44 protein-coding genes, 1 tRNA gene and 1 pseudogene (2 of these 46 running past the window's edge) are annotated in these 57,671 nt (G+C 73.4%); 20 read left to right on the top strand and 26 right to left on the bottom strand.

Annotation, left to right across the window (positions count from 1 at the left end):
- From ACGFRB_RS04760 to ACGFRB_RS04745, 4 genes are all read left to right on the top strand, one after another.
- Positions 1–224 carry the end of an NUDIX domain-containing protein gene (locus ACGFRB_RS04760; RefSeq protein WP_363004056.1) on the top strand. Its footprint begins 259 nt before the window's first position, so 224 of the gene's 483 nt are visible here — the last part of the coding sequence; the start codon falls outside the window, past its left edge; it ends in the stop codon at positions 222–224.
- A gap of 55 nt (positions 225–279) precedes the next feature.
- Positions 280–1,113, top strand: coding sequence for a 3-hydroxybutyrate dehydrogenase (locus ACGFRB_RS04755; RefSeq protein WP_393239000.1), 834 nt, complete (start codon positions 280–282; stop codon positions 1,111–1,113).
- 135 nt (positions 1,114–1,248) lie between these two features.
- A complete protein-coding gene (locus ACGFRB_RS04750) occupies positions 1,249–3,147 on the top strand; it encodes a helix-turn-helix domain-containing protein (RefSeq protein WP_393238997.1) in 1,899 nt (632 codons plus the stop codon).
- An 82-nt stretch (positions 3,148–3,229) separates the two neighbouring features.
- Complete coding sequence (locus tag ACGFRB_RS04745) at positions 3,230–4,438, top strand: CaiB/BaiF CoA transferase family protein (RefSeq protein WP_393238994.1); 1,209 nt, start codon at positions 3,230–3,232, stop codon at positions 4,436–4,438.
- 55 nt (positions 4,439–4,493) lie between these two features.
- Here ACGFRB_RS04745 and ACGFRB_RS04740 read toward each other — a convergent pair whose 3' ends face one another.
- From ACGFRB_RS04740 to ACGFRB_RS04715, 6 genes are all read right to left on the bottom strand, one after another.
- Positions 4,494–5,435 carry a hypothetical protein gene (locus tag ACGFRB_RS04740; RefSeq protein WP_393238991.1) on the bottom strand — a complete coding sequence of 314 codons (942 nt, stop codon included), beginning with the start codon at positions 5,433–5,435 and terminating at the stop codon, positions 4,494–4,496.
- 201 nt (positions 5,436–5,636) lie between these two features.
- A complete protein-coding gene (locus tag ACGFRB_RS04735) occupies positions 5,637–6,845 on the bottom strand; it encodes an AI-2E family transporter (protein ID WP_393238988.1) in 1,209 nt (402 codons plus the stop codon).
- Positions 6,846–7,002: 157 nt separating this feature from the next.
- Positions 7,003–7,974: a serine/threonine dehydratase gene (locus ACGFRB_RS04730; RefSeq protein WP_393238985.1), complete on the bottom strand. Its 972-nt coding sequence runs from the start codon at positions 7,972–7,974 to the stop codon at positions 7,003–7,005.
- 83 nt (positions 7,975–8,057) lie between these two features.
- Entirely contained in the window at positions 8,058–8,426 is a 369-nt protein-coding gene (locus ACGFRB_RS04725) for a BlaI/MecI/CopY family transcriptional regulator (protein WP_361236250.1), read from the bottom strand.
- Between the two features lie 454 nt (positions 8,427–8,880).
- A complete protein-coding gene (locus ACGFRB_RS04720) occupies positions 8,881–9,309 on the bottom strand; it encodes an NUDIX domain-containing protein (RefSeq protein WP_361236253.1) in 429 nt (142 codons plus the stop codon).
- Between the two features lie 108 nt (positions 9,310–9,417).
- Positions 9,418–10,215 (bottom strand): hypothetical protein, encoded by a 798-nt coding sequence (locus ACGFRB_RS04715; protein ID WP_393238981.1) that lies wholly within the window; start codon positions 10,213–10,215, stop codon positions 9,418–9,420.
- 250 nt (positions 10,216–10,465) lie between these two features.
- Here ACGFRB_RS04715 and ACGFRB_RS04710 point away from each other — a divergent pair, with 250 nt between their 5' ends.
- Complete coding sequence (locus ACGFRB_RS04710) at positions 10,466–10,906, top strand: nuclear transport factor 2 family protein (protein WP_393238978.1); 441 nt, start codon at positions 10,466–10,468, stop codon at positions 10,904–10,906.
- 97 nt (positions 10,907–11,003) lie between these two features.
- On the opposite strand, the gene ACGFRB_RS04705 is transcribed toward ACGFRB_RS04710, so the two are convergent.
- Positions 11,004–11,408: a hypothetical protein gene (locus ACGFRB_RS04705; protein ID WP_393238975.1), complete on the bottom strand. Its 405-nt coding sequence runs from the start codon at positions 11,406–11,408 to the stop codon at positions 11,004–11,006.
- A gap of 179 nt (positions 11,409–11,587) precedes the next feature.
- Here ACGFRB_RS04705 and ACGFRB_RS04700 point away from each other — a divergent pair.
- The 5 genes from ACGFRB_RS04700 (at position 11,588) to ACGFRB_RS04680 (ending at position 20,095) form a co-directional block, all read left to right on the top strand.
- Positions 11,588–11,672, top strand: a tRNA-Leu gene (locus ACGFRB_RS04700).
- A 291-nt stretch (positions 11,673–11,963) separates the two neighbouring features.
- Positions 11,964–12,929 (top strand): hypothetical protein, encoded by a 966-nt coding sequence (locus ACGFRB_RS04695; protein WP_393238972.1) that lies wholly within the window; start codon positions 11,964–11,966, stop codon positions 12,927–12,929.
- Between the two features lie 401 nt (positions 12,930–13,330).
- Complete coding sequence (locus ACGFRB_RS04690) at positions 13,331–15,223, top strand: HSP90 family protein (protein WP_393238969.1); 1,893 nt, start codon at positions 13,331–13,333, stop codon at positions 15,221–15,223.
- A complete protein-coding gene (locus tag ACGFRB_RS04685) occupies positions 15,224–18,367 on the top strand; it encodes a hypothetical protein (protein ID WP_393238966.1) in 3,144 nt (1,047 codons plus the stop codon).
- A 309-nt stretch (positions 18,368–18,676) separates the two neighbouring features.
- A complete protein-coding gene (locus tag ACGFRB_RS04680; RefSeq protein WP_393238963.1) occupies positions 18,677–20,095 on the top strand; it encodes an amidase in 1,419 nt (472 codons plus the stop codon).
- 589 nt (positions 20,096–20,684) lie between these two features.
- On the opposite strand, the gene ACGFRB_RS04675 is transcribed toward ACGFRB_RS04680, so the two are convergent.
- The gene (locus tag ACGFRB_RS04675) at positions 20,685–21,644 is read right to left on the bottom strand and encodes an NmrA/HSCARG family protein (protein WP_393238960.1); all 960 of its coding nucleotides are present in this window, start codon (positions 21,642–21,644) and stop codon (positions 20,685–20,687) included.
- A gap of 277 nt (positions 21,645–21,921) precedes the next feature.
- Positions 21,922–22,236, bottom strand: coding sequence for a plasmid stabilization protein (locus tag ACGFRB_RS04670; protein WP_393238957.1), 315 nt, complete (start codon positions 22,234–22,236; stop codon positions 21,922–21,924).
- Between the two features lie 783 nt (positions 22,237–23,019).
- Between ACGFRB_RS04670 and ACGFRB_RS04665 the strand changes: the two genes are divergently transcribed.
- The 3 genes from ACGFRB_RS04665 (at position 23,020) to ACGFRB_RS04655 (ending at position 24,096) form a co-directional block, all read left to right on the top strand.
- Entirely contained in the window at positions 23,020–23,274 is a 255-nt protein-coding gene (locus ACGFRB_RS04665) for an IPT/TIG domain-containing protein (RefSeq protein WP_363004005.1), read from the top strand.
- Between the two features lie 99 nt (positions 23,275–23,373).
- Positions 23,374–23,679 carry an IPT/TIG domain-containing protein gene (locus tag ACGFRB_RS04660; protein WP_393238953.1) on the top strand — a complete coding sequence of 102 codons (306 nt, stop codon included), beginning with the start codon at positions 23,374–23,376 and terminating at the stop codon, positions 23,677–23,679.
- Between the two features lie 90 nt (positions 23,680–23,769).
- Positions 23,770–24,096: an IPT/TIG domain-containing protein gene (locus ACGFRB_RS04655; RefSeq protein WP_393238950.1), complete on the top strand. Its 327-nt coding sequence runs from the start codon at positions 23,770–23,772 to the stop codon at positions 24,094–24,096.
- A 344-nt stretch (positions 24,097–24,440) separates the two neighbouring features.
- Here ACGFRB_RS04655 and ACGFRB_RS04650 read toward each other — a convergent pair.
- Positions 24,441–24,969 (bottom strand): annotated as a pseudogene (locus tag ACGFRB_RS04650) (IS701 family transposase); the annotation flags it as partial.
- Between the two features lie 560 nt (positions 24,970–25,529).
- On the opposite strand from ACGFRB_RS04650, the gene ACGFRB_RS04645 reads away from it, so the two are divergent.
- On the top strand, positions 25,530–27,014 hold the full coding sequence (locus tag ACGFRB_RS04645; RefSeq protein WP_393238947.1) for an MFS transporter: 1,485 nt from the start codon (positions 25,530–25,532) through the stop codon (positions 27,012–27,014).
- A 114-nt stretch (positions 27,015–27,128) separates the two neighbouring features.
- Here the strand turns inward: ACGFRB_RS04645 and ACGFRB_RS04640 are convergent, their stop codons facing one another.
- Positions 27,129–28,541 carry an alanine racemase gene (locus tag ACGFRB_RS04640; RefSeq protein WP_393238944.1) on the bottom strand — a complete coding sequence of 471 codons (1,413 nt, stop codon included), beginning with the start codon at positions 28,539–28,541 and terminating at the stop codon, positions 27,129–27,131.
- A gap of 339 nt (positions 28,542–28,880) precedes the next feature.
- Between ACGFRB_RS04640 and ACGFRB_RS04635 the strand changes: the two genes are divergently transcribed.
- Positions 28,881–30,212 (top strand): D-arabinono-1,4-lactone oxidase, encoded by a 1,332-nt coding sequence (locus tag ACGFRB_RS04635; RefSeq protein ID WP_393238941.1) that lies wholly within the window; start codon positions 28,881–28,883, stop codon positions 30,210–30,212.
- A 217-nt stretch (positions 30,213–30,429) separates the two neighbouring features.
- Positions 30,430–32,040: an AMP-binding protein gene (locus ACGFRB_RS04630; RefSeq protein WP_393238939.1), complete on the top strand. Its 1,611-nt coding sequence runs from the start codon at positions 30,430–30,432 to the stop codon at positions 32,038–32,040.
- Positions 32,041–32,082: 42 nt separating this feature from the next.
- Here the strand turns inward: ACGFRB_RS04630 and ACGFRB_RS04625 are convergent, their stop codons facing one another.
- From ACGFRB_RS04625 to ACGFRB_RS04565, 13 genes are all read right to left on the bottom strand, one after another.
- The gene (locus ACGFRB_RS04625; RefSeq protein ID WP_393238936.1) at positions 32,083–33,324 is read right to left on the bottom strand and encodes an amidohydrolase; all 1,242 of its coding nucleotides are present in this window, start codon (positions 33,322–33,324) and stop codon (positions 32,083–32,085) included.
- Between the two features lie 246 nt (positions 33,325–33,570).
- Positions 33,571–35,589: a TOMM precursor leader peptide-binding protein gene (locus ACGFRB_RS04620; protein ID WP_393238933.1), complete on the bottom strand. Its 2,019-nt coding sequence runs from the start codon at positions 35,587–35,589 to the stop codon at positions 33,571–33,573.
- Positions 35,586–36,341, bottom strand: a complete 756-nt coding sequence (locus tag ACGFRB_RS04615; protein WP_363003989.1) for an ABC transporter permease — start codon at positions 36,339–36,341, stop codon at positions 35,586–35,588. Before ACGFRB_RS04615 ends, ACGFRB_RS04620 begins: the two co-directional genes overlap by 4 nt.
- Positions 36,338–37,312 (bottom strand): ABC transporter ATP-binding protein, encoded by a 975-nt coding sequence (locus ACGFRB_RS04610; protein WP_363003987.1) that lies wholly within the window; start codon positions 37,310–37,312, stop codon positions 36,338–36,340. The genes ACGFRB_RS04615 and ACGFRB_RS04610 overlap by 4 nt, the downstream gene beginning before the upstream one ends.
- Positions 37,313–37,385: 73 nt before the next feature.
- Positions 37,386–38,642 carry a metalloprotease gene (locus ACGFRB_RS04605; protein ID WP_393238930.1) on the bottom strand — a complete coding sequence of 419 codons (1,257 nt, stop codon included), beginning with the start codon at positions 38,640–38,642 and terminating at the stop codon, positions 37,386–37,388.
- Entirely contained in the window at positions 38,639–39,769 is a 1,131-nt protein-coding gene (locus tag ACGFRB_RS04600; RefSeq protein WP_393238928.1) for a lantibiotic dehydratase C-terminal domain-containing protein, read from the bottom strand. Before ACGFRB_RS04600 ends, ACGFRB_RS04605 begins: the two co-directional genes overlap by 4 nt.
- Positions 39,757–42,651 carry a lantibiotic dehydratase gene (locus ACGFRB_RS04595; protein ID WP_393238925.1) on the bottom strand — a complete coding sequence of 965 codons (2,895 nt, stop codon included), beginning with the start codon at positions 42,649–42,651 and terminating at the stop codon, positions 39,757–39,759. Before ACGFRB_RS04595 ends, ACGFRB_RS04600 begins: the two co-directional genes overlap by 13 nt.
- A gap of 28 nt (positions 42,652–42,679) precedes the next feature.
- Entirely contained in the window at positions 42,680–44,347 is a 1,668-nt protein-coding gene (locus tag ACGFRB_RS04590) for a nitroreductase family protein (RefSeq protein WP_393238922.1), read from the bottom strand.
- A 161-nt stretch (positions 44,348–44,508) separates the two neighbouring features.
- Entirely contained in the window at positions 44,509–46,461 is a 1,953-nt protein-coding gene (locus tag ACGFRB_RS04585) for a TOMM precursor leader peptide-binding protein (RefSeq protein WP_393238919.1), read from the bottom strand.
- Complete coding sequence (locus ACGFRB_RS04580; RefSeq protein WP_393238916.1) at positions 46,451–48,739, bottom strand: TOMM precursor leader peptide-binding protein; 2,289 nt, start codon at positions 48,737–48,739, stop codon at positions 46,451–46,453. Before ACGFRB_RS04580 ends, ACGFRB_RS04585 begins: the two co-directional genes overlap by 11 nt.
- Before the next feature lie 462 nt (positions 48,740–49,201).
- Positions 49,202–51,289, bottom strand: coding sequence for a BTAD domain-containing putative transcriptional regulator (locus ACGFRB_RS04575; protein ID WP_393238913.1), 2,088 nt, complete (start codon positions 51,287–51,289; stop codon positions 49,202–49,204).
- 437 nt (positions 51,290–51,726) lie between these two features.
- Positions 51,727–51,897, bottom strand: coding sequence for a thiazolylpeptide-type bacteriocin (locus tag ACGFRB_RS04570; protein ID WP_361234940.1), 171 nt, complete (start codon positions 51,895–51,897; stop codon positions 51,727–51,729).
- A 285-nt stretch (positions 51,898–52,182) separates the two neighbouring features.
- Positions 52,183–52,434, bottom strand: coding sequence for a hypothetical protein (locus ACGFRB_RS04565; RefSeq protein ID WP_393238910.1), 252 nt, complete (start codon positions 52,432–52,434; stop codon positions 52,183–52,185).
- Between the two features lie 166 nt (positions 52,435–52,600).
- On the opposite strand from ACGFRB_RS04565, the gene ACGFRB_RS04560 reads away from it, so the two are divergent.
- Positions 52,601–53,050 carry a hypothetical protein gene (locus tag ACGFRB_RS04560; protein ID WP_393238907.1) on the top strand — a complete coding sequence of 150 codons (450 nt, stop codon included), beginning with the start codon at positions 52,601–52,603 and terminating at the stop codon, positions 53,048–53,050.
- Positions 53,051–53,158: 108 nt separating this feature from the next.
- On the opposite strand, the gene ACGFRB_RS04555 is transcribed toward ACGFRB_RS04560, so the two are convergent.
- On the bottom strand, positions 53,159–54,499 hold the full coding sequence (locus ACGFRB_RS04555) for an MFS transporter (protein ID WP_393238904.1): 1,341 nt from the start codon (positions 54,497–54,499) through the stop codon (positions 53,159–53,161).
- Between the two features lie 95 nt (positions 54,500–54,594).
- On the opposite strand from ACGFRB_RS04555, the gene ACGFRB_RS04550 reads away from it, so the two are divergent.
- Positions 54,595–55,272, top strand: a complete 678-nt coding sequence (locus ACGFRB_RS04550) for an ArsR/SmtB family transcription factor (protein WP_393238901.1) — start codon at positions 54,595–54,597, stop codon at positions 55,270–55,272.
- A gap of 80 nt (positions 55,273–55,352) precedes the next feature.
- Here ACGFRB_RS04550 and ACGFRB_RS04545 read toward each other — a convergent pair whose 3' ends face one another.
- On the bottom strand, positions 55,353–55,856 hold the full coding sequence (locus ACGFRB_RS04545) for a GNAT family N-acetyltransferase (protein WP_393238898.1): 504 nt from the start codon (positions 55,854–55,856) through the stop codon (positions 55,353–55,355).
- Between the two features lie 142 nt (positions 55,857–55,998).
- Here ACGFRB_RS04545 and ACGFRB_RS04540 point away from each other — a divergent pair, with 142 nt between their 5' ends.
- Both ACGFRB_RS04540 and ACGFRB_RS04535 read left to right on the top strand, forming a co-directional pair.
- Positions 55,999–56,664, top strand: a complete 666-nt coding sequence (locus tag ACGFRB_RS04540) for a class I SAM-dependent methyltransferase (protein ID WP_393238895.1) — start codon at positions 55,999–56,001, stop codon at positions 56,662–56,664.
- 236 nt (positions 56,665–56,900) lie between these two features.
- Positions 56,901–57,671 carry the 5' portion of a zinc-dependent alcohol dehydrogenase family protein gene (locus tag ACGFRB_RS04535; protein WP_393238892.1) on the top strand. It continues 336 nt past the right edge of the window, so 771 of the gene's 1,107 nt are visible here — the first part of the coding sequence; its start codon is at positions 56,901–56,903; its stop codon lies beyond the right edge, outside the window.

The following is a 57,671-nucleotide window of genomic DNA, read 5'->3' as shown; positions in this document are numbered from 1 at the left end:
GCAAGCCCGTCGTCTACCCCAACGGCGACCAGTGCCAGTTCATGGACGTCTCCTTCCGCTGCCGGGCCACCGGCGGCGAGGCCCGGGTCAACGACGACGAGTCGATCGAGGTCGGCTGGTTCGCCCTGGACGGGCTTCCCGAGATGAAGCGCTTCTCGCACTTCCGTATCGAACGGGCCCTGGCCGACGAACCCACATGGTTCGACACCACGCCCCTGGGTTGAACTGTGTGTTCGGCACACATCGGTCGGGGTGGGGCCGCTTCATAGGGTGCGGAACATGAGCGCCCCCATCAGCACAGGATCCGCACCGGACCCGGCCTCCGCGCCCCGGCCCGCCCCCGGGTCCGTCCCTCTCGACTTCTCTGGGCGCACCGCGCTCGTCACGGGCGCGGCCGGCGGTATCGGCCGTGCCTGCGCGTTGCGGCTCGCCGCCGCGGGGGCCCTGGTCAGAGCCGTGGACCGGGCCGCCGACGGACTGGCGGAGCTGGCCGAGGCCGCCCACGGGCTGCCCGGCCGGGTCGAGCCGTGCCTGCTCGACCTCACCGATCTCGACGCCGCCGAGGCAGCCGGCGCCGGTGCCGACATCCTGGTGAACAACGCCGGACTCCAGCTCGTCCGCCCCCTGGAGGAGTTTCCGCCGGACGTCTTCCACACCGTTCTCACCGTGATGCTGGAGGCCCCGTTCCGGCTCATCCGCGGCGCGCTGCCCGGGATGTACGAACGGGGCTGGGGCCGTATCGTCAACATCTCCTCCGTCCATGGGCTGCGGGCCTCCCCCTACAAGTCCGCCTATGTGGCCGCCAAACACGGTCTGGAGGGCCTGTCGAAGACGGCGGCGCTCGAAGGCGCTCCGCATGGGGTCACCTCCAACTGCGTCAACCCCGGCTATGTGCGCACCCCACTCGTCGAGCGGCAGATCGCCGACCAGGCCGCCGCGCACGGCATCCCCGCCGAACGGGTCCTGACCGAGGTCCTGCTGAAGGACTCGGCCCTCAAGCGGCTGATCGAACCCGACGAGGTCGCCGACGCGGTGCTCTATCTGTGCGGTCCGCAGGCCTCGTTCGTCACCGGTACGTCCCTCGTCCTCGACGGCGGCTGGACCGCGCACTGACGGCCGGCCGGCGCGAGCCGGGTCGGTACGGGACCGGGGCCGGGTCGGTACGGGGCCGGCCGTGGCCCGCTTTGTCCACAGGGAGTTGTCCACAGGGGTGGTGCGATCCCCCGTACGCCAGGTATCCCTGTGACCATGACCCACGAACAGGCCTCCTACCTGGAGCTCCTCGCCCGCGGTGCCGCCACCGAGGCGTACGACCGCCCCGCGCTGCTCGCCCGTGCGAGCGGCGCGGGGGCCGGGGAGCTGGCCGAGCTGGAGCAGGCCAAGCAGCTCGCGCTGCGGGTCCGCGCCGAGCTGGAGGGCCGGCGCCGCCGCGAGGCCGAACTGTCGGCGCTCTTCGAGACCGCCAACGATCTCGCGGGCCTGCGCGACCTCGACGACGTGCTGCGCGCCATCGTGCAGCGCGCCCGCTCCCTGCTCGGCACCGAGGTCGCCTACCTCAGCCTCAACGACCCGGCCCACGGCGACACCTACATGCGCGTCACCGAGGGTTCCGTCTCCGCCCGATTCCAGCAACTGCGCCTCGGCATGGGAGAAGGACTCGGCGGACTCGTCGCCCAGACCGCCCGTCCCTACGTCACCGACGACTACTTCCAGGACGCCCGCTTCCAGCACACCCGCACCATCGACACCGCCGTCGGCGACGAGGGCCTGGTCGCCATCCTCGGGGTGCCGCTGACCCTCGGCAGCCAGGTGATCGGGGTGCTCTTCGCCGCCGACCGGCGCGCCCGGGTCTTCGAACGGGGCCAGGTCGCGCTGCTCGGCTCCTTCGCCGCCCACGCCGCCATCGCCATCGACACCGCCAACCTGCTCGCCGAGACCCGCTCCGCGCTCGCCGAACTGGAACGCGCCAATGACATCATCCGCGAGCACAACGGCGTCATCGAACGCGCCTCCGAGGTCCACGACCGGCTCACCGAACTCGTCCTGCGCGGCGGGGGAGTCGCCGACGTCACCGCCGCCGTCTCCGAAGTCCTCGGCGGCACCGTCGAGTTCGCCGAAGAGCGTGCCAGACCCGCCGGGATCTCCGCCGGCCACGCCACCCCGGACGGCGACGACTGGGTCGCCGCCGTCTCCGCCGGCGGCGAGACCTTCGGCGCCCTCGTCCTGCGCGAACGGCCCGACCTCGACCCCGTCGACCTGCGCACGCTGGAGCGGGCCGCCCTCGTCACCTCTCTGCTGCTGCTCGCCCGCCGCACCGCCGGAGAGGCCGAACAGCGGGTGCGCGGCGAACTTCTCGACGACCTCCTCGACGCCCCGGACCGCGACCCCCGGCTACTGCGCGAGCGCGCCGCCCGGCTGCGGACCGACACCGACGCCCCGCACGTCGTGCTCGCCGCCCGGGTCGACCGTGCCGACCGGGACGACGCCGCGAGCGATCCGGACTCCGCCGGCCGGGAGAGCGCCGACCGCCGGCGGCTGCGCTCCGCCGCCTCCCATCTGGCCGCCACCCGCCAGGGCCTCGCCTCCGCCCGCGACGGCGGCACGGTCCTGCTGCTGCCGCTTCGCCCCGGCGAGAACGCCGCCGACCTCGCCCGGCAGACCGCGAAGCACCTCGGCGGAGCCCTGCGGGACCCCGTCACCGTCGGCGCGTCCGCCCCCGTCACCGCACCCCTCGCCCACCCCGAACGGGTCGCCCCCGCCTACGCCGAGGCCCGCCGCTGCCTCGACGCGCTGCGCCTGCTGCGCCGGTCCGGAGAAGGAGCCGCCGCCGAGGACCTGGGCTTCCTCGGCCTGCTCCTCGCCGACACCCGCGACATCGAGGGCTTCGTCGACCGCACCATCGGGCAGGTCGTCGCCTACGACCGGCGGCGCGGCACGGACCTCGTCCGCACCATGGACGCCTACTTCGCGAGCGGGATGAGCCCGGCCCGTACCAAGGACGACCTGCACGTCCATGTGAACACGGTGGCCCAGCGCGTCGAGCGGATCGGCCGGCTGCTCGGATCCGACTGGCAGTCGCCGGCCCGCGCGCTGGAGATCCAGCTGGCGCTCCGGCTGCACGCCCTGTCCTCCGCCGTCATACGCTGACCCGCTCTTTGGCCCCGGGCCGCCCCGGTATGTCCGACGTCCGATGTCCGTATGTCCGTACGCCACTCCTGGAGACCGCCCGATGACCCCGCCTCCTCCCGCACCGGACGCGCTGCCGCTCGCCGGGATCACCGTCGTCAGCCTCGAACAGGCCGTGGCAGCCCCCTTCGCCACCCGCCAGCTCGCCGACCTCGGCGCCCGTGTGATCAAGGTGGAACGACCGGGCGGCGGCGACTTCGCCCGCCGCTACGACACCACCGTGCACGGCGAGTCCAGCTATTTCGTGTGGCTGAACCGCTCCAAGGAGTCGGTCACCCTCGATGTGAAGACCGAGGCCGGCCGCGCCGTCCTGGAACAACTCCTCGGCCGCGCCGACGTGTTCGTGCAGAACCTGGCCCCCAAAGCCGCCGAGCGTCTCGGCTGCGGACCGAAGGCGCTGGCCGAGCGGTTCCCCCGGCTGATCACGGCCGGGCTCTCCGGCTACGGCACCAGCGGCCCATGGGCCGACCGCAAGGCGTACGACCTGCTCGTCCAGTGCCAGACCGGCCTGGTCTCGCTCACCGGGAACGAACACGGCACCGCGCGCGCCGGGGTGTCGGTCGCCGACATCGCCGCCGGCATGTATCTCCACAGCGGCATCCTCACCGCGCTGTTCACCCGCGCCACCACCGGGGTCGCCCGCGCCGTCGAGGTCTCCCTCTTCGAGGCGCTGGCCGAGTGGATGCACCAGCCCGCCTACTACACCCGTTACGGAGGCACGCAGCCCCCACGCGTCGGCACCCGGCACGCGACCATCGCCCCCTACGGGGCGTTCACCGCCGCCGACGGAAAGGAGGTGCTGTTCTCCGTCCAGAACGAGCGGGAGTGGACCGCCCTGTGCGAGCGCTTCCTGGAACGCCCGGAGCTGGCCGGCGACCCCCGGTTCGCCACCGGCGCGGACCGGGTCGCCCACCGGGACGCGCTCGACGCCCTGATCGCCGAACGCTTCGCCGGCCTCGACGGCGCCGAGGCCGGCCGGCTGCTCGACGAGGCCGGTGTCGCCCACGCCGGAGTGGGCGACATGGAGAGTTTCCTGGCGCACCCCGTCCTCGACGCCCGCGCGCGCTGGCGCGACGTCCCGATACCCGGCGGCGCCCTGGTGCCCGCGCTGCTGCCGCCCGCCGACCTGTCCGGCGTCACCCCGCGGATGGCCGCCGTCCCGGCGGCCGGCGAGCACACCGACGCCATCCTGGCCGAACTGGGCCACGGTCCCGACGCCATCGCCGCGCTGCGCGCCGACGGCGTCGTATGACCGGGTGGGGGAGCCGGGGAAGCCGGGAGAGCCTTGGCCGGCAGAGGCCCCGGCGTCAGTCGCGGAGGTGACGGGACGCCATCGCGTGGAAGACCTTCTTCGGCTCCCAGTGGGTCTCGTCGTGCACCCGGACCACCCCGTAGGAGCCGAGATCGGCCTCCCCGGGCCGGCTGTAGCCGGCGAAGGTGAACCAGAGCGCGGTGTCGACCCCCTCCTCCTCGAAGACGTCGAGCAGTTCGTTCAGATGGCGGACCTGCTCGTCCTCGTCGCGCACGGCGCCGTCCGGCACCTGGTAGGCCGCACCGCCGCGTTCGGCCGCGCCCCGGTAGGCGCAGGTGCCGTACTCGGTCACCGCGACGGGTTTGCCGTACGCAAGGTGCGCCCGTATCTCCGAGCGGAAGGTGTCGGCGTTGTGGGCCGAACGGTAGGCGTCGACGCCGACGAGGTCGAACGGAGTCCAGTCGACGGACTCCCAGGGCGCCGCCGCGTAGGTGACGCGTCCGCCGAAGTGGGCCCGCACCGTCGCGACGACCCGCGCGAGGAGGGAATCGAGGCGCTCTCGCACCGGTCCGAGACCGTTCCACCACTCCAGGTCGGCCGAGGCCATGGTTCGCAGCCGGTCGCCGTAGGTGTCGCCCGGCAGGAAACCGCGGCAGAAGGCGCTCATCTCGCAGCCCGCGACGAAGACGACCTCGGCCCCGCTCCGGCGCACGGTCTCGGCCCGGCGGGCGCACTCGGCGAAGAACGGCAGCAGATCGTCCTCGGGAAGGTCGACCGGGAAGGGGGCGAACCACACTTCGAGTCCGGCCTCCGCCGCGCAGCGGGCGGCGATGCTCAGCCGCTCCGGCTCGCGACCGGAGACGCGTACCGCGTCGCAGTGCAGTTCACGGGCGATCACCGCCATGTCGTGCCGCACCGTCGAGGGGGTGAAGGCCGTACGGGAGAGTTCCCGGCCGGGCAGGAACCCGGTGTCGTAGTTGATGCCCCGTGCGCGCATGCCACTGCTCCTTCGGATGAGGGACGCCGTGCTCCGGCCCGAAGTCTCGCCGACGCGCCGGGCTCCGTCCACGAGCCCAGGTCGGCGGGGGGTGCACCACCGGCCACTTCGGTATGTGTGGCCTGGCCGTGGCCGTGGCCGTGGCCGTAGCGGTTGCGGTATCCGATCCCCCTCAGTGTCCGGTCGCGCCCTGGCGTACCGTCACACAGGCGGCGGGCCCCCGGGAGGTCCGTCCCCGAGCGGTCCGTCCTTGGGCGGTTCGTTCCCGGGCGGTCCGTCCTTGGGCGGTTCGTTCTCGGGCCCGGGAACGCCGTTACCCGCTTCCCCGGTCGCTTCCGGACCTTCCCCGCTGTCCGCCGGGGCCTTCCGTGCCGCGCGCAGCGCCGTATGGACCGACCACACCACCGACACCAGCGGCACCGCCACCACCGCCCCCACCACACCGGCCGCGATCGCCCCCGCCACCACCGAGATCGCCACCACCAGCGGATGCAGCCGGACCGCCCAGCCCATCACCAGCGGATGCAGCAGATGCCCCTCGATCTGCCCGATGACCACGATCAGGGCGATCACGACCGCCGCCACCAGCGGCCCGCGCGACGCCAGCGCGACCACGGCGGCGATCGCGAGCGCGATCGGCGAGCCGATGAGCGGGACGAACGCGGCGACGAACTCCAGCAGCGCCAGCGGCAGTGCGAGCGGTACCCGCAGCAGCCACAGCGCGATCCCGACCAGCACCGCGTTCGTCGCGGACACCAGCACGATCCCGTGCGTGTACCCGGTGAACGTCCGCCACGCCGCCTGCCCGCCGATCTCCACCCGCCCCCGCACGGACGGCGGCAACTGCTCTTGGAACCAGCTCCAGTGACGATCCCCCGAATGGATGAAGAACACCGAGCAGAACACCGCGAGCGCCAGCGTGGTGAGTACCAGGACCAGTTGCCCCACCCCGCTCAGCGCCTGGTTCACCAGGGCCGAGCGGTGGCTGGTGAGGTAGTTCCCGGCCTGGGACTCCAGATCCGCGAGGGCCCGCGGATTCATCCGGAAGGGGGGCCGTTGCAGCCAGTCCTCGATCCGCGCCACACCGGTCCGCAGCTCTCGTACCAGCGTGACGCTCTCACCCGCCACCGCCTCGCCGACGAGTACGAGCACCCCGAGGACCAGAGCGATGCTGCCGACGAGCGTGAGCGCCACCGCGAGGGGGCGCGGCATCACCCTGGCCGTGAGATCGGCGACCGGCCGCAGCAGAGCGGTGATCACCAGGCTCAGGAACACCGCCACCCCGATCTCGTGGAAGCGCCCGAGCACGACGAACAAGGCGTACACGAGCCCGCCCACGACCAGCACCCGCCACGCGTACGCGGCGGCCGTGCGCAGAAGCGGGGCGACCGCCGGACGAGTGGGCTGCATGGCCATCGACGTACCACCCGGGCGCGCCCGCCCCACGCACGCGCCCCGACATTCGCCCGACCGGGGACACCCCGCGTCCCGGCGGCCGTACGGGTGTGAGCGGCAGGTGCGGGCGGAGTGGTGCGGATCGGGATGGGGCGGGGCAGCCGGCGGGCGGTCAGCCCGCCAGGTCGGCCGGATCCGTGTTGGCGCCGCAGAGCACCACGCACACCCGCTCCCCGGGCGCGGCGTACGCCTTCGCGCCGGGCGCGGCGAGGGCCGCGTACGCCGTGGCCGCGGCGTGTTCGACCACGACGCGATGGGTGTCCCACAACTCCCGGCGGGCCCGGACGATCGCCGAGTCGGGAACCAGCACCGAGTGCGTCCCCTCCTCGCGGGCCGCCCGCACGGCCGCGACCGAGGCCCGGCGGGCGCCCAGCGAATCGGCGGCGACCGAGTCGACCGGCACGTCCACCGGACCGCCGGCCTCCAGGGCGGCGTTCAGCGCCCGGCAGTTCTCCGGCTCGACCGCCACCGTCCGTACGCCGTGGTGCCGGGCGGCCGCCGCGACCCCCGCGAACAGACCGCCGCCGCCCACCGACACCACCACCGTGCCGAGCCCCGGCACCGCCCGCCGGATCTCCTCCAGGAGGGTGCCCGCGCCGGCGGCGATGAGCGGATGGTCGTACGCGTGCGAGGCCAGCGCCCCGCTCCCGGCCGCGAACTCCTCGCAGGCCGCCAGCGCCTGCGCGTACTCCGATCCGACGAGCCGGACGTCCGCCCCGTACCCGCGCAGCCGGTCGACCTTCACCTTCGGAGCGGTCGCCGGCAGGAACACCGTCGCCCGCACGCCCTGCTCGCGCGCGGCCCACGCGCACGCCAGGCCCGCGTTGCCGCCCGACGCGATCGTCACCCCGGCCTCCGGCAGCGTTCCGGCCTCCTGGTGGGCGCGGAGGAAGTTGCGGGCGCCGCGCGCCTTGAACGACCCGGTGTACTGGAGGAACTCCAGGGCCAGGAACACCTCCGGGCCGCCCGCACGCGCCGCGGGCACGACGGTCACGGGGCGGACCAGACCGCCGATGCGCCCGGCGGCGCGCTCCACCTCGTCGTAGGTCAGGGGTGCGGTCCGGGATTCGGTCGGTGTCGGCACGGTGCTGCTCCTCGGCGGTCGGGTGGGGTGCGGGCGGGGGTGCGCGGGGCGACGGGACGGGGCGGTGTGAGGGGGGTGGGCGGTCACTCCGCGGGCCGGGGACCCACCGTGCGCAGCGCCTGGCCGAGCGCCGCGCGCTCGGCTTCGTCCAGACACTCCACGAAGCGCAGCAGCGCGGCCGGACGGTCCTCGCTCGCGTCCAGTCCGTCCTCCATGAGGGCCGCCGCGTAGGTCTCGCGGGTGGCCGCCGCCCGGTACAGCCACACCCGCCCGTCCCGGGCTCGGGTCAGATAGCCCTTGTGGAAGAGGATCGTGGTCACGGTGGTCACGGTGGTGTACGCGACGTCCCGGTGCCGATTGATGTCGTCGACGGTCTCGCGCACCGTGGCCGGGCGGTTCCAGCGCCAGTAGCGGTCCATGATCTCCGCCTCGAGTTCCCCCAGCCGACGCATGGCCCCGTGTCCTTCCCGCGATGTGCGGATACCCGTCGTTCTTCGAGGGGGTCATAGTAGACGCGCGGGTCACGGGGCGCGGCGGGCCCGAGGCGCCCTCGGCCCTTGGTGGACCTTGGCGCGAACACGCCAGCGCGTGGACGCGCCGCCATGATCCTCTGGACCCGGTCCACCCGGGCGGGCCAGGATCGTCACATGACGCACTCCCTCGGGCACGGGGAGTCGCGTCCGCGGTACGGATCGGGCGATGTCCAGCGGAGGAGTCGGTGTGGCGGCCACCCCCTGGGTCGTCGCGCCGAAGGTTCGCCCGGTCCGTACCGCCGCCGTGTCGCTCGCCGTACGTGCCGTACCGCCGTGCGTGCCGTGCCACCGCGCCGCCGACCTCGTTCGGCGGTGGCTCGGTGGCTCGGTGGCTCGGTGGCTCGGTGGCTCGGTGGCTGGGTGGCGTGGTGGATCAGCGGATCAGGCGCAGCGCGTCCGCGGCGGCGGGCGAGAGCTCGCTCTCGCGCAATTCCGCCAGGGGCACCCAGCGGGCCGCCTCCGTCGAGCCGTCCGTCTCCGTGACCCGGGGTGTGCCGGGGCCGAGGACGACGGCGTAGAAGAGGGCGACGAGGTGCCAGTGCGTACCGCCGCGCACGGTGGTGTACGCCCGGGTGTCCAGCAGCCGGGCCCCCGTCAGGGCGAGTCCCGTCTCCTCGCGCAGTTCGCGTTCGAGCGCTTCCACCGGCTGTTCGCCGTGGTCGATCCCGCCGCCCGGCAGATGCCACAGGCCCGGCGCGAAGACCGGGGAGCGGTCCGACAGACGGGCCAGGAGCAGCCGTTCGTCGTCCAGGGCTATCGCGTACGCCGAGACGCGTGAGCGGGGGAGGGGTGTGCCGTCCATCGTGCTCCTGACGTGGGGTGAGGTGGGGTGAGGTGGGGTGAGGTGGGGTGAGGTGGGGTGAGGTGGGGTGAGGTGGGGTGAGGCGGGGCGGGATCCGGGGACAGGGGCTCAGGCCGCGGACTCCCAGGCGGTGGTGAGGCCGTCCAGCCAGGCGGGCGGCAGTTCGGCCGCGTCCCATTCCTCCCGCAGTGGCGCGGGCGCCACGACGAGACGTTCCAGGACGGCGATGCTGGTGGGGGAGTGGAGCAGCGAGTAGCGGCCGTGGATCGCGATGGCGCTGCCGGGCCCGTACTCGGCGTACATCCGCAGCACCCGGGCCCGGTGCTCCGAGGCGAACGAGGTGAGCCGGCCCGCGTATCCCGCCCTGCGGCGGGCGGTCATCGTGCCGAGGACGGCGGTGAGGACCTGCTCGGACACCTCGGGGTCGAGTTCGGAGTCGGTGGTGAAGGAGAGATAGAGCGGCAGGACGGCCACCTTCGCCCGCTCGACCTCCATACGGGTGACGGGCGACCGGGGGCCGGGTGTGGTGGCCCCCGGCTCGGCGCCGACGGTGTCGCGCAGGGTGCGTTCGGCCAGCGCCGCGAGTCCGCCGGTGATCGTTTCGGCGCCGGCGAGCCAGCCGGACACGAACGGCTCGGTCTTCCCCTCGGGGAGACCGGGGACGCCCGGCGGGCCGGCGGCGCCCGGCAGTCCGCCGGCGGTGCCCTGGCCGGCCCGCGCGAGCGCGCCCAGCTCATCGTGGGCCACGGTGAGCGCGCCCGCCTCGACGAGACCGATCAGATGTTCCGCGTCGCCGGCGTGGACCCCGGCCCGGGCGAGCAGCTGGACGAGAGTCCGCTTCGCGTTGAGGACGTCGGCCGTGTGCAGACGCTGCCCGGCCTCCTCCGCTTCCTCCGTCGAGTTCATGGGCTCCTCCTTCTCGCATGGGGCGCCGCCCGCCGCGAGCCTATGCCGCGAGGGCCCGTGTGAGGCGACGGGGCACACGGCAGGCACTCGTCCGGGCGCCCGCCGGGCCCCGGGCGGACCGATCCGGACGGGCCCCGGCCGTTCCCGGACTCTCCCTGGACATCCGTTCGACCGCCCCCTAGCGTGGGCGCGCCTTCTCACCGTAGAGGCAGTCGGTTCTTGATCGAGACGGAGTGGGACGGATCCGGACATGCACCCCTTCCGCGCGGCCGCCGAGGCCCGTGACATCGACGCCATCGAGGCGCTTCTCGCCGACGAGGTCGTCTTCACCAGCCCCGTCGCCTTCAAGCCGTATCCGGGCAAGGCGATCACCCTCGCGATCCTGCGCGCGGTGATGCGGGTCTTCGAGGACTTCACGTACGTCCGCGAGATCGCCGACCCCGGTGGCCGCGACCACGCCCTCGTCTTCACCGCGAAGGTCGGCGGACGCGCCGTCCAGGGCTGCGACTTCCTCCACTTCGACGAGGACGGCAGGATCGACGACCTGACCGTCATGGTCCGCCCGCTCTCCGCAGCGCAGGCCCTCGCCGAGGCGATGGGCGCCCAGTTCGAGCGGATCGCGCGTGAGGCGCAGCAGGCGTTGGAGGCGCAGGAGGCGCAGGCTGTCGCCGAGGCGGAGGTCCGGGGCTGATCCCGGTCCGGCGTACGGCGCCGGGCCGAGCCGGATTCCGCGTACGGCCCGGATCCTGACCCCGGGCCCGTGCCCCGGCCCCCGGCGCCGGATGCCGTCACCGGACCCGGTCGCTCTGGCCCGGCGTCCATGGCACGGCCACCACCTGGACGTCGTCCTCGTAGACGATCCGCCCCGGATCCGCCGACTCGACGCGGACACACGGCACCTCGTGCGCCGCCAGCAACGCGAGGTAGCCCGGCACCCGTTCGATCAGATGCCGGGCCGTGCCCTTGAACCAGGCGACGGCGCCCGGGTTCAGCGCGGGGTCGTAGACCCGGGGGTCGGTGGCCGACGGCTCGGGATACGCGGCGTCGTACCAGTCGTTGGACTCGCGCCAGAACCGGTACTCCGCCGGGCTCAGCCGGCCGTCCCTGGCCAGCCCGTTGGCCAGGGCGAACACTCCCGGGAAGTGCCCTCGCGGATGGCGCGTCGTCCCCTGGAACCGCACGAAGCACGTCATGACGGCAGTATCCCGGGCCCCGCGCGCCGGGTCGACGCCCCGGCACCGTCTTCGTCACCCGGGCAGGCGGCCGGGGTGGTGGCCGGGATGGCCGGGCAGGTGGGTCACGAGGGGTGAAACTGCTGGTAGATTAGTTCTTGTCGCCGCGAGGAACACACCGAACGGCCGACAGACACCTAGTCCGGGTGGCGGAATGGCAGACGCGCTAGCTTGAGGTGCTAGTGCCCTTTATCGGGCGTGGGGGTTCAAGTCCCCCCTCGGACACAGCAGTTGGTTCGGCGGTGGGGTGATCGGATGCAAATCCGGTCACCCCACCGCCGTTTCGCGTTCCCGCGCCCGCCCCTGCCGGTGCCGTGCCACCCCGGTCCGGGGCACCGGCCGGTGCGTCGACCCGCGCGTCGGCCGGTGCCGGCCGACGGTGGCCCCCGCCGGGGCCGAACCGGCCGCCGTGGAGATACTGGTGTGCGAGTGTCAGTGGCGCGTGATAGTCACTACTCCACCGGGTGAGGTGGTCGTCGACCCCCGCCCGACACGTACGAATCAAGGGGTGGGGACATGGCGTTGCTCCGTGACTGGGGGCGCACGCTGGCGAAGCGGGCCGGGCGGCCCGTCGCACAGGTACAGAAGGGGTCCGGTCATCCCGACGTGGCGCGGGCCCGGACGGCCGCCGAGGCGGGCGACTGGGAGACGCTGCGGGCGCTGTTCGAGGCGCGGCCCGAGGGCGAGGCCTGGCGGGAGCTGCTGTGGGCGGCCGCCGGGTCCGCCGGGGTGGAGACCTGGATCCCGGGCGTGGCCGAGGCCGCTCCGGACGCCGCGCTGCCGCGGCTCGTGGCCGGGATCCGGTATGTCGACTGGGGCTGGGAGGCCCGCACCGGGGCACGCGCCTCGCAGGTGTCCCGCGAACAGTTCCAGGTGTTCCACGAGCGGCTGCGGACGGCCGAGAAGTGGCTGTACGAGGCGGCCGAACTCGAGCCGGGCTGGGCCTCGCCCTGGTACGTGCTCCAGACCAGCGGCCGTGGCCTCCAGGTCGGCCAGGAGATCGCCCGCCGCCGGTTCGAGGCGACCGTACGCCGTGATCCGCGGCACGTCGGCGCGCACGAGCAGCACCTCCAGCAGGTCTGCGCGAAGTGGAGCGGCTCCCACGAGGAGATGCACGCCTTCGCGCGCGCGTCGGTGTTCGGCGCGCCCGCCGGCACCGCGCTCGGCCATCTCGTGGCCATCGCCCACCTCGAACAGTGGCTGGACCTCGAATCGGGTCCGGACGGGGAGTACATCACCTCGCCCGAGGTCGTGGCGTCGCTGAACGAGGCCGCCGACCACTCGTACCGGCACCCGGACCACGTCCGCGAGGACGGGTGGCTGGAGCTGTACAACGCCTTCGCCATGGCCTTCGCGCTCGCGGGGGAGAAGACCACCGCGCGCGAGTGCTTCGACGCCATCGAGGGCCGGGTCAGCGAGTTCCCCTGGCAGTACATCGACCACATCGACCCGGCGGCCGCCTTCCGCAAGTGGGCCCGCTGACCCGATCGGGCACCCGGCCGGGCATCCGCGCGTCGGCCGGTCGCGAACGGACCGGACCGCTCCCCGGGCGGGACGTCCTGTCCCCGGCCGCCGCGGTCCTTTGCCCGGGTACGCGAGTCCCGGGCCTCCCGGGCCTGCGATCAGGACCGGTCGTCGCCGCGCGCAGGGTGATTCCCGCGCCGTAGCGGCCGGCGGGCCGTGACGTCACGCCGTATCCCGTACGCGCGAGTCGTCCGCCCACGGTCGGCCCCGGTCCGCCCGCTCGTCTCGCCCGCTCGTCCGCTCGTCGGTTCCGCCGTCGTCCCCTGCCGTCCTCTCCCTGACTTCTCGCCTTCTCGCCTTCTCTCCGTCTTCTTCCGCCCCGGCCACCGCGCGGGGCGCGCACCGAAGGACCTCACCAGGTGTCCCCATCCCAGACGTCCCACACCTTCCAGGTCGACCTGCGCGGTCTGGTCGACCTGCTCTCCCACCACCTCTACTCCAGCCCCCGCGTCTACCTGCGCGAACTGCTCCAGAACGCCGTCGACGCCATCACCGCCCGCCAGGCGCTCGACCCCGGCGCGCCCGGTGCCATCACCGTGCGCACCGGCGACACCCTCACCGTCACGGACACCGGTGTCGGCCTGACCGAGGCCGACGTCCACCGCTTCCTGGCCACCATCGGGCGCAGCTCCAAGCGGACCGCCGACGGTGCCTTCGATGGCGCCGGACTCGACGCCGCGCGCGGCGAGTTCATCGGACAGTTCGGCATCGGCCTGCTCGCCTGCTTCGTCGTCGCCGACGAGATCACGGTCCTCAGCCGGTCCGCCGCCGACCCGGCCGCGCCCGCCGTCGAGTGGCGCGGCCACTCCGACGGCCGCTACACCCTGCGTACCCTGCCCGCCTCCGCCGTCCCCGAGCCCGGCACCACCGTGCGGCTGACCCCGCGCGCGGACAACGCCGAATGGACCACCCCCGAGCGGGTCGTGGAGCTCGCCCGGCACTACGGCGGACTGCTCCGGCACGAGGTCACCGTCGTCACCGCGCGCGGCGAGTCCCACCGCGTCAACGAGGCGCCGCCGTGGGAGCGGGACCACCGCTCCCCGCTCGCCCGCCGCGAGGCGCTCACCACATACTGCCGCACCCTCTTCGACTTCACCCCGCTCGACACCATCGAGCTGGACCTCCCGGCGGCCGGGCTGCGCGGTGTCGCGTACGTCCTGCCCACCGCCGTCAGCCCCGCCCAGCGCGCCGGCCACCGGGTCCACCTCAAGGGCATGCTGCTCACCGACCAGGCGCCCGAACTCCTCCCGGACTGGGCGTTCTTCGTGCGCTGCGTGGTCGACACGACCAGCCTGCGGCCCACCGCCTCCCGGGAGTCGCTGTACGAGGACGGCACGCTGTCCGCCGTACGCGACGCCCTCGGCGACCGGATCCGCGACTGGCTCACCGGCCTCGCCGCCAGCGACCCGGCGCTGCTGCACCGCTTCATCGACACCCACCACCTCGCGGTCAAGGCGCTCGCCCGCTACGACGACGAGCTGCTGCGGATCGTGCTGCCGTGGCTGCCGTTCGAGACCACCGACGGCAACGTCACCCTGGAGGAGTTCGCCCGCACCCACCCGGCGCTCCTGGTGACCCGCAGCGTCGAGGAGTTCCGGCAGGTCGCGCCCATCGCCTCGGCCGCCGGTCTCGGCGTCGTCAACGGCGGCTACACCTACGACCACGACCTGGTCCACCGGCTGCCCGAGGTCCGCCCCGGCACGTCGGTCACCGATCTCGACCCGGCCACCGTCACCGCCCACCTCGACGCCGTCGACCCCACCGCCGAACTGCGCGCCGCGGCCTTCCTGACCGTCGCCCGCGAGACCGTCGGCCTGCACGACTGCGACGTCGTCCTGCGCGACTTCCAGCCCGTCACCGCGCCCGCGCTGCTCCTCGACAACCGCGAGGCGCGCCACGAGCGGACCCGGTCCGGCCTCGCCGCCGACAGCGACGGACTGTGGGCCGACATCCTCGGCTCCCTGCGCCAGGAGGCCCCGCGCGCCCAGCTCGTCCTGAACCACCTCAACCCGCTGGTCCGCCAGGCCGTCACGATCACCGAGCGCGGCCTCGCCGTCACCACCGCCGAGGCCCTGTACGGACAGGCGCTGCTGCTCAGCCGCCGGCCGCTCAAGGCGAGCGAGAGCGCCCTGCTCAACCGCGCCTTCATCGGCCTGCTCACCCACGCCATGCACCACCCCGGCACCACCGCCCCGGGGTCCACCGCCCCCGGCGACGACGCTCCCGGCACCGAGCCCCGGAAGGACTTCTAGATGCTCGACACCCCCGAGGCCGTGTTCGAAGCCCTGCGCGAGAACCACGAGCGCCCGCACGGCCTGCAGCGCACCGTCACCGCCGAGGAACTCGCCGAGGCGGCCGAGCCCTTCGACAAGCCCGACATCCTCGTCACCGCCCTGCTGGAACTGATGTCGGCGTACGAGTTCACCGGCGAACACCGCAAGGCGCCCGTCGTCTTCGCCCGGCTCCTCAAGCTCTGGGACACCGTGCCCGAGTCCTTCAGCGAGTGGGAGGCCCGCCAGGTTTTCTGGCGCTTCAAGTGGGTGACGACCTCGCTGCTCCAGGTGCCCGAGGTGCCGCTGGCCACGGTGCGCGGCTGGACCGACCGGATGCGCGAGCGGTACGAGGCCGCCGGTCACGGCGTCCAGCCGGTCGCCGCCATGCGCTACCACATCGCCACCCACACGGGCATGGGCGTCGACGACGCCTACGACCTGTGGGCCACCCGGCCCCGCACCGAGCTGAGCGACTGCGAGGCGTGCGAGACCCGGGCGCTGGCCTCGCACCTCGTACGGGCCGGTGACGACGAGGCGGCCCTCGCCGCCTGGGGCCCGGTCTTCGACCGCAGCCAGAGCTGTTCCGAGGAACCCCAGACCAGCCAGGCCCGCGCCCTGCTGCCGCTGCTGCGCACCGGCCGGCTCGACGAGGCCCGCTCGTTCCATCTCACCGGCTACCGCCAGGTCCGCGGCAACACCGGCATGCAGGCCGAGGTAGGCCTGCACCTGGAGTTCTGCGCGCTGTCCCGCAACGAGGGCCGGGGCCTGGAGATCCTCGCCGAGAACCGCCCGCTGTTCGCCGCCGACGGCGCCCCGTTCGCCCGCCTGCACTTCCTCACCGGTGTCGAGGTGCTGCTGGCCCGGCTCGCCGAGGACGGCCACACCGACACCCCGGTCGCCGGACCGGCCGGCCGGGAATGGACCGCCGGGACACTCCTCGCCCACGTCCGCGCCGAGGCGGACCGGCTCGCCACCGCCTTCGACCGGCGCAACGGCACCGGCGCCGTCGGCGACGACCGCACGGCACGCCTCGCCCGGCGCCCGCTGCTCGACGAGCCGCTGCCGCTCGGGCTGCGCGCCTTCTCGACCCGCCCCGCCGGGGCGGCGGCGTCGTCCGGCCCCGTGCTCGCACCCGCACCGGCCCTCGCCACCGTGACCGCGATTCCCGACGACTTCGTGGCCCTCGTCCACGAGGCGCGCAGGCTCGAACTCGACGGACACCCCGGCGCGGAACGGCTGTGGACCCGGATCGGCGAGCGCCTCGCCGACGGCACCGCCCCCGAGCCCGTGCCGTACGACGGTGAACTCGGCCCCGAGGAGCGGCTGCGCGCCGAACTCGCCGACCACGAGGCCACCCAGCAGGCGAAGACGGACCGGCACACCGAGGGCGTGGCCTGGCTGGCCCGCGCCGCCGGGCTGTACGAGCAGGCCGGTATGCCCTGGCACGCGCTGGCCGCCCGGGCCCGCGCCCTGGCGTGGCGCGCCGAGGTCGAGTCCGGAGGCGAGTCCGACGCCGAGGCCGATTTTGCGTCCGGGGTCGAGTCCGGGGTCGGGGCCGGCACCGGGTCGGATTCCGAGACCGGCGTCGCCTCCGGGGCCGAGTCGTCCACGGGTGCCGCGTCGGCGGTGCGGGGCGTGGCCGAGACCACCGGATCCGCTCTCGACGCGCTCGTGGCCGAGGCCGAACGGCTCTTCACGAAGGCCCCGTTCACGGGCGAGAACCCCGGTGCGGGAGAAGCCCTGTACGGCACCGACCTGGGCAAGGCCCGCGCCGTCGAATACCTCACCCTCCTCAACTCCCGTACCTTCTCCCTGCTTCAGGGAACACTGGCCGAGGCGCACAAGCGAGGGGGCGAGCCCTCGAAGGAGGCGCTCGCGCGGGTGGAGGAGAGCGCCCGTACGCTGCGAGCCGAGGCCGAGCGGCTCTCCCTGCCGCACCAGGCGGCCAACTCCCGTGCGTACATCGCGGACATGGCGGGCAGCCTCGGCGACCTGGAGCGCGCCGAGACCGAACTGCGCGCCGCCCTCCTGGACGTGGCCGCCTCCGGCCGGCCGTGGCGCGGCTCGCGGGTGCGTGCCCTGCTCGCCCGGCTGTTGATGGCCAAGGAGCAGCCGGCCGAGGCCGTGGAGCTGTTGCACCAGGCGATCGCCGATGCCGTCCGCTACGACGACACCGCCTTCCCCTTGGCTCCCACGTACGCGCTGCTCGGTCATGCCGCCTCGCACATGGGTGACTTCGGCGGCGCGGTACGTCATCTCTCCGAGGCCGCGGCCCGGTTCGATCAGGCCGGGGCGTTCGAGGACGCCACCGACTCCCGGCTCCAGCTCGCCGACGTACTGGCGCGCTCCGGCCAGCAGGCCGACGCCGTCGCCGTCCTGGAGTCCGTGCTGGCCGGCACCGGCGACGAGACGGCGCCCGCGCTCGACGAGCGACTGCTGGCCCAGGCCCGGCTGACGCTCGCGCGCGGGCTGCGGGACCTGGAGGAGTACCTGCCGGCGGCCGAGGAGTTCCTGCGTGTGGCCGACGCCGTCGCCGGCTGGCAGGAGGACCGCCACATCCACACCATGGTCGCCGCGGACGCCGCCGTCGCGCTGGCGATGGCCGACCGCCCGGAGGCGGCGGACACCGCGTACGCCCGCGCCCTCGCCGCCCACGAGGAGGCGCCCAACTGGCCCCGGATCGCGGAGATGACGCGCGAGTTCGCCCGGCTCGCGATGGTGGCCGGGGCGGACGACGCCCTCGACACCGCGCTCGCGCACCTGGCCCGCGCGGACGCCGTGCTGGCCGCCGTACCGGAGGACACCACGGACTTCGCGCACTGGTACGAGACGGGATCCGTCCACTACCGCCGCGCCCGCGTCCTCGCCAGTGCCGAACGCTTCCCCGAGGCCCTGGCCGAGGCGGAGGCGGCCATCGCCGCGCACGAACGCGGCGGCGAGGAGGGCGAGTTCCCGCGCGCCGAGGCCGTCCGCATCGCGGCCCTGATCGAGGGCAACGGACTGGAGCGCCTGACCGACGCGATCACCCGGCTGACCGAGGCGATCGCACGCTGCCGCGCGGCCGGGATGGAGGAGGCGGCGGGCATCCTGGACGCGCTGCGCCAGGACTACCTGGACCGCTGAAGCGAACGGCGGCGCCGTCCCGCGCCGCCGCCGCGGACGCCGAACCGGCTGAACCGGTCGACCGGTTCAGCCGGCCCAACCGGACCCACGGGTCCAACCATCGGAACCTGTCGGCTGGTTGAACCGACCGGCCCGGTCGGAAGAGGGCGCGACGGACCCTCGGGCGGCGACGGCATCCGGCGAACCTCCGGAGCGCCACCGGGTGCCGGGCCCACCGCCCGGCACCCGGTGACCGCCACCCCTCGCGTGTTACCTGCTGGTACGCCATGATGGCGGCCGACCATCCACACGGCCCCGGGCGAGGTAACGGTGACGACCATCGACGTACGGAACACGGTGCACGCCTTCCGGGACGACGCCCTGGGGGAACACGACGCCGTCGGGCTCGCGGCGGCGATCCGGCGCGGCGAGATCGGGGCCGACGAGGCCGCCCGGGCCGCGGCCGAGCGGGTCCGGGAGGTGGAGAGCAGGCTGCACGCGGTGCAGGTGCACGTCGAAAGCCCGCGCCCGGCCACCGGCGGCCCGGGACTGCTCACCGGCGTCCCGACTTTCGTCAAGGACAACAGTGACCACCGCGGGCTGCCCACCGGCCACGGCAGCGCCGCCTTCACTCCGCGAGCGGCCGGCCGACACGCCCCGTTCGTGCGGCAGTTCGTCAGCGGCGGGGTCACCGTGCTCGGCAAGACCCGGCTGCCCGAGTTCGGCTTCAGCCCCAGCACGGAGTACGAGGGGGACGCAGAACCCGTCCGCAACCCCTGGCACGCCGGCCACTCGGCCGGTGGCTCCTCCGGCGGCAGCGCCGCCCTGGTGGCCGCCGGCGCGGTGCCGATCGCGCACGCCAACGACGGCGGCGGCTCGATCCGTATCCCCGCCGCGGCCTGCGGACTCGTCGGCCTCAAGCCGACCCGCGGCCGGGTGGTCCCCAACGCCCAGAGCAGGCTGCTCCCGATCGACCTGGTCAACGACGGCGTCGTCAGCCGCTCCGTCCGCGACACCGCCACCTTCCTCGCCGCCGCCGAACGCTACTGGCGCAACCCCGCCCTGCCCCGGCTCGGTCTGATGGAGGGCCCCACGGGCCGCCGGCTGCGCGTCGGCCTGTTCCTCGACTCCCCGGCCGGCGCCCGCACCGACGCCGCCACCCGGGCCGCCGTCACCGAGACCGCCACCCTCCTCGAACGCCTCGGCCACACCGTCGAACCCGTCGCACCGGCCCTCGACCCCCGCTTCACCGACGACTTCCTCACCTACTGGGGCATGCTCGCCTTCCTCATAGGCGCCACCGGCCGCACCCTCGGGCCGGACTTCGACCACCGGCGCATGGACGGCCTCAGCCGCGGGCTGCGCGCCCGGTACCTCGCGAACTGGCGGCACACCCCCGGCGTGCTGCGCCGCCTCGGACGCACCAAGGAGGCGTACGCCGCCGCGTTCCGGGGACACGACCTCCTGCTGTCCCCGGTCCTCGCCCACACCACGCCCCCGATCGGGCACCTCGGCCCGGACGTGCCGTACCCGGAGCTGATCGAGCGGATCCTCGCGTACGTGGCGTTCACCCCGATCGACAACGTGGTCGGCACCCCGTCCCTCTCGCTCCCGGCGGCGCGGACGACGGACGGGGGACTGCCCATCGGCGTGATGTTCGCGGGCCGGCCGGGAGCCGAACGGACGCTGCTGGAGGTCGCGTTCCAGCTGGAGGCGGAGCAGCCCTTCCGGCGGATCCAGGACGTCTGAGCACCGGGGAGGGACGGGAGGTCCGGACGGGAGGTCCGGACGGCGGGTCCGGACGGCGGGTCCGCCGTCCGGTCCGGTGGGCGAGGGCTCACGGACCGGCCGGCCGCCGTTGCGGATTCCGATCCCGCGCCGGATTCCGCTGGGGCGCGGGGCTGCTCGCCGTGCCGGATCCCGTCGCCGCTCCGGGCCCGGCCCCCGCGTATCGGGTCGGGCCGCCGTTCCGGATCGGGTCGCCGTTCCCGGTCGGGTCACCGTTTCGGATCGGGTTGCCGCGCCGGATCCGGGACGGGCACGGGGCCGGGCAGCGGGCCCGGTTTCGGATAGGGATCGGGCCGGGGGGTGGGCGGCTGCGGGTCGGGTTCGGGCCTCGGCGGCGCGGGCGGCGGCGGATCCGGGCTGCCGGGCGCGGGTACGGGCCCCGGCGCCGGTCCGGGCTGCGGTCCGGGCCCGGGCCCCGGTGCGGGGGTGGGGCTCGGAGGCACGGGATCGTTCGGAGGGTGACCCATGGTTCTCGCCTCGTTCCTCCTGTCTCCTCCGGCTCCGGCGGGTGCCGGGCCGGGTATCCGGGCGGCCGTTCGGGCGCGCCTCCTCAGTGGTCCCGGATCCGGGCGGCCAGCTCCTCGCGATGCCCGCCCAGCCAGGTCGCGAAGTCCTGGAGGCCGGGATACAGCGCCCGTACGGCCGCGATGTCACGGGCGCCGGTGAAGCGCTCCTCGCAGTCCGCGTAGAACTGGAACATGTTCCCCGACTCGTCGGCCCCGGGAACGTCCCGCGCGCGGTACGCGTCCGGAGTCAGCGGCCGGTACGCCACCGGCTCGCCCAGCGCCTTTGTCATCCGCGCGGCCATGTCCGCGACCGGCAGGTGCTCGCCCGCGATGCTCACCGTGGCCGCGATCAGGTCGGTGCCCCGGTGCAGGACGGCCAGCGCGACATGGCCGATGTCGCCGACGGCGATCCCCGCGAGCCGCTTGTCGCCCATCGGCATGTCGAGGACGAGGGTGCCGTCGTCGGCACGGTACGGCCCGGAGCCGCCGAGCAGGTTCTCCCAGTAGTACGTGGCCCGCAGGAACGTCGTCGGAACCCCCGCGTCCCCGAAGAAGGCGTCGGCCTCCGCCTTGGCGTCGAAGTGCGGGACCTTGTACGAGCCCTGCAGCGTCGGCATGCGCGGGTCGTCGATGGGGACGCACTCGCGGGTGTCCTCCAGCGTGGACCAGATCGCGTGCTGCACCCCGGCGTGCCCGGCGGCCCGGGCCAGATGGCCGGCCTGTGCCTTCTCCCGCTCGGCCGACCCGTGCTCCCAGAAGTTCGTGACCAGGAACGCGCCGTACGCGCCCTCGAACGCCGGCCCCAGGCTCTCCGGGTCGTCGAGGTCCGCCCGCACCACCTCGGCCCCCAGCCGCTCCAGCTCCTTCGCCGCCGCCGAGTCGGGCCGGCGGGTGAGCGCGCGGACGGCGAACTCGCCCTCGGGATCGGCGAGAATGGCCCGCGCCACGCCGCCGCCCTGGTTCCCGGTCGCGCCGCACACGGTCACGATGCGCTTGTCCGTCATGCTTCCGGATCCTCCTCCTTCGATCTCCTCCGGTGTTCACAAGGGGCGGACGGCCCGCAGACACTTGCGACAGCCGACGTCCCCGGCAGCCCACGCCCGTGACACCCGGCGCACGCGACATCGCGAGACCGGCTGCCCGCGAAGACGCCACACCCGCCGCTTGCGCGCATATGAACGCCGAGCGCTCCGGCCGCCCATTCGGGCGGCTACCCGCCCGGCCGTCCGCCATGCGTCCGCGTCACCGGTTCGGGTGCCCGCGCGCGCCCGCGCCGGGGGATCACCGCCCCAGCGCGCGCTTGAGCCGGTCCCTGTTCATCGACGAGCGCCCGTGCCGCCGCGCCTCCGCGTAGAGCCGGTCGTACGTCGGGCCCCGCGCTCCGTTGTGCGAGCGCTGCCCACCGCGGCGCGAGGAGGACATGTCCTCCAGGGAGGTCCGGCTCGCCGTCCTGGACTCGCCCGCCCGGGCACGCTCCTTGTTCACGGTCCGCGCGGCGATCTCCCGGGCGCGCTTCTCGCTCTCGCCCCGGTCCAGGGTGCTCTCCTTGATGTGCTCGTACTGCCGCTCTCGCTTGCTGCTCGATCCGCGCGGCATGACCCTTCCTCTCTCTGGGGGAATCCGGGAACCGTGGGGCTGCGACGGGTCCCCGCGACGGACCGCTGCCCCCTGCGGGGAGGTTCACGTGTACGGCCCGGGGCCCGGCCGGTTCCTCCGATGATCGTCATGGCGCGGCCGATTCCGCCACTCGACGTGTGTCGCCCGGCATCATCCGGACGCGCAGCCTCGCGTGGACCTGGCCGCTCTCGATGCGAAGCACGCGGCAACCGGTTCTCGTCTGGCCCGCCGACAACAGCGCCATGCCGTGCCGGAGTTCGGCGGCCAACTCCTCAGGTTTCGAGAGGGTTGTGCTGTTCCCGAATCGACAACCTGTCGTGCCACAGGCGCAGTTGGGGGAAGGCGGCGATCTGCTGGCCTGGTGCCGCAATGGTTCTCGCGGTGACGGGGCCTCAGCCCCCGGTCCGTGGTCCTCGTTTCGCACCAAGACCTGTCTGATGCGTGTCACGTCGCCCGTCAGCCCGGCTCCGTGGGGCCCGAGGCCCCAAGCCTTTCGCCCGACCCGAGGGTGGGTGTCACCGCCTGTCAGGAGCCTGACCGATGCCGTGGGCGAACACTTCGGGTGCTGTCGAGCCACCCGGCGGCTGGCGCCAGAGCCGATCGGAACGATACCGGAACGGCCCTGTCGGATTCGATAGCCCACCCGAGCTAGTTTTCCGCGCCTGGATTGCCTGTGCTGCACCCTGATGCGATAGTTGGGCTCGCGTAAGGCCGGTCATTAGAGCCTTGCACAAATCCGCAAGCCAAGCCGAAAGGAAAGTCATGGCCATCAAGCTCAATTCCATCGATCCCACCAGTGGGCCGACCTCCGGTGGTCAGAAGGTGACCATCCATGGGGACACCTTGATGAACGTCACCGCAGTCACATTCAACGGCATCGCGGCATCCTCGGTAACTTCCGACGCCACCCACATCACCTGCAAGACTCCCGCTGGGCACACGGGCAATGCAGATGTGGTCGCCTCCGACAACGACGGAAACAAGAGCAACGTGATCACCTTCACGTATGTGAACTGAATCCGGCCCCACCCAAGTGGTGCACGTTCGTGGCGGCCTCGGGTTCAGGCCGCCACGAACGATGCGCATTCGACCTGTCCAATCCGAGAGGGAGTCGGCATGAATGATTCGCACACCCGGAAGATCACTGGGCTCGACCCGACGAACGGCCCTACCGGGGGTAACACGAAGGTCGCCCTGACTGGGAAGTCGTTGCAGGATGTGCGCGAAGTGGCGTTCGTCCCGGAGCAAGAGCCGGACCTGTACTACATCCAGGGAGTTCCGGACCCGTCCGAGTCCAAAGTAAGTTTCAAGACCAGGGCGTGCCAATCGGGGAAAATGAACGTGGTCGTCCTGGATAAGAGAGGAGCGAAAATTCCCTGCAATTTCAACTTCACATTCACGGAAGACTCGCTCGACGGATAATCCGCCGAGGTGGATCCATCAAGTCGCCTGGCGCTCTTTCCGTAATTTCAGTGCCAGAAATCCTGCGGCAGCCTGTCCGCGTTTTTCTGAATGTTCCACGGGGGTTCAAGGATTGACTTCCGCGCCCAATTCAAGAAGCGCAGAACAAAGGGAGACGTCATGTCCGCCAAGCTGAGCTCTATTCAACCCGCCAGTGGGTCGATTGCTGGTGACGAAAAGGTCATCATTAGCGGATCCTTGCTCATGAACGTTGTCGGCGTCCACTTCGGACCCGCCCCGGCAATTGATGTCTCCTCGGATAACACCAAGATCACCTGCAAGACACCTCCGGGCGATATTGTAGGGAATTGTGATGTCGTCGCCTTTGATAACGAGGGAAAGAAAAGCAATGTGATCACATATACGTATGTCCAGTGATTTCGATGCTTGATCCGCCACAGCAGGTGCGGCGGCGCCCCTCGGATTGGCTGGTACGTTCCGAACAGCGGGCTGGCGCTCTCCAGGATCTGACCGCCGTCGCGGGCGCCCGCTGGGCGATCTAGTCCTTCAGTGCGGTTTCGTGATCTATCCAGCGGGTTCGTCGGCGGCTTGTCGTCGGTAGTGGCTGTGTCGGGCGTTTGCTGGTGGCGCCGACGCCAGTTGGACCAGTGCGGCAGTCTGGCCGCGGTCGCGGCTGGTGGGCCGAGGGCGGCGGCGAGTAGGTGTCGGATCTCCGGGACGGTCAGCGTGATCGGATCGCGGTTGCGGGCGGGGTGGTGTGCGGCGGCGGCGATCATCTCCGAGGCCAGACGGGGCTTGGTGGCGAACCGCACTGTCTCGGGTATCCCGGCCGCGGTGCGGCGTTCGGGGTCATCGGACCAGGAGTGCTCGGGCAGGTAGAGACGGCGGTCGATCAGGGCCCGTCCCCGATCGGTGGTGTAGTCGAGGAACACGCCGATCTGGGCGTTCTCGATGCGTCCCGCAGTGCCCGTGTACTGCCTTTGCACCCCGCCGAGGATCGGCCCTTCTCCAGAAAGCCGGTCTCGTCGACCACGAGAACGCCGCGTCGGCGCCGAGGTGTTCGACGGCGTAAGCACGCAGGTCGTCGCGGACGGCATCGGCGTCCCAGCGGGCGTAGCGCAGCAGACGCCGCAACGGCCCGGGCCGGGCATGGCCGGCCTGTTCGGCCAGTTGCCGGCAGTTCTTTCGCTCGACGCTCGACAGCGGTCCGAGCAGGTAGGCGCGGGCCGTGGCCCGGGGTTCAACTCGCCCGAACCGGCCCGCGATCCGGGCCATGACCTGATCGGACATCGCCCGCCGGCGGGCAGGGTCAACGCTATGGCCTGCGGCCACCGCACGATCTTCAGGAGTCCACACAACCCCCGATGCTCACGCGGTGGCCGTAGCCGTTCCCAGCCGGGCACACCAGCAAGATCACGAAGTCAGACTGCAGTACTAGGGGCACTGCCGGAGTACGAAGGGCCAGTGTGTCCTGGACGACCACCAAGTCCGCCCCCCCAAGTCGTCGTTCCGCCTCGGCTCGCCGGTTCCTCGGTCCGCGCCGGGCCTTCGGTCCCCGACGTCTGCCCCGGTCCGGTGGACCGTATGCGTCCGGTCGGCGGACGGTCTCGTGGTGGGACCGCCGTCTCCCGCCCATGCTGGACGTGCCGCCCGAAAGCCGCGCTGCGCGAACCGCCGTGCGGGGCGGCCGCGTGTGAAGCCCGAGGCGTACGACGGCGGGCGAGGCGTACGACGGCGCCTGACGAGGACGAGGAGTACGAGAAGCACGACGGCGCGCGAGGCGTACCACGGAGCACGCGCCGCTCGGGGCGGGAACGAGCACCCGACGAAAGGGAACCGGAAAGGGGACCATGACCGCGAAACCGCCACCGGCCTCTTCCGGGCCCGGCCCCGTGAGCACCAAGACCGTGACCACCGCCGTCCCGGCCCGGCTGGACCGGCTGCCCTGGTCGCGCTGGCACTGGATGATCGTCGTCGGCCTCGGCACCGTCTGGATCCTGGACGGCCTGGAAGTCACCATCGTCGGCAATATCGCCGGCCGGCTCGCCGAACCGGGCAGCGGTCTGCATATCACCGCCGCCCAGGTCACCGGCACGGCCGCCGCCCTCTATGTCGCCGGCGCCTGCTCCGGCGCCCTGTTCTTCGGCTGGCTCACCGACCGGCACGGCCGCAAGAAACTGTTCATGGTCACCCTGGCCGTCTATCTCGCCGCGACCGCGCTCACCGCGCTCTCCTTCGAAGCGTGGTGGTTCTTCCTCTTCCGCTTCCTCACCGGCTTCGGCATCGGCGGCGAGTACGCGGCCATCAACTCCGCCATCGACGAGCTCATCCCATCCGCGTACCGGGGCCGGGTCGATCTGATCATCAACGGCAGTTACTGGCTCGGCGCCATCGGCGGAGCACTGCTCTCCCTGGTGATGCTGAACACCGGCATCTTCCCCGAGGACGTGGGCTGGCGGCTCAGTTTCGCCCTCGGCGTCGTCCTCGGACTCGTCATCCTTCTCGTCCGGCGGCATGTGCCCGAGAGCCCGCGCTGGCAGTTCATCCACGGCCGGGGCGAAGAGGCCGAACACCTGGTGGGCGAGGTCGAGCGGGCCGTCGAACGGGAGCACGGCCACCGGCTGCCGGCCCCGCGCGGCACCCTCACCATCCACCAGCGGCGCGCCATCGGATTCGGAATCGTCGCGAAGACCGTCTTCCGCCGCTATCCGCGCCGTGCGGTGCTCGGCCTGTCGCTCTTCATCGGGCAGGCGTTCCTCTACAACGCCATCACCTTCGGCTTCGGCACCATCCTCATCACCTTCTTCGACGTGCCGACCGACCGCACCGGCTACTACTTCGCCGTCATCGCCGCCGGGAACTTCGTCGGCCCGCTGCTGCTCGGCAAGCTGTTCGACACCGTCGGACGCCGGATCATGATCTCCTCCACGTACCTTCTCTCCGGCGTCCTTCTCTTCGCTACGGCCTGGCTCTTCGGTCGCGGCGCGCTCACCGCGACGACCCTGACCGTCTGCTGGTGCGTGGTGCTGTTCTTCGCTTCGGCGGGCGCGTCGAGCGCCTATCTCACGGTCTCCGAGATCTTTCCGATGGAGACCCGGGCGATGGCCATCGCCTTCTTCTACGCCCTCGGTACGGCCGCCGGCGGTATCAGCGGCCCGCTGATCTTCGCCGAACTCACCACGTCGGGCGTGGTGTCCGACACCGTCGTCGCCTTCCAGATCGGCGCGGGCCTGATGTGCGCGGCGGGTCTGGTGGCCGCGTTCCTCGCTGTCGACGCCGAGCGGCGCTCTCTGGAGGACATCGCCACACCCCTGTCGGCCGAGCCGGAGCCCTGAGACGGGGAGACGGGGCGGCGGCCGGGGGACCGGCCGGCCGGGGTACCGGCGTACGCACCCGCTCTCCGCCCCTGCCTCCCTCCTCCGTCCGCCTCCCGCCTCGCACCGGCCCTGTCACAGGAAGGCGTGCCGCTCGCCTCGGTAGGTGGGGACGGCGGCCACGATCCGGTCGCCTTCGACGAGATGCAGGGTCTCGACCCGCTCGCACAGTTCCCCCGCCTTGGCGTGCCGGAACCACACCCGGTCGCCGAGCCGCAGCCCGTCCGCGGCCGGCCCGGTCAGCGGGGTCTGGACCTCGCCCGCGCCCTCGGCGGGCAGCATCCGCAGGCCCGGCGGATGCACCGGCAGCGGCAGCCGGTCCGGGCCCGGCGCCCCGGAGGCGACCCAGCCGCCGCCGAGGACGGTGACATGCCGGGGCGCCGGCCGGCGGACCACGCAGAGCGCGAAGTACGCGGCGGGCAGCGGGCGGAAGCCGCGGTAGTGGTCGAACAGGGCGGGCGCGTAGACACCGGATCCGGCGCCCAGTTCGGTGACGGCCGACTCGGCCGAGGTCGACTCCAGACTGCCGGTGCCGCCCCCGTTGACGAACTCCAGCGGGGCCACCGCCCGTACAGCGCGGATCGCGGCGGCGCGGCGGGCGCGCAGCTCACGGGCGGACATCCACTGCACGAGCCGTACGGCCCCGCGCATCGCGCCCGGCCCGGGCTGGTCGTCGCCGACACCGGCGATCTGTCCCTCGTACGCCATCACGCCGACGAGTCTCAGCCGCGGCCGGGCCAGGACGGCGCGGGCCAGCGCGGCGGCCTGCTCGGGGGCGTGCAGCGGGGAGCGGCGCATGCCGAGATGGACGCGACCGCCGAACAGGCGCAGCGAGGCATCGAGGTCCAGGCAGACGCGCACCGGGGCACCGGACCGGCCGATCGCGTCGGTGATCAGGTCGAGATGCGCGACGGAATCGACCATCAGGGTGATGCGGGCGGCGGCCTGTTCGTCGGTGGTGAGCCGGCGCAGCGCGGGCACGTCGGCGGTCGGGTAGGCGACGAGGATGTCGGTCCCGGGGGCGATCGCGCCCGCGCCGGCCGTGCCGCCCACCCTGGCCCCGCCGTTCCCGCCGTTCCCGCCGTCCGTGCCGTTCCCGCCGTCCGGCACCGTACCGGCCCGGCCCGCACCCACCAGGCCGCCACCGGCCGGATCAGTGCCGCCCGGACCGGGCCCGTCCTGCGCCAGCCACAACGCCTCCGGCAGCGTGAAGGCGAGGATGCCGGAGAAGCCCGGCATCCGCAGCACCTCGCCGATCAGGGCGCGGCAGCGCAGGGACTTGCTGGCGAGCCGGATCGGCTTGCCGCCCGCGCGCCGGACCATGTGGCCGGCGTTGGCGCGCAGGGCCGCGAGGTCGACGACGGCGAACGGCGGCTGGAGGCCGGCCGTCGCCTTCTCCAGATCGGCGAACCCGGCGGGGGAGGCCGGGCGGACGGCCTGGGCGGGGGCGGGGACGGCGAAGACGTCGTCCGGCACGGCGCTGGGCATGGCGTGCGGCCTTTCCGAGAACAGGGGCGGAGGAAGAGGCGGAGACAGAGGCGGCGGCGCGGGGGCGGGAACCGCGAGGGGCGTGAGCCGTCCCCGAACCGGCCCCGGAAAGGCGGGGGGTGGCCCCGGGGCCGGATCGGGGTACGGGGCGCCACGGTCTCTTGGTCGGTCGTCCAAGTCAAGGCGCGGGAGCCCTTGACTTGGACGACCGACCAAGTTCAGTCTTCCGGCGAGGTCCTGTCCGAGTGGCCGGAGTCGGGGCCGTCACCACTCGGACGGGACCAGCCGCCGCCGGGCGTCCGGCGCCGGTCCGCCGATCCGGTCGAGAGGACTCCTGGCATGAGCAGCGTGTGGCGCAACTGGGCGGGCAACGAGGAGGCGCGGCCCCGGCGGGTCCTGCGCCCCACGGGCACCGACGAGGTGGCCGCCGCGGTGAAGGACGCCGTGGACGCCGGACTGCGGGTGAAGCCGGTGGGCTCCGGGCACTCCTTCAGCGGCGCGGCCGTCGCACCCGACGTCCAGCTCCTGCTCGACGGCATGGACGGGCTGTGTTCCCTCGACGAGGCCACCGGCCTCGTGACCGTCGAGGCGGGCATGCCGTTGTGGAAGCTCGGCCCGCTGCTCGCCGCGCACGGTCTGGCCCTGGAGAACATGGGCGACATCGACCGGCAGACGATCTCCGGTGCCATCTCCACCGGCACCCACGGTTCCGGCGTACGGTTCGGCGGCATCGCCACCCAGGTCCGCGCCCTCGAACTGGTCCTCGCCGACGGCAGCGTGACCACCTGCTCGCCCACCGAGCGGCCCGAACTCTTCGCGGCGGCCCGGGTCGGCCTCGGCGCCCTCGGCGTGCTCACCCGGGTGACGCTCCAGTGCGTCCCGCTGTTCGCCCTGCACGCCCGCGACACGGCCATGCCGGTCGGTGAAACCCTGGAGAGGGCCCAGGAGTTCGCCGACACCCACGACCACTTCGAGTTCTTCTGGTTCCCGCACAGCACCACCACCCTCACCCGGCGCTTTTGGCGGCTGCCCGGCGACGCGCCGCTTCGGCCGATCGGCGCGGTCGCCCGCCGTCTCGACGAGACCGTCAGCGGTCTCGGCTTCGAGGGCCTGAACCGCCTCGGTACCCGCTTTCCGTCCCTGGTGCCGCCGATCGCCCGGTTCGCGGCACGGGCCATGTCCTCGCGCGAGTGGACCGACCACTCGTACAAGGTCTTCGCCTCGGTCCGCGATGTCCGTTTCCACGAGGGCGAGTTCGCGATCCCGCGCGAGCACGCGGCCGACGCGCTGCGCGAACTGAAGCGCTGGATCGACGCGCACGACGAGCGCGTGTCGTTCCCGCTGGAGGTGCGCTTCTCGGCCGCCGACGACATCTGGCTGTCCACCGCGCACGGCCGCGCCAGCTGCTACATCGCCTTCCACCAGTACCATCGCATGCCCTATCAACGGTACTTCCGCGCCTGCCAGGACATCCTCGGCGACTTCGGCGGACGGCCGCACTGGGGCAAGATGCACGATCTCGGTGCGGACGAACTCCGGTCCCGCTACGGCCGGTTCGACGACTTCACGGCTCTGCGCGACACGCTCGACCCGACCGGCGTCTTCGCCAACTCGTATCTCGACCGCGTCCTCGGCCCGGCCCCCGAGGCGCCGGTGCGACGACCCGCGTGACCTCGCCCGTGTGACTCGCTCCGGGACCGGCGACCCGGGGGGCGAGGTCCGGGTGAAGTCACGGCAGGCGGGCGGCGAGCCACGGCCGCCATGGCTCCCGGCCCACCGGAATCCGTCCCGTCCGAACCGCACCGCCACAAACCCTCGCGGTACGGCCCCCGGGTGCGGCAGGATGCGCGGCAGTCCGTCGCCCCGCCATGATCCTTCAGGAGCCCCCGTGATCCTTCGCAGTCCCCTCCCCGATGTCGCCCTGCCGGACGTCACCGTGCACGACCTGCTGTTCGGCACACTCGGCGACGCGGACCGGGAACGGATCGCGCTCGTCGACGGGATCACCGGGCAGACCCTCACCTACGGCGAACTCGCCGAGCGGATCGACCGGTTCGCCGGAGCACTCGCCGCACGAGGGCTGCGTCCCGGGGACGTGGTGGCGCTGAATGCGCCCAACTGCCCTGAATTCGCCGTGGCGTTCCACGGAATCCTCCGGGCGGGCGGAACCGTCACCACCCTCAACGCCCTGTACACGCCGGCCGAGATCACCGCACAGCTGCGCGACGCCGGGGCCGTCCGGTACCTCACGGTCGGCCCGATGCTGCCCGCCGGACTCGCCGCCACCGCCGCTGCCGGACTGTCCGCCTCCCAGGTGTACCTGCTGGACGACGGCGCGGGCACGGACGGGACGCACGAGACCCTGCCCGCCCTGCTGGCCGAGGGCCGGCCCGCGCCCCGGGTGGCCATCGATCCGGCGACCCACCTCGCCGCCCTGCCGTACTCCTCGGGCACCACCGGCCGCGCCAAGGGCGTCATGCTGACCCACGCCAATCTGGTCGCGGCCATCCGCCAGAACGAGCCGGTGCTGCCGCAGTCTTCCGAGGATACGGTCCCGGCGATTTTGCCCTTCTTCCACATTTACGGCATGAGCGTCATCCTCAACGGCACCCTCAGAGCGCGCGGGACGCTTGTCACCCTGCCGCGTTTCGACCTCGCCGAGTTCCTCCGCGTGATCCAGGAATGGCGCTGCACCTTCCTCTATGTGGCACCGCCGATCGCCGTCGCGCTGACCAAGCATCCGCTGGTCCGCGACCACGACCTGTCCTCCGTACGGCTGGTGGTGAGCGGGGCGGCGCCGCTCGACGAAGCGCTGGGCGAAGCGCTCGCGGCCCGGCTCGGCTGCCGGATGCTCCAGGGATTCGGCATGACCGAGCTGAGCCCGGTCTCCCACCTCACGCCGATGGACGGCAGCGTGTCGGTCGGCTCCATCGGCTTCGCCCTGCCGAACGTGGAGTACCGGCTGGTCGACCCCGAGACCGGACACGAACTCGCGCCGCCCGCCGAAGGGCTGAGCGCGACGGGTGAACTCCAGGTGCGCGGACCGAATGTGATGGCCGGTTACCTGAACAACCCCGAGGCGACCGCCGAGACCATCCTGTCCGACGGCTTCCTGCGCACCGGGGACCTCGCCCGGCTCGGGCCGCGCGGCGAGGTGTACGTCGTCGACCGGCTCAAGGAACTCATCAAGTACAAGGGCTACCAGGTGCCGCCGGCCGAGCTGGAGGCGCTGCTGCTCACCCACCCGGCGATCGTGGACGCCGTCGTGGTCGGCTACCCCGACGAGACGGCCGGTGAGCTTCCGCGCGCGTTCGTCGTCCGCCGCCCCGGGGCCGAGCTGACCGCCGACGAGGTCGTCGCGTTCGTCGCCGAGCGGGTCGCGCCGCACAAGAAGGTGCGGATCGTCGAGTTCACCGACACCGTGCCCAAGTCGGCGTCCGGCAAGATCCTCCGCAAGGACCTGCGCTCACTGCCACTCGGAGCCGGCCCCGGAGCCTGACCCGGCACCGGAGCCCGACCCGGCCCCGACCCGCCCCTCGATTCAGCTGCCGTCCCCCGCCCCCGGCTCCGCCCCCGATCCGGGCGCGGGCGGGGCGGCGAAACGGTCCAGGGCCGCCGCGGCCGGAGCGGCGATCGCCGGCCGCAGCGCGGTCCGTACATCCGGCGCGAAGTGCGGCGAGTGGTTGAGCGCCGGCGGCTCCCCGTCCGGGCCGGCGGCTCCCGCCACCCCCAGCATCCAGTACACCAGCGGGATCCCGGACTCCCCGTGGATCCCCGCCCCGGCGTCCCCGAACAGCGGGAAGTCCTCCGTCGCCGGCGACCCCGGCCACGGCAGCACCCGCCCGGGCCCGAGCAGCCGCGCGTGCGCGCCCCACGCCGCGGCCGTCGCCGCCGGATCGCACCGCAGCGCCGCCGACCGGGACACCACCCTCACCTCCGGGTCGCGCGGCGCCCCCGAGGCCGCGCTCTCGGCGCGCACGATGCGGTGCACGGCCGCGAGCGCCCGCTCCAGAGACGCCTCGTCCGCCGCCCGGACCCCGATCCCGAGCGTCGCGAGGTCCGGGATGACGTTGGCGGCGACGCCGGCCCGGAGCGTGCCCACGGTCAGCGTCACCGCCTCGGCGGGCGCCGACTCGCGGGACACGACCGCCTGCAGCCGGGTGACCACGGACGCGGCGGCCAGGACCGGGTCCACCGCCAGATGCGGGGTGGCGGCGTGCCCGCCCCGGCCGTGCAGCGTCACCTCCAGCACGGCGCCGGCCCCGGTGATCGGCGGGCCGCCGTCCGGCATGTGCGCGATGAGGCCGGACGGCAGCGGGGCGGCGTGCTGGGCGAGGACGAGATCGGGCCGGCCGAACCGCTCGTACAGCCCGTCCCGCAGCATCGCCTCCGCCCCGGTCAGCGTCTCCTCGGCGGGCTGGCCCACCACCACGAGCGTGCCCCGCCACCGGCCGGACAGCGCGGCGAGCAGCTCCGCCGCGCCCGCCGCCGCCGCGAGGTGCAGATCGTGGCCGCAGGCATGCATGGCGCCGTTCCGGCTGGCGTACGGCAGTTCCGTACGCTCCCGCATCGGCAGCGCGTCGAGCTCCGCCCGCAGCCACACGCTCGGCCCGGGCCCGTTGCGCAGCACCCCGACCACCCCGTGGCCGCCCACTCCCCGGGTGACGTCCAGACCCGCGGCGGTGAGCCGTTCGGCGAACCGGTCCGCGGTGCGGGCCTCCTCGCCGGACGGCTCGGGATGCGCGTGCAGGTCCAGATAGAGGCCGAGCGCGGGCCGCAGCACCTGCCCGGCCCGCAGGAGGAGATCCTCCCCGCCGGGCCCGGCGCCAAGGGACCGCAGGGCGGCGGAGGAAGGCGAAGAGGCCGGGGAAGAGGCCGGCGAAGGGGCAGGGGAAGAAGGAGGGGGAACGGTCGGGGCCATCGGCGTACTCCGGGGGAGGGAACGGACCCGGGCCCCCGTCGCGGCACGGCGGCGGAGGCCCGGAACAGACGTACGGAACAAGGCATGTGACAGTAGGTCAGATCACTGTCAGGGGAAGGGGTGCGGGGCCATCCGGATCTCGGCCTCGGTGAGGTCGGTGTCCCGGTGCCCGCCGCGCCGCAGCGCGGTGCGCAGCCGGGGCATCCGCACCGCCCGCTGCCGGTTCCAGCCGAAGTCGATCGGCAGCAGCCCCGGCACCACGGTGGCGACCGTGCGCAGCCCCATTCGCTCCTGCTCCGGAGAGGTCTGGTCCACCACGATCACATCGTGGCCGGCGCCGACGAGCGCGTCACGGACCACCGCGACGTCGTCCCGCAGATCACCGGTGCGCGGCCGGCCGTGCCCCTGCCACTCGGCGTACACCTCGTCGAACGGACGGGCCTCGGACGGCTCCAGATAGCTCCGCGCGTACTCGGCCATCCGCGGCAGCCCGTACAGCTGAGGATGGTCCTTCAGATGCCGCACGAGACCGAAGTCGTCGGCCATCGCCTCCAGTTCGCCCTGGCGCTCGACGGTCTGCCGGGTCAGGTGCGGGATGTAGCTGAGCACCTCCGACAGCGCCCCCTCGACCGCGGAGCGCGGATCCAGCGAGGCCGCGGCCGCGAACGACAGGGTGCCGGGCCCGCCGTCGCGGCGGACGCCGACCACGGTGACGGCCGGGACCGGCAGGTCGATCCGGTTGTCGAAGGCGTGCACGTCGTAGCCCTGGAGCGCGGCCCGTTCGACCATCGCGGCGGCCGTGGGGCTGCCGAGGGTCGCCAGGTCGATCCGGGGCAGCCGGGCCGCCCCGTACCAGCCGTTGAGGAAGGAGTCCCGCTCGATCAGCTCCAGCAGACCGCCGAGCACCGCCTCCTCCAGAGCGCCGCCGATGGCGCAGCCGTTGGAGCACTCGAAGACGAAGTCGTCGCCGGCCAGTGGCGCGCTGTAGTAGACGAGCCGCGACGGCACCAGGACGGGCCGCTCGTCGCGCAGCGACCAGCCCCACTCCCAGGGAATCGGCCGGGCCGGGTCGAACGGCCGGACCAGCGGGTCGTCCCGGTACGTCTCCGGGCTGTAGACCCCGCACTCCACCGGGTCGATCGCGTCGGCCCGCAGCTCGTCGTACGAGCCGACGACCGGCGCATGCCCGCCGCGCCGGTGCGTACCGGAGTACCGCTCCAGGCCCTCCAGGAAGGCGAGCCGGCGGCTGGTGGCGAAGGAGTTCTCCTGCCCGCTCCAGGTGACGTCGTGCAGTCCCGCGTAGCCTCGGATGAACACACTGCCCGCCACCGGGGCGGTCGTCGAGGAGGTGACGTCGGTCCAGGTCGAGGCGCCCAGCGCGCCGCAGACCGGGTTGGCGAGCGCGTCCACCGGCATCGGGATCGCGAACGCGGAGCGCAGCCGGTAGCCGTCCGGGTCCGGCTTCGGGCGGGAGACCAGGCTCAGCGGTTCGACCTCGCCGGCCGCCGGCACCCGGGCGCCCGGACCGCAGTCCGGGCAGAGCGGATCGGCGAGCAGCGGATACGTGCGGACCGTCAGGTTCGCGAGGTCGAGCCGGGTCACCTGGGGCAGCGCCCGGTCGGCGGGGTGCTCGGCCGGCGGCACCGGCGCCGGACCCGAGCCCGGCCGGCCGAGGACCTCCTCGCCGAGGACCGCTTCGGCCAGCGCCGCCACCGAGTCGTGGACATGCGCGGGCAGCAGCGGCCAGGCGCCCGCCGGGCGCGGCCCGTCGAGCCCGCCGAGTTCCAGCGCGTCACGTTCGCTGCGGCTGCGCAGCCGCTGCCAGCGCAGCGCGAGACAACGGCCGCAGGCGGGCGCGGTGCCGTCGCCGCCCCAGGGGCCGACGAGGACCGCCGAGGCGGTCAGATGCACCCGGGCCGCCGGCCGGTCGGCCGCCCACACGTCCGGCGCGTCGCCCTCCCCGCCGCGGGCGGCGACGGCGCCGACCGTCACCACCCGCGGCGCGCCGTCGCCGAACCGGCCGTCCAGGGTGGACTGGAGGGCGGATCGGGCGGCCTCCATGGGCTGGGCGAGCGGCCGGGCCGCGGTGGTCGTGGTTCCCGTGGCGGGCGCGGTGGTCGCGGTCATGACTTCTTCGTCCAGCGGAAGGTGCGCGCCGCGAGCAGCCCGAACACCGCGGCGAACACGACGAGTCCCACACAGCCCATGCCGATGTCCCCGAGGTCGCCTCGGCCGGTCAGCGAACCGGACACCGCGTCGTTGAGGTAGCGCAGCGGCAGCACCAGGGAGACCTTCTGCAGCCAGTCCGGCATGGAGTCCAGCGGGAAGAACGAGCCGGACAGGAACGCCATCGGCAGCATGAGGAAGTTGGCGATGCCGGCCACCGACTCGGCGGTGTCGGCGATGCTGCCGATGATCACGCCGAGCAGCAGGAAGGTGGTGATGCCGAGGATCAGTACGGGAATCAGCAGCGGCCAGCGCGAGGCCGGCACCAGGCCGAAGCCCGGCAGCATCGCGACGCCCACGAACAGCACCGACTGCACGAGCCCGACGCCGAGCGCGAGGACGTAGCGAGAGCCGATGACGGCGGACAGCGGCGCCGGGGACATCCGGATCATCCGCAGGATGTCGTCCGCGCGCCACTGCATCAGCGTGAAGCCGGTGCCGAAGACGGCGGCGTTGGCCACGCCCCAGGACAGCACCCCGGACGCGGTGTACGACAGATACGAGAAGCCGCTCTCCTCGACGCTCTGGCCGCGGAAGACCAGACCGAAGACCACGAGGAAGATCAGCGGGAAGGCGAAGGTGAAGAAGACGGTCGTCTTGTCCCGGACCTGGGCGCGGTAGCCCGCGGCGGTCAGGGCGGAGTAGGCGCTCATGCCTGCTGCTCCTGGTTCTTCGAGGCGTGCTGCGACGCGGGGGAGGTCTGCCGGGTGGTGAGTTCGAGGTACACGTCCTCCAGGCTGGGCGTACGGGTCTGCACCCCGTCCAGGCCGCCCCGCGCGTCCAGCGCGGACAGCACCTGCCCAGTGGCGCGGGTCTCCAGGACGAGATGTCCGCCCTGCACCATGACCCCGTCCACGCCCGGCAGTTCGCGCGCCTCGGCCTCGTCGATCCGGCCGAGCGGCACGAGCAGCCGGCTGCTCGCGCCGAAGGTGTTGATGAGGTGCTGCGGCTCGTCGGTGACGACGAGGCGGCCCGCCACCAGGATGCCGACGCGGTCGCAGAGCGCCTCCGCCTCGTCCAGGTGATGGGTGGTGTACACGATGGTGCGGCCCTTCGCCTTCAGCCCCCGCAGCACCTCCCACAGATCGCGCCGGCCCTCCGGGTCGAGCGCGGCCGTCGGCTCGTCCAGGAAGATCAGCTCCGGCCCGTGCACCAGCGCGGACGCGATGGCGAGCCGCTGGCGCTGACCGCCGGAGAGGTTGTCCACCCGGACGCCGTGCGTCCCGCCGAGACCCACCGCCTCCAGGGTCTCGTCCACGGCCCGCGGATCCGCGCCGAACAGCGCGGCGACGGTCCGCAGGTGCTCGTGGACGGTCTGGCGGACGAAGAACGCCGAGGACTGGGTCTGTACGCCCATGCGCGGCAGCAGCGCGGTGTTGCGCGGCCACGGCGACTCGCCGAACACCGTCACCGACCCGGAGTCGGCCTTGCGCAGCCCTTCCATGATCTCCACCAGCGTGGACTTGCCGGCGCCGTTGGGGCCGAGCAACCCGAAGAACTCGCCGCGCCGGATCGTCAGGGAGACCCCGTCGACGGCTCTGCGGTCGCCGTAGGTCTTGGTCACGGCGTCGACCGCGACGGCCGCCGCGGCCACGGCGTCCGTGGAGGGGGAGGGGGAGGTCATAGGGGTACCTCATTCATGAGTTGCGTGAACTTTCGCCGTCGGGGAGGTCGTCGGGGATCTTCGGGCGGCCGGCTCACCCGGTGATCAGGAGCACGACGGCCGTGACGCTGCCGGCCACCGCCAGCAGCACACAGCCGACCGCCGTGACCGCGTAGGAGGTGTACACGCGGCGGGCCCGCGCGGGGTAGGCGGCCACCGCGTCCCGGCCACCGCCGCGCCGCAGCATCAGATAGGTGCGGGTCTCCGGAGCGAGGCCGACCGCGCCCACCAGATGGCTGAGGATGCGGTAGCCGTCCAGCGGCGGCAGCGGGACCAGATTGCTCAGCGCCTGCACGATGCCGATGAACAGCGCCCCGGTGAGCGGCGGCCGGGCCGGGTCCGCCGGGTCGATCAGCGCCCACCACAGCGCGAACGGCAGCAGCAGGACGAGGTTGATGTGCGCACCGGCCGCGGCCACCACCAGCTTCGCCCGCAGCCCGGGCAGGAACAGGTAGTTGTCGACCGTGCAGTACATCATCATCGTCGGAAAGCGCCAGCGCAGCCCGATCTCGGTGACGACACCGCCGTAACGGCGGGCGGCGATCCCGTGCGCGAGTTCGTGCAGACAGATGCTGAACCACAGGAACACCGCGAACGGCACGAAGACCAGCGGCCGGGTCACCAGGTCCAGCATCCCGTCCCAGAACGCCGGCGGGTCGGCGAGGACCGCCACGATCATCACCAACGAGGCGAGCACCAGCGGGACCTGGAGCCACGCCCCCAGAAACGGGGACAGGATCCGGTGCAGCCGGGACGCGGTCCGGTGGGCGTCGGACACCGTGCTGCGGGTGCCCTTCCAGAAGGTGTTGGGCTCGGCGGGGGCCGGCTCGGGCGGCGCCGGGTCCGGCGCCCCGGCCAACAGCCCCCGGGCACCGAGGAGTCCGAGCAGCCGGATCCACTGCTCGTCGGGCAGCCGGAGCCGGAACCGCTCGGCGTACGCCGCCACCACGTCGTCCTGGCCGCGGGTGCCGTCGAGCAGCGAGAGGACGAACTGCTCCTTGGGGCCGATCTCGAACGTGGCTCCGCTCACCGGGTGCTTGACCAGATGGACGGTGCGCGGGCCGCGCAGCACGGCCGGGCCGATCACCACCCCCGGGCGCATCTCCGGCCGGTAGGCGCGGACGGCGGCGGCCCGGTCGGCACCGCTCGGGGCGGCCTCGCCGACGGACCTGGTGGCTCCACCGGCCTTCCCCGTGGCGGCGGTTCGGCCGGCGGCGGTCCCATGGGCGGTTCCGGCGGCCTTGGCGCCCGTGCCGCCCGGCTCCGCCCCGGTGCGGTCGGGGGCGCTCACGACGCGTCCTGCCGTCCCGAAGCCGGCTCGCGCAGCACCCGCCCCAGGACGTACGCCAGATACGCCTCGTCCTGGATCGTCACATGCAGCCGGTTGTTGGTCATGTGCATATACGGGGAGAGCAGCCGCGGCAGGACCGCCTCCACCCGGGTCGCGGTCACCAGCGGGGCCGCGTCCGGATCCGCCGCACGCTCCTGGCCGGTGTCCTCCCGCGCCGGACCGTCCCACGCGGGGAACGCCAGCTCGCCGCGCTCGGTGAGCTCCACCACCCGGTCGCGCAGCTCCAGGCAGTGCTCGGCCCAGCCGCGCAGGAACTCCGGGAGCCGGGCCGGCTCACGGCTCGCGACCGCCTCCCGCAGCTGCGCGAACCGGGCGCCGAGCGAGGGCGCCATCTTCTCGTACGTCCGCTCGTACTCGGACGAGCCGATGAACCCGGTGCCGGGGAACAGCCGGTGCCAGAAGCCGTAGTACGCGTCGAGGTAGTCGGCCAGATCCTTCTCCTCGGGCAGGAAGCAGCTCGCCATCACCATCATCAGCTGTGCCGACGTGCCGAGCAGCACGGTCCGCAGATGCAGGTTCATGCTGCCGTACGCCTCCAGGACCAGGTCGCTGGAGCGCCGGAAGTGCCACTCGGCCAGCTCCACACCGGCCGGGCCGCCGTACTTGGCGTACTCGGGGGCGTAGACCTCGTACGAGAAGGAGTTGTTCGGCCGCAGGTTCATCCGGCCGTCCGGGCCCATGTACTTCTCCCGGTCCTCGCCCGGGAACTCGATGTCGAACAGCGAGTTGTAGAAGTCCTTGAGGAAGCCCGAGTCCACCTCGTACAGGGCGGGCCGGCTCTTCAGGAAGCCGCCGATCGCCTCCTCGGCGCGCCGGCGGACCTCGGGCTCCACCTCGGGGGAGGCGGGCCGCAGCCGGATCCGGACGTGCGGACCCTCCAGCCAGTAGTTGATGAAGAAGTAGCCATCGATCAGCCCCTCTTCGGTGAGCTGGTCGAACAGTGGGCGCACGCACTTCACCAGGAGCGGCTGGGGGTTGGCGGCGTAGAAGACGTGCAGCGCCAGCCAGGGGGAGGAGGCGCCGTCCTCGGCGGGCCGGAAGGCCGCGGGCTCGGTCAGTTCGGGCATGACGGGGCGACCTCCGGGCCGGACTGCGGGGAAGGGGAACAGGAAGGAGCGGTACGAGTGGTGAAGGTCTCGACGGCGAGCTCGGCCACGTGCCGGCCGCGCTCCGAGGTGACGTGCAGCGCGTCCTCGGCGGGCAGCATCTCCCGGAAGGTCACCCGGGTGCCCGGCGATCGCTCCACGAGCGCGTCGAACGAGGACAGCGACAGCGGGCTGTCGAAGTCGACATAGATCGGCTTGGCGCCGATCGGTCCCTGCCCGGGCCGGGCGACGGTGGCGAAGCACCGGTCGGCGAGACCGTGCGTACGCCGCCAGCGCTGCCAGTCCAGGAAGAACTCCGTCTCGCCGGCCCCGGGCCGGCGCACCGGCAGGACGTCGGCGAGCGCGGTCCAGGCGCGCCGGGAGACGACGATGGAGCCGTGCCGGACCCGCGGTCTGCGGGTCACCCCCTGCTCGGCCTCGCCCTCGGGCACCCCCGCCCACACGTCGAGGGCGGCCATGGTGCTGGGGGAGAACAGCAGCAGGGTGCGCGGGATCGCGGGGAGCGCGATCGGCACCAGATAACCCAGGTAGACCGGGACGACCTCACGCTCCAGCCGGCGCGAGCGCAGCACGAGCCGGCCGGCCGCCTCGTCGTGGACGACATAGAGATCGTCGAGGTCGATCCGCGCCTCGTCCGGCACCGTCGTCGTCTCGCCGGGGCAGACGATGTGGTGGTCGGTCAGCCGTCCGTGCAGATTGAGATTGCTGCTGACCGGCCCGCCGGTGACCTCCGCGAACACGGCGCCCTCCGGGCGGCGTCGCGCGATCTCCGCGCGCAGCTCGTCCGAGAATCCGGTGCCGGCCTCGGACGCGTCCGAGGCCGCACCGTCGTACAGATGGGTGAACCGGCTGAAGGGGAAGGCCAGTCCGCCGTACGACTTGTTGAGCACGGCGAGCTGTCCGCCCTCCTTGGGCCGGGACAGCTGGAGGTGATGGCTCTGCGGGACGAACCGCGCGCCGAGCGCGGCGAGTTCGCCCGCCGTCTCGTCGAGCAGCGCGGCCGGGAGCTCGATCTCCTCGGCGTCCGCCGTCCCGGGTCGCTCCCACAGGGCGCGCACCCCGTCGTGGAAGAGGGTCCGGGCCCCGTCGAGGGCCTTCATCTCCGGCTGGCCGAGCCAGTTCTCCTCGGGCACGTAGGCGCCGTTCGCGTCGAACGGGGACCGCTTGGAGGTGAACGAGACGTACTGGTCGAAGAAGTCCTCGTGAAAGTCGTGGACCAGGCCCAGCAGGTCGTCGCAGCGCCCGCCCCGGCCGTAGCGGGCGAGGAAGAAGCCCATGAGCGTGATGCGCTGGGGAAGCGTCAGGTCGAACAGCGGCAGCACGCCCTCCACGGCGCGCAGCGACCGGCCGGTCCGTCCGCTCAGCACCCCGGCCCCGCAGACCAAATCGCCGCCCGTGTCGACGTCCTCGTAGATCAGCGTCTGCGGCAGGGTCGGCTCGGTTGCGCCCAATTCGATCTGGGCATCGTGAAGTTGGGTGCGCAGGGTACGCAACAGTGTGCGGCACTCGGTGACATCGGCGTGCGGATAGCGCGCCAGACACGCGGCCGGCCCGTCCAGCAGCTTTGCCAGCCGCTCCGCCCACGGCGCCCCCAGCGAGCGCAGGGCCCGCTGGTACGTGCGCAGCGGGTCGCCGCTGTGGACGTCGGTCCGCAGCAGCGGCACCTGCACCATGCCCACGTTCAGCAGCGCGGAGGCGTACCGCTCGCACTCCTCCCGGCCGGCCCGGTGTTCCGACTCCAGCCAGTCCACCAGATCCCGCAGCCGCACCGTACCGTCCCGGCCGCCGAGCCACTCCAGGAGCCGGTCCAGGGTCCCGCTGCGGCGAAGGAAGAACAGCCGGTCGCGGACCGCGTCGAAGGTCACGGCCGCGCCGTCGTCACCGGCGGTCGTCTCGTGACGGACATAGCGGATCCGGTCCGCGTCGCGCTCCCAGCCCGGCGACAGCGTCACCGGCAGGTCCTGGCGGCGCGCGTGGTCGGCGGTGATCAGCTCGGTGAGCCGGCTCAGCACCACCACGTTCAGCCGGACATGGCTGGTCCACTCCCCGCCGACGTCCAGCGCGGCACTGTCGTGCGCCGGACCGTCCGCCGCGCCCTGCCCGGTCGTCGCCGACCCGCCCCTAAACGAGGCGAGACCGACCCCGGTGAAGGTGCTGAACGGACTGGTCTTGCACGCCGTGCGGTACAGATACGTGAGCGCCGAACGCTCGATCTTCCGCATCCGGTTGGCCGGGCGGGCACTGGTGTCGTTCAGATACGCGTCCAGCCGCCCGTCCAGTGTCGGCGAGGCGAGCAGCAGCGCGCGCCGGATCCGGTCGTCGGCCAGCGCGCGGCGCAACGCACCGCGGCTCTCCCGGAGTTCACCGTCCAGCAACTCCTCGCCACTGGCCAGGAGTTCACCGAACAGGCCCCGGTCCCGCAGCCAGGCCGAGGTCCGCTCGCCGGCCTCGGCGTCCCGCTCGGCCACCAGCCGGACGGCCGCCTCGGGATCGGCCGGCAGCCGGTTGTTGAAGATCTGCCGGCGCAGCGCCAGCAGGCCGCGCCGGGCCGCCGCGTCGCCGGGCAGCTCGTCGGGGCCGGTGGTGGTCGCCTTGACCAGGGCGGCCAGCAGATCGCTGAGCTCCGCGCCGGTCGTGGCGAGCCGCTCCTCCTCGGCCAGCACCCGGTCGGCCCAGGCGCGGGTGTCCGGGCAGCGCAGCGCCTGCGCGGTCTCGATCGGCAGCCCGGCCGCGCGCAGCACGAAGCGGGCACCGGGCTCCCAGCGGGACCCGCCGGCCGAGGCGCGGTCCGGGCCGGCCGGATGGTCCTGGGGGTCCGGGACGCCGGACGTCGTGGATGTCATGGGGAAGTCCTCCGGGGCTCCGAGGCCGTCAGGCGATCTCGTGGTGGAAGTCGGCGGGCTCGGGCCGTTCGTGGCCGAGGGGCATGATGAGCAGCGGAGCCTCGTCGCCGTCCATGAGCCCGAGGCGCTCGGCGAACGACACGTTGTCGAAGCCCAGCGCCACGCCCGCGCCCACGTCCAGGGCGGCGGCCGCCGTGTAGAAGGTCTGCGAGACGGCTCCGGCGGTGCCGATGGCGAGCCGGTAGCCCCGGTCGCCGAGGGCGTCGAGGACGGCCGTGGTGCGCACGGTCGGCACCAGGACCGCGCCCGTCTGCTCCAGGTTGTAGTTGGCCAGGAAGTAGTTGTCCTGGAGGAACACGCCCTGCGGACCGGCCTCGACCAGCCGCAGATCGCCCCGGTCCGGGTCGTAGGTGTACGCGCCCGGCGCGATGCCCTCGACATGGTTGACGAAGACGTGCACACGGGCGAGCCGCACCACGCCCTCCGGGTCGGTGTCGCCCGCCAGCCGGGTGGCGGCGCACGCCGCGAGGACGGTCGACAGATCCCGCGCGGACAGCTTCCGCCGCGCGTCGAACCGGCCGAAGCTGGACCGGCGGCGGCGCAGGGCCTCGCGGGTTTTGGCGGTGGGGGCGACGGGCGCGGGCAGCGGCACCCGCTCGCCTGCGCCATCGTCCACGACGGCCGCGGCGGCGGCCAGCGCGCCCGGCGCGGGACGCTCGGTGGCGCCCGCGAGGGTCGCCGCGTGCATGTCCCGAACCGTCGTGAAGTCCAGCAGCGTACGCGAGCGTTCGACGTCCCGGTGCCGTACGGCGGGACGGTGCTCCGGGTCCGTGCCCGACGTGCCCGACGCGTCCGCGGCGCCCTCGGTGCCCGAAGTGCCCGCCGCTCCGGCGCGCGCGGCGCGCGGTCCGTCCCAGTGCAGCGGAATGACGGCGAACACCGCCTCCTGCTCGCCCGGCACCCCGAGGATCCCGTTCAGGGCGGGCTCGTCGAACCACAGCGCGGGCGCGATCCGCAGCCCCCGGGCCGCGGCCCAGATCCGCCAGGTCTGCGTCAGGGTGCCGATGTCGGTGGAGACCACGTGGAAGCAGAAGCTGTTGTACTTGAACGAGTTCTGCCAGTACTTGACGCCGAGGATCAGATACTGGTCGGCCTCCAGGGCCTCGGCGGGCGCGTCCGGGCCGAGGGCGGCCCGCACCCGCTCGGTGATGTCGCCGGTGAGCAGCCGCTGGAGGGCGTGCCGGTTGAGGTCGTAGTAGTGCAGGCCGGGGGTGAGCGGGCCGGAGGGTCCCGACGCCCAGTGGATGCTCACCGGGTAGAGACCGCCGCCGCCCGCGGTGCCGCGCGACCAGTTCGCGTGCGTGTAGAAGGGCAGGCCGGGCAGGTCGGTGTTGGCCTGGATGCCGAGCCGGCGGTTGGTCAGGCCGTACGAGTCCTTCAGCATCGCCGACAGCAGCGGCAGGCTGAAGCCCGCCGGGACCCGCGACGGATCCGGGCCCTCGGCGCCCGGCAGCAGGCCGGGGGCGATCGGGACGTCGGGCAGGTCCTCGGTGTCCGGCAGGGCGAACGCCTCGGCGCCTGGGAAGTACTTGCCCTTGCGCGGGCCGTCGGACCAGTTCACGACATGGTCGGTGGGCTCCATCGGGACGCGGCCGCGATGCAGGATGGCCTGCGCGTACTCATGGGCGTACCCCATGGGCTCCCCCTTTCCTCGGTTCTCGGCGCGTGCGCGCCGTGGTGCGGACGGATGGCCGGACGAACGCCCGGCGGACACGAGCGGGCCGGGACGGCACGCTCCCGGGGCCCGGACGGCCGGGCCCTCGAAGCAGCGGCCTGCCGGGCGGCCGTTCGTACGGGTTACGGGAACGGATGCGGGCCGGGGTTGAGATCGGCCTCGGTCAGATCGGTCTGCCGCAGCCCCGCCTCGCGCAGCGCGGTACGCATCCGGGGCATGTGCCGGGCGCGCTGCCGGGTCCAGCCGAAGTCGAGCGGCAGCAGCCCGGGTACGAGCACCTTCACCGTGTACAGCCCGAGAGCCCGCTGTTCGGGCGCGGTCTGGTCGACCACGACCACGTCGAACCCGGCGGACGTGACGGCCTCGACCGCGGCGAGCAGATCGTCCCGTACGTCCGGCCCGGAGCCGTCGGCCCGCTCCCAGCGCAGATCGGCCACGGCGAGCGGCGCCGGCGGATCGGACCGCCGCAGCAGGAAGTCGGCGTGCCGGCCCATCTCGGGGACGGCGTAGGTCAGCGGATGGTCGTGCAGACTGAGGATCTTGGTGAAGTCGGCGGCCATCGCCCGGTAGTCGGCCTCGTCGCGCTCGAAACGATGGAGCAACTGCACCGAGTCCGTGGCGATCTCGCACAGCGCGGCGGCGAGCGCCGCCTCCGGGTCCAGAGAGGCGCCGGCGCCGAAGCACATCCGGGCCGTGCCGCCGTCGAACCGCTCGGCGACGCCGGTCACCACGGGCACCGGGAAGCTGATCCGGGTGTCGAAGAACCGGGCCCGGTAGCCGTACATGGCCATCCGCTCCACCATGACCCGGGTGAGCGGGTCGGAGCTGGTCGCCGGGTCGATCTCGGTCAGCGGCTGCATGCCGTGCCAGGCCAGCAGGAACGCGTCCCGTTCGAGCACCTCCATCAGACCGCTGAGCACGGCCTCTTCCAGACTGCCCCCGGAAGCACAGCCGTTGGAGCTTTCCTGCACGAACCGGTGCTCGATACCCGGCTTGTGGTAGTACGCCAGGATCTCGGGTACGGCACGGGGACGGCCGTCCCGCAGCGACCAGCCCCACACCCACGGCACCTCGCGGTCCGAAGTGAACGGCGGCACCCAGGGGTTGGCCCGGTGGAACTCGTCGGTGTACAGCCCGGTCTCGCGCGGGTCGACGGCGTCCGGACCGAGCGCGTCGAGCGAGGCGGTCAGTGTCACCGCCCGCCCCCGGGCCCGCATCCCGGCGAACCGCTCAAGGCCCTCCAGGACACCGATCAGGGTGCTGGAGCGGTACGTGTCGGCGTGCCCGCCCCAGAACGTCTCGCGCAGATACTCCCCGGAGCGGCTGGAGAAGCAGCCGATGGTGGCCGAGGTGGTCGGCGAGGTCACGTCGCACACCACCGACGACCCGACGGCACCCCAGTGCGGGTTGGCGAACGCGTCCACCCGCAGCCCGTACGACTCCACGTGCCGCACCCGTGCGACACCCGGCCGGTACTTCGGCGCGGGCTCCAGCGTGAGCGCGGCCGCCTCGGCCGTCAGCGGCCGCCGCGTCCCGCAGGACGGGCAGTCCGGCTCGGGCACCAAAGGATGGTGACGAACCGTCAGCGTCTCCAGATCCACCAACCACACGTCCGGGAACGGATCTTGGCCGTCCAACGGAGCGGCGGCGAGACGGGCGATCAGCGCCGCCACGGCTTCGGCGGCGAACGGTACGTGGTACGGCCAGGGCCCGGCCTGTCGGGTCCGGCCGCGCAGTTCGAGGCCCTCGCGCAGACCGACCGAGCGCACCGACTGCCAGCGGCGCTCCAGACACCCGGCGCAGCCGGCCCGGCCCGCCACCGGCCAGGGACCCACCATCACCTGACGGCCGTACAACCGCACGGGCAGCGCGGTTTTGGCGCCGGCCGCCGGGGCGGCGAACGCGTCGCCCACCCCGAGGGCCGAGACCGCCAGTTCCGGAACCCCAAGGCCGGACCCGCCGGGCAGGCCCGCGAGGGCCCGCCCGAGCTCGTCGGCGAAGCGACGGCACGCCTCGGCGCGCGGCGCGGCGGCCCCGGCGGCCGGGGCCGGGGCCGAGGCCACGTCAGCGGTCATCGCCGGCCGCCTTGGTCAGCAGCACGCGCACGGTGTGGAGCCCGGCGGCCGGCAGATCGGCGCCGTGCGTGGGGACCACGAACGCGTCCCGGCCCGCCGCCGCCAGCCGCCCGAGCACATCCGACCAGGACGGGGCGGCGGGGGAGTCCACCGGCGCCGGGGCCGTGACCGCCACCAGGAACGGGTCGAGGTCGACCAGCAGCGCGTCACCGGTGTCCGGCGTGCCCAGCACGCCCTCCGCGGCGAGCTGCGCCGTACCGAGCAGGTCGCGCAGCGCGTCGGTGACGGCGGCAGTGCGGCCGAGCGCGGCGCCGACGCTCCAGTGGGACGTTTTCTCGCCGGCCGCGCCCTCCGAGGCCGCCCCCCGGGTCCGGGCCAGCACCACGGACACCCCGCTGTGCGCCTCCTCGCCGAGGTCCAGCAGGTCGACGGCGTACCCGAGATGCCCGGCGGAGCGCAGCAGGAACGTCACCTCGGGCGCGTCGGCGAACAGCTCCGGCGCCAGCACCGCCGTGCTTCCCGCACCGCGTACCGACCGCAGCAGCGCGTCGTACCCGAGCGCCGACAGCAGACCCGCCGCCGCGGCCTCCGGCAGCCCGCCGCCCGCACCGGCACCGGCCCGCGACGGCTCGAACCGGCGGTCCTGGTTGTCCGGACCGAACGGCCGCACGGCACCCGCGGGCACCCGGTGCGTCTCCTTCGTCAGCAGCGAGGTCGCCGCCAGCCAGGCCGCGACCGGGTCGCCGCCCGCGCCGGTGGCCGTGACCAGCGCGTCCGGCGCCACCCGGGGCAGCGCCCCGGCCGTCTCGTCGTGGATGCCGGCCAGAGTGACGGCCGGCACCACGTGCTCGGCGTACACCGCGGCCGCCGCCTCCAGGGCCCGCAGCCGGGCGCCCGCCGTGTGCTGGACATCGAAGGCGGCGATGGTACGCCGGCCCGCCGCGCCGAGGCCCAGCTCCACGGCCCCCACCTTCAGCGGCGTCTGGGTGACCGGCTCGTCCGCGTACCGGGTGAAGACACCGACGGACGGGCGCAGCGCGAGCGCACGCCGGTCCAGCTCCGCGAGCGGACCCTCGGTCGCCTCGTCGTCCGGGGCGGCGGCGACCACCGGCCGGAAGACCGGCCGGGCGGGCGCCTCGGCCAGGTCGACCGGCTCCGGAGCGGTGGCGGCGGTGGCGCAGGCGGAGCAGTACGGGCAGCGCGGGTGCGGCAGCAGCCGCTCCGCGAGCACGTCGAAGGAGGCCATGTCCTGGAGCAGCACCCGGCCCCGGGTCTCGGCCGGCAGCGCCTCCGTGACCAGGCGGAACACCTCGTAGCCGAGCAGGTTGCCGAGCATCGCGGCGAGCGGGCCGCGCGGCGTCGCCGCCGTCGTCGTGCCCAGCGCGAGACCGCTCCACAGCTCGGCCGCCTCGGCCGCGTCCCCGGTGGCGCCGAGCCGCAGCGCGGCACAGGCCGCGCAGGCCGGGGAGCCCGCGCCGCTGACCGGACCGACCACGGCCCGGCCGCCGAACGTCCAGGCGGGCAGCAGCAGCCGGCCCTCCGGAACACCCGCGCCGAGCAGGGCGAGCGTGGTCCCGAGCGCGTCGCGGCCGCCCGCGGCCACCACCACGTCGTACCCCTCGTACGCGGCCCAGCCGCTCGCGCCGGCCGCCCCGTCGCCGTTCCCGGTCCCGGGGAGCACCACGACCTCGGTCGGGCAGCCCCGGGCGGAGAGTTCGGCCGCCTCCGCGTGCAGCGCGGCGAAGTCCTCGGCCGTGGCGGGGTTCTCGGTCAGCGCGGCCTCGACCGCGACGGCGGCGCAGCCGTTGCGCAGCAGCGACTGGGCGCACCAGCGGGCCACCGGTCCGTCGCCGAGCACGGCGACCCGGGTGCCGCGGAACGCGGCGAACCGGCCCTCGGCGCCGTCGGCGTAGTGGTCGAGGTAGCCGATCTGCTCGGCGAACCGCTCCGCGACCGCCTCGTCCAGGGCGGCCTCGGTGCCCGGCTCGGCGGGCTCGGGCACGGGCCGGGCGAAGCCGCGCGAGTACAGGGCCTTCACCAGGCCGCCGACCATCGCCTTCTGCGGCTCGCCGAAGCCGTCGCAGATCTCGGCCACGGTCCTGCGCCCGTTGAAGTGCGGGACGAGCAGTGTGGCGACCTTGTAGGCGTTCGGCGAGCTGAACTGGAAGCCGCCGTCGGCGTTGTGGAAGATCACGCCCTTGGGCGTCTCGGTGAACAGGACGTCGCGGCGCACCCGGGGCCGGGTGCCGGCGGTCTCCTCGTAAGGCGTCGTGGACATGCGGGGGTCGCACCTCCGGTTCGGGGCCTGTCGGCCGCGGTGGATCTGAGAACAGGTCTGGCTGGGCTGAGCTGGTCTGACTGGTCTGAGCAGGTCGGGAATCAAGGGGGGATAGGGATCCGGTGCCCCCTGGTACGCGGGGCTCACAGCGGAGCCGGGCGCGCGAGAGAGCCGGACACGAGAGAGAAAGAAGAGAAAAAAGAAAGAAGGAGGAGAGAGGCTCGGAGGGCGGAGGTTCGGCGGGGTCGGCGGGGTCGGTGGGGCATGTGATGCGGATGTGACGGGGAGACGCGACGGGGGTCGGACGGCGCGTCGGGCGTGTGCGAGGGTGAGCGGGTGGGGCGGCACCGGGTGGCACGGGGTGCCACAGCGCGAGAGGACAGGGTCGGGCAGCGGGTCGGGCGGGTCGGGAGCTTCAGGCGGCTCGGGCGGTACGGAGGAAGGGGAGCCGGCCCGGGACGATCAGGTGGCCCCCGACGGCAAGGCGCGCCTCGCCGGGGTGGTCACGGCCCGTGGGACGTCGTCCCCGTTCCGGGCGGTCCGGTACAACGCATGGGCGCGAAACAGCTCGTTCATCCACAGGGTCCCGGGCTGGTCGTCCTCCAGGAGCCCGTGATCGAGCAGCCGTTCCAGCAGTTCCTCGGCCTCGGTCTCGGAGATCGCGAGCGCCCCGGCCGTGGCCGGCGCGGTGATCCGGCCGTGCAGCCGGGCCAGCCGCAGATACGCGTCGGCCAGTGATGCGGGCAGCCGGCCGAGCGCGCCGTCGAGGGCGAGCGGCACCGACATCCGGGGATCGTCGGGCAGCGCGAGCCGCGCGGGCAGATCGCGCCGGAGCCATTCCGCGTAGTCGGCGAGCCGGGTCCGCGGCCGGGTGAGCAGCCGGGCCGCCACGATCCGCAGCGCGAGCGGGACATGCCCGCACAGCTCCGCGAGGGTCCGCGCGGCGCCGGCCTCGGCGGCCACCCGGTCCCGGCCGAGCACGGCGGTGAGCAGGGCGCGGGACTCCCGCGGCGACAGCGCGCCGAGCTGGAGCACCATGGGGCAGTGCGTGGCGACCAGCGCGGCGAGACCCAGACGGCTGGTCACCACGACCGCGCCGGGACTCGTCGTGTCGAGCAGGTCGCGCACTTGGTCGGGGTGGACCACGTCGTCGAGAATCACCAGGCACGGCTCCGGCTGCGAGGTTCCCTCGGCGTTCGCGGTGTCCCCGGTATCCCCCGTGTCCCCGCAGGGCAGCAGCGCGCGCAGGGCGGCCGCCGCGTCGGCGGTGGGGCGTGCCGTGCCGTCGGGACCGCTCATCGGCAGGACGATCGCGCCCCCGGGGTAGCGGTCGGCCACCAGATGCGCGACGTGCAGGGCGAGGGCGGTCTTGCCCATGCCGGGCCCGCCGGAGACCAGCGCGAGGAGCGGAGCGGTCCCGTCCGCGCCGCTGTCCGCGCCGGAGAGGTGGGCGACCAGATCGGCCGTCTCGCGGGAGCGGCCGGTGAAGCCGGGGACGTACGGCAGCCGGGGCCCGGGGGACGTACGCCGGCGGACCCGGTCGGCGCGGCCGGTCGGCGCGGCCGTCGCACCGGGAGCGGGCTCGCCGTGGGCGGTGGTGCCCGCGGGGGCCAGGTGCTCGTCGCCGTGGTCTTCGGCGGGGGAGTGCCCGGCACGTCCGGCAGCGGTGTCCGCGACCGTGGAGGGCTGGGCCGCGGCGGGGCCGCCGGCCGGCTGCGCGGGCGGCTGTACGGACAGCTCCGGCGACGCGGACGCGGTGGACGCGACGGACCCGGCGGTGACGGCGAGACGGGCGGCGGGCTCGATCTCCGGTCCGCGCGGTGCGTCGCCCCGCAGGATGGACAGCTCCAGCCGCTGGAGTTCCGCGCCCGGGTCGATGCCGAGCTCGTCGCGCAGATGCGTGCGTATCCTGCGGTACTCGGCCAGCGCCTCGTTCTGACGCCCGACCCGGTAGAGGGCGCGCATCAACTGGGCGGTGAGCCCTTCGTGCTGGGGATGGGCCCGGGTGGCCTCCCAGAGATCCACCAGGACCTCGCGGCCCCGTCCGCGCGCCAGTTGGATCTCGCAGACGCGCTCCACCGCCCGCAGCCGTTCCTCGACGAGCCGGGGCACCTCGTCGCGGTGCAGCAGATCAGAGGGGACATTGGTGAGCAGCGGCCCCCGCCACAGCCCGAGTGCCGTGCGCAGCAGGGGGAGTTCGGCCTCGCCCGCGCCGTCCGCCTGCTCGATGAGACGGCGGAAGTGCAGCAGGTCGAGAGAGTCGTGATCGGCGGGGAGGAGATATCCGCCGGCGACCGCGACCACCGACTGCTCCTCGATGTCGTACTTCGCGAAGAGCCGTCTCAGCCGCAGGACACAGCTCTGCAGCGCCGCCTTCGCGGTGGCGGGCTGCTCCTCTCCCCAGACGGCTTGGCGCAGCCGGGAGACCGGGACCACCTCGCCCGGCCGTACCAGCAGAGCGGCCAGCAGCGACGTCGGCTTGGACGGCGGCAGGACGACCATGTCGCGTCCGTCGGTGATGCTGAGCGGACCGAGCAACTGGAAGCGCACTGAGTTCCCCTCGTCTACCGTCGGACGCCTCTGGTATAGACCGGCGCACCGCCGCGTACCCCTGGAGGGAGCGCGCAGGCATGACGGAGCCTCTGTGAAGCGGACTTCACTCATCCGTTCGGTCGTGTGGCAGTGGTGAGTGTCTACTGGCGTAGATCCCTGGTCAAGGGGGTCCGCGCAGGTGAATGGCGGCTTGTCAGCGGCGTCTTGACAGCCCGTCACGCGGGGTGCGCGCGCCCCTCGCGGGGGCGGTGGCCGGTTTCGGACCCCGGGCCGGCGGCGGGCGTCATCCGGCGGTGGGCCGGCGGCGACGGAACGTTTCCCCGGCGTTGCGGAAGACTTCATTCCGATTGTCTGCGGACACACCGAAGGCCCGTCCGGCGCCGCTTCCTTGAAAAGGAAGGGGTCGGACGGGCTCGACTACGCCGACCGTCGGGTCAGGCGGAGCAGGAGGTGGTGCTGCAGGTGGAGCTGGAGGTGGAGGTGGAGCTGGTGCTCGTGCAGCCGGCGAGCACGACCTCGCTGGCCTCCGAGTAGTCGGAGATCTCGAAGGTCTCGGCCTCCAGCTTGAGGATCTCGTCCGCGAGGGTGCTCAGTTCCTTGTCCATGGCGTCTCCCAAGGTCTCGATGGATCGATTCCCGGCTCCCGAGGTCGCCGGTGTGGAACCATTCCAGCGGCGCCCGCTCACCGTTCGGCACGTGTTCCGCTGGCACTTCGCTGACACGCGGTGCCAGCGGGCCGTCGTGGCGGACGAAATACCTGGTGGGGATGGTGGAGGCGAATATTCCGCCCGCCTATTCCGGGCCCCGTCTACCGTTGCGGCATGAGACACGCACGCACCGATATCACCGGGGACGACGGCGTCTGGACGGGTCTGCCCCTGGAGGTGCGCTCACCGGCCCGGCCCGGCCTTCGCCTGTTCGCCGCCGATCGGCGGCTGCTGCTCACCCAGGAGACGAGGCCGGTCCTTCTCGCCGCCGTGGACCGCGACGGCTGCGGGGTCCGATTCCGGCGTACGGGCGCCTACCGCTCCGTCGTACCGCCGCTGCGCGCCCAGGCGGCGCGGACCCTGGCCGGCCGCCCGGACCGCTGGGCGCACCGTCTCGTCCCGTATCTGCTCGACTCGCCGGGCGGTCCACTGCACGAGGGCCGCTGGCTGCTCACGAATCGGAACCCGCTGCTGCGCGGGAACGACGACCGGCTGCCGTGGGGGGGAGTACCTGGACTCCCTGCTCGTCGAGGGCGACCCGGACGGATACATCGACTGGTTCGTCCACAACGGCTCGTGGGAGATCCTTCCGCTGCGCCCGATGCCCGCCGCGGACGACGGCCGGGTGAAGGCGTACCGCAAGCAGGCCCGGGACGGGACGCTCCCGCCCGTTCTGATGTGGTGGGTGAGCGGTCTGGACTGCGGGGTGATCCTGGACGGTCACGCGCGTCTCGCCGCCGCGATCGCCGAATCCGTCGAGCCCCCGCTGCTTCAGCTGATCCGCACGGCCCCGGACGACGAGGTGGCCGAGGGCACCGAACGGGCGGTGGGGAGGTACGAGACCGAGATGGCCCGTCGGGCTGGGCTGCGGGTTCGCCACGGCGACGCGGTCCCCGACGGCGCCGCCCTGCTCGGGCCGCAGCTCGCCCATGACCTGCGAGAACTGGACACGGCCCGGCGGCCCAGCCGGGCCTGGCCGCTGGAGGGCGGCCAGGAGCGGTGGCTCCGGATCGCGCACGGGGTGAGCGACGGGCAGTGGCCGCCGGCATGAGCCGGGCGCCGCGCCCCGGGTGCTCCGGGGGTTCCGGGCTTTGCGGGGCACGGCTCCCCGGGCGCCGTGCCCCGCAAAGCTCCCTTCCCAGGGCGGCGGCGGTCCGCGTCAGGCCGTCGCGCGGTGCTCGGTGATCCAGCGGGCCGCGAGCAGGCCGGAGCCCGCGGTCAGGACCGCGGCGGCGACGATCGTGGCGTTCAGCCCGAGGAGGTCGGCGAGGACACCGGCGACCAGGGCTCCGGCCGCGTAACCGATATCGCGCCAGAAGCGGTACGTACCAAGGGCGTTGGCACGCCACGCGGGGTGGGCATGGTCGGAGATCGAGGCGATGAGTGCCGGGTAGACCATGGCGGTGCCGAGGCCGAGGGCGACGGCGGACAGCACCCCCGCGAGCAGGGGGTGATCGAGCAGGGCGAGGGCGAGGACGAAACCGCCGGCCTGGACGAGCATGCCGGTGACGATGAGCGGCTTGCGGCCGAAGCGGTCGGAGAGGTGCCCGGTCGGGATCTGCCCGAGGCCCCACAAGATCGGGTAGAGACCCTTGATCAGGCCGACGGCGACCAGTCCCAGCCCTCGGTCGGTGAACAGGAGCGGGAAGACGCCCCAGGTCAGACCGTCGTTGAGGTTGTTGATCAGTCCGGCCTGGCTGGCGCCGCGCAGCGAGCGGTCGCGCCAGGACGTACGGACGAACGTGGCCCCGAGCCCGGTCCGCTCGCCCTCCGGCAGCGGCTTCGGATGCCGGGCCAGCTCCAGGGCGACATGGGCGGAGGTGTCGCGGACGACGAGGGCGAGCGCGAGTCCGGCGACGACGAAGACGGCGCCGATGAGCTCCGGGACGGGCCGCAGCCCGTAGCCGGTGGCGAGGTAGCCGGTGACCAGGGCGGTCACGCCGACGGAGGTGTATCCGGCGGCCTCGTTCAGGCCGGTGGCCAGGCCCCGGCGGGACGGACCGACCAGATCGATCTTCATATTGACGGTCATCGACCAGGTGAGGCCCTGGTTGAGGCCGAGCAGGACGTTCGCCGCGATGATCCAGTTCCAGGAGGGCGCGTACGCGAGCAGGAACGGCACCGGTACGCCGATCAGCCAGCCGGTCACGAGCAGCTGCTTGCGGCGGAACCGGGCGGTCAGCGCGCCGGCCGCGAGGTTGGTGAAGGCCTTGGTGAGGCCGAAGGCGATGATGAACGAGAAGACGGCGAGACCGCTGGTGAGGCCGAAGGTCTCGCTGCCGATCAGGGGGACGGTGGTCCGCTCGAGGCCCACCAGACCGCCGACGGCCATGTTGACGACGACGAGCAGGGTGAACTGGAGCCAGTTCTCCCGCAGGCCGAGCCGCACCGGGCGGCCCGAGCCGTCGACGGGCGGCGCGGGCTCGGTCGAGGGCTCGGTCGCGGGGGCGGCCGAGGGGCCGGGTGCCGGAGGCGGGGTGGAGGCGGGGGTGGTCTTCACGGGCGGTGTCCTTGGTTCTCCTGGACGGGGTACCGGACGGGGAGCGTCACCGCCCGGCTTCAGTTACAGTAATCCATAGATATTTGGAGGAAGCAATGCGGGAAGCCACCACCGGCGGCGGCAAGGCCGCTCTCTACGAGGCCTTCGCCGCCAGCGGCAAGGCTCTGGCCAGCGGAAAGCGCCTGGAGCTGCTCGATCTCCTGGCCCAGGGCGAACGCACCGTCGACGCCCTCGCCAAGGCCGCCGGGCTCAACCTGACCACCGCCTCGGCCCATCTGCAGACGCTCAAGCAGGCCGGATTCGTCGCCACCCGCCGCGAAGGCGTCCGTATCCACTACCGGCTCGCCGGTGACGACGTGGCCCGGCTGTTCGCCCTCCTGCGCCAGGTCGCCGACCGCCACCAGGCCGCGGTCCCCGTCGCCCGCTCCGCCTACCTCGGCGAGGACGGAGCCGCCGAGGTGGGCCACGAGGAACTGCTGGCCCGCCTCGCCGACGGCGGCACCGTCGTCCTCGACGTACGCCCGGCGGAGGAGTACCTGGCCGGACACATCCCCGGCGCGCTCTCCATCCCCGTCGCCGAGCTGGCCGACCGCCTCGGCGAGCTGCCCGAGGAGACCGAGGTCGTCGTCTACTGCCGGGGCGAGTTCTGCGCGCTCGCCTACGACGCCGTGCGGCTGCTCACGGGCCGGGGCCGACGGGCCGTCCGCCTCAATGACGGCATGCTCGAATGGCGCCTCGCCGAACGCCCCGTCCACGCGGGCGAGACCGCCTGACGGGGGCGGACCGGTGTGCGTGAGGGGGTGGCGGGCCATTCGGGGCGTCGCCCTCCCGGGGCCCGGCTCCCAGGTCGCCGTCACCCCTCGGACGGCCGTCGGACGAGGTCCTTCCGCAGCACCACGCAGACCGTTTCGTGGCGGCGGATCGACCCGTCGGGCGCCTGGACGTCCCAGCCGTCCGGCCGGCGGTCGTACGCGACGTACCCCAGCCGTTCGTACAGGGCGCGGGCCCGTGGATTGGACTCCTCGACGGACAGCTCGGCGCGGGGCGGACCGCGATCCCTGATCCGCGCCTCGGCGGCTCCGACGAGGAACGTGCCGATGCCGCGCGACTGTACGGCGGGATGCACCGCCAGCTGCCACAGGGTGCCGGCGCCCGGCGTGGCCTCGTAGTCGACACCGCCCTTCGCCAGGACGACGCCCGTCGCGCCGCGGACGGCCGGATAGTCGACCGCGCCGCTCCGGGCCCGCTCCAGCTGCCGGGCGACACCGTCCAGATGAACGGCCGAGCCGGCCCACCCGCACGACGTGAGATCCGCGTACACCAGATCGCGAACCGTCAGCCCCCACGTGAGGTCCATCTTTCCGACCTTCCCCCCTGCTCGCCTCCGGCAAGCCGCCAGTATCGGGCGCGGGACCGCCGAGTGCCCGGGATTTCGGGCCCCCGGCGGCCTAGGCTGAGGAACCGGCACCGGCCCCGGCACCGGCACCAGGGAGGCTTCGATGACGCAACCGACCAGACCTCACCCGGTCTTCGCCCGCGTGTACGCCGGGTTCGCCGGCCCCGCGCTGGAACGGGCCGGGATGGGGGAGCATCGCGCCCGGCTGCTGGCCGGGCTGAGCGGCGACGTCGTCGAGATCGGCGCGGGCAACGGCCTCAACTTCCCCCACTACCCGGCCGAGGTCACCCGGGTCGTCGCCGTCGAGCCGGAACCGACGCTGCGCGCCCGGGCCGTGGAGCGGGCCCGCGGCGTCACCGTACCCGTGGAGACCCAGGCCGCCCGCGCCGAGCGGCTCCCCTTCCCGGACAGCTGCTTCGACGCGGCCGTGGCCTGCCTCACGCTGTGCTCGGTGTCCGACCCGCACGCCGCTCTCGCCGAACTCCACCGCGTCCTGCGCCCCGGCGGACAGCTTCGCTTCCTCGAACACGTCCGGGCCCGGACCCCCGGGATGCGCCGGGTGCAGCGGGTCCTCGACGCCACCGTCTGGCCCCCGCTGGTGGGCGGATGCCATACGGGCCGCGACACCGAGGCGGCCATCGCCGCCGCCGGCTTCACCCTCGCCGCCGTCGACCGCTTCGACTTCCCCGCCTCCCGGATCCCGCTCCCCGCCGCCGCCCACATCCTGGGCACCGCCGTCCGTGGCGGCGAGCCCCGCACCGCCGTGTGACGTCACGGGTGCCGCCGGGCGGGCGAGCCCGCGCCCGAACCGGCCACCCCCTCGCCGTACGCCGGCCCCTCGCCGTACCCCGCGACCGGGGTGCCGGGTGATCCTCCGCCCCGCCGCCCCGGTTGCGGGCATCCGGAGGAGCGAAAACCCTGGAAGGGGCCGCCGCCGAAGCGGACATCCGAACGAATATCCGAACGGGCGCCTGAGCGGGCGTACGGAAGGACGTGGTGGGCGTCATGAAGGCAGCCGTCTTCCAGGGGCCGGGCCGTCTGTCCTGGCAGGACGTGCCCGATCCAGAGATCCAGGATCCCGGTGACGCGGTCGTACGGGTCGATGTCGTCACCATCTGCGGCACCGACCTGCACATCCTCAAAGGGGACGTACCGGAGACGACCCCCGGCCGGGTACTCGGTCACGAGGCCGTCGGCACGGTCGTCGAGACCGGCCGGGACGTGCGCACCGTACGCCCCGGGGACCGCGTCCTGGTCTCCTGCGTCTCGCCCTGCGGGCGCTGCCGTTTCTGCCGGGAGAGCCGCTACGGCCAGTGTCTCGGCGGGGGAGGCTGGATCCTCGGCCACACCATCGACGGGACCCAGGCGGAGTACGTCCGGGTGCCGTTCGCGGATCTGTCCCTGCATCCCCTGCCGAGCGCCGTCGACAGCCATGACGCCGTCCTGCTCGCGGACATCTTCCCCACCTCCTACGAGGTCGGTGTACTCGCCGGGGAAGTCCGGCCGGCCGACACGGTCGTCATCGTCGGCGCGGGCCCCGTCGGTCTCGCCGCGATCGCCACGGCCCGCCTCTACAGCCCGGGCCGGATCATCGCCGTCGACCTCGACCCGTCCCGGCTCGCCGTCGCCCGCGAACTCGGCGCCGACGCGACCGTGAGCGTCGAGGAAGGCCCCGAACAGCTCGTCGCCGATCTGACGGACGGCCTCGGCGCCGATGTCGTCATGGAGGCGGTGGGCGTCCCCGAGGCCTTCGAGATGTGTACGCGGATGGTCCGG

Origin of the sequence: Streptomyces sp. NPDC048718 (genome assembly GCF_043198875.1) — a bacterium.
GTDB lineage: Bacteria > Actinomycetota > Actinomycetes > Streptomycetales > Streptomycetaceae > Streptomyces.
Note: the sequence above shows the minus strand (reverse complement) of the source record. Positions and strands in the feature narration are given on the sequence as shown.

Coding starts and splice junctions, on each gene's coding strand:
- ACGFRB_RS04640 (WP_393238944.1), bottom strand. CDS start 28,541: ATGCCCAGCGCCGTGCCGGACGACGTCTTCGCCGTCCCCGCCCCCGCC.
- ACGFRB_RS04755 (WP_393239000.1), top strand. CDS start 280: ATGAGCGCCCCCATCAGCACAGGATCCGCACCGGACCCGGCCTCCGCG.
- ACGFRB_RS04655 (WP_393238950.1), top strand. CDS start 23,770: ATGTTCCACGGGGGTTCAAGGATTGACTTCCGCGCCCAATTCAAGAAG.
- ACGFRB_RS04735 (WP_393238988.1), bottom strand. CDS start 6,845: ATGCAGCCCACTCGTCCGGCGGTCGCCCCGCTTCTGCGCACGGCCGCC.
- ACGFRB_RS04670 (WP_393238957.1), bottom strand. CDS start 22,236: ATGCCGCGCGGATCGAGCAGCAAGCGAGAGCGGCAGTACGAGCACATC.
- ACGFRB_RS04550 (WP_393238901.1), top strand. CDS start 54,595: ATGCGGGAAGCCACCACCGGCGGCGGCAAGGCCGCTCTCTACGAGGCC.
- ACGFRB_RS04595 (WP_393238925.1), bottom strand. CDS start 42,651: ATGACATCCACGACGTCCGGCGTCCCGGACCCCCAGGACCATCCGGCC.
- ACGFRB_RS04645 (WP_393238947.1), top strand. CDS start 25,530: ATGACCGCGAAACCGCCACCGGCCTCTTCCGGGCCCGGCCCCGTGAGC.
- ACGFRB_RS04540 (WP_393238895.1), top strand. CDS start 55,999: ATGACGCAACCGACCAGACCTCACCCGGTCTTCGCCCGCGTGTACGCC.
- ACGFRB_RS04695 (WP_393238972.1), top strand. CDS start 11,964: ATGGCGTTGCTCCGTGACTGGGGGCGCACGCTGGCGAAGCGGGCCGGG.
- ACGFRB_RS04580 (WP_393238916.1), bottom strand. CDS start 48,739: ATGTCCACGACGCCTTACGAGGAGACCGCCGGCACCCGGCCCCGGGTG.
- ACGFRB_RS04560 (WP_393238907.1), top strand. CDS start 52,601: ATGCCCGCCGCGGACGACGGCCGGGTGAAGGCGTACCGCAAGCAGGCC.
- ACGFRB_RS04570 (WP_361234940.1), bottom strand. CDS start 51,897: ATGGACAAGGAACTGAGCACCCTCGCGGACGAGATCCTCAAGCTGGAG.
- ACGFRB_RS04600 (WP_393238928.1), bottom strand. CDS start 39,769: ATGCCCGAACTGACCGAGCCCGCGGCCTTCCGGCCCGCCGAGGACGGC.
- ACGFRB_RS04710 (WP_393238978.1), top strand. CDS start 10,466: ATGCACCCCTTCCGCGCGGCCGCCGAGGCCCGTGACATCGACGCCATC.
- ACGFRB_RS04685 (WP_393238966.1), top strand. CDS start 15,224: ATGCTCGACACCCCCGAGGCCGTGTTCGAAGCCCTGCGCGAGAACCAC.
- ACGFRB_RS04585 (WP_393238919.1), bottom strand. CDS start 46,461: ATGACCGCTGACGTGGCCTCGGCCCCGGCCCCGGCCGCCGGGGCCGCC.
- ACGFRB_RS04745 (WP_393238994.1), top strand. CDS start 3,230: ATGACCCCGCCTCCTCCCGCACCGGACGCGCTGCCGCTCGCCGGGATC.
- ACGFRB_RS04740 (WP_393238991.1), bottom strand. CDS start 5,435: ATGCGCGCACGGGGCATCAACTACGACACCGGGTTCCTGCCCGGCCGG.
- ACGFRB_RS04715 (WP_393238981.1), bottom strand. CDS start 10,215: ATGAACTCGACGGAGGAAGCGGAGGAGGCCGGGCAGCGTCTGCACACG.
- ACGFRB_RS04720 (WP_361236253.1), bottom strand. CDS start 9,309: ATGGACGGCACACCCCTCCCCCGCTCACGCGTCTCGGCGTACGCGATA.
- ACGFRB_RS04675 (WP_393238960.1), bottom strand. CDS start 21,644: ATGACGGACAAGCGCATCGTGACCGTGTGCGGCGCGACCGGGAACCAG.
- ACGFRB_RS04635 (WP_393238941.1), top strand. CDS start 28,881: ATGAGCAGCGTGTGGCGCAACTGGGCGGGCAACGAGGAGGCGCGGCCC.
- ACGFRB_RS04615 (WP_363003989.1), bottom strand. CDS start 36,341: ATGAGCGCCTACTCCGCCCTGACCGCCGCGGGCTACCGCGCCCAGGTC.
- ACGFRB_RS04750 (WP_393238997.1), top strand. CDS start 1,249: ATGACCCACGAACAGGCCTCCTACCTGGAGCTCCTCGCCCGCGGTGCC.
- ACGFRB_RS04590 (WP_393238922.1), bottom strand. CDS start 44,347: ATGGGGTACGCCCATGAGTACGCGCAGGCCATCCTGCATCGCGGCCGC.
- ACGFRB_RS04665 (WP_363004005.1), top strand. CDS start 23,020: ATGGCCATCAAGCTCAATTCCATCGATCCCACCAGTGGGCCGACCTCC.
- ACGFRB_RS04660 (WP_393238953.1), top strand. CDS start 23,374: ATGAATGATTCGCACACCCGGAAGATCACTGGGCTCGACCCGACGAAC.
- ACGFRB_RS04620 (WP_393238933.1), bottom strand. CDS start 35,589: ATGACCGCGACCACCGCGCCCGCCACGGGAACCACGACCACCGCGGCC.
- ACGFRB_RS04725 (WP_361236250.1), bottom strand. CDS start 8,426: ATGCGTCGGCTGGGGGAACTCGAGGCGGAGATCATGGACCGCTACTGG.
- ACGFRB_RS04705 (WP_393238975.1), bottom strand. CDS start 11,408: ATGACGTGCTTCGTGCGGTTCCAGGGGACGACGCGCCATCCGCGAGGG.
- ACGFRB_RS04545 (WP_393238898.1), bottom strand. CDS start 55,856: ATGGACCTCACGTGGGGGCTGACGGTTCGCGATCTGGTGTACGCGGAT.
- ACGFRB_RS04610 (WP_363003987.1), bottom strand. CDS start 37,312: ATGACCTCCCCCTCCCCCTCCACGGACGCCGTGGCCGCGGCGGCCGTC.